Annotated in this window: 37 protein-coding genes and 1 pseudogene (1 of these 38 running past the window's edge); 14 read left to right on the plus strand and 24 right to left on the minus strand. The window is 45.8% G+C overall.

Translation table 11 applies throughout. The annotated features are described in order from the left end of the window. Positions 1–188 precede the first annotated feature (188 nt). Positions 189–1466, minus strand: coding sequence for a serine hydrolase (locus QUA71_RS19245; RefSeq protein ID WP_333287397.1), 1278 nt, complete (start codon positions 1464–1466; stop codon positions 189–191). Positions 1467–1645: 179 nt separating this feature from the next. Between QUA71_RS19245 and QUA71_RS19250 the strand changes: the two genes are divergently transcribed. Continuing rightward, entirely contained in the window at positions 1646–2752 is a 1107-nt protein-coding gene (locus QUA71_RS19250; RefSeq protein ID WP_333287399.1) for an N-acetylmuramoyl-L-alanine amidase-like domain-containing protein, read from the plus strand. A 141-nt stretch (positions 2753–2893) separates the two neighbouring features. Here QUA71_RS19250 and QUA71_RS19255 read toward each other — a convergent pair whose 3' ends face one another. Then, positions 2894–4225 carry a D-alanyl-D-alanine carboxypeptidase gene (locus QUA71_RS19255; RefSeq protein ID WP_333287458.1) on the minus strand — a complete coding sequence of 444 codons (1332 nt, stop codon included), beginning with the start codon at positions 4223–4225 and terminating at the stop codon, positions 2894–2896. 513 nt (positions 4226–4738) lie between these two features. Beyond that, entirely contained in the window at positions 4739–5074 is a 336-nt protein-coding gene (locus tag QUA71_RS19260) for a ribbon-helix-helix domain-containing protein (protein ID WP_039886507.1), read from the minus strand. A 567-nt stretch (positions 5075–5641) separates the two neighbouring features. On the opposite strand from QUA71_RS19260, the gene QUA71_RS19265 reads away from it, so the two are divergent. Together QUA71_RS19265 and QUA71_RS19270 are read left to right on the plus strand one after the other, a co-directional pair. Then, a complete protein-coding gene (locus tag QUA71_RS19265; RefSeq protein ID WP_190660760.1) occupies positions 5642–6157 on the plus strand; it encodes an HNH endonuclease in 516 nt (171 codons plus the stop codon). Between the two features lie 261 nt (positions 6158–6418). Further along, a complete protein-coding gene (locus QUA71_RS19270) occupies positions 6419–6817 on the plus strand; it encodes an alr0857 family protein (RefSeq protein WP_190736061.1) in 399 nt (132 codons plus the stop codon). A 110-nt stretch (positions 6818–6927) separates the two neighbouring features. Here the strand turns inward: QUA71_RS19270 and QUA71_RS19275 are convergent, their stop codons facing one another. The 4 genes from QUA71_RS19275 to QUA71_RS19290 all read right to left on the minus strand — a co-directional run bounded on the left by QUA71_RS19275 (position 6928) and on the right by QUA71_RS19290 (position 16864). Then, positions 6928–12855, minus strand: a complete 5928-nt coding sequence (locus QUA71_RS19275) for a CHAT domain-containing protein (protein WP_333287401.1) — start codon at positions 12853–12855, stop codon at positions 6928–6930. Positions 12856–13438: 583 nt separating this feature from the next. Then, a complete protein-coding gene (locus tag QUA71_RS19280) occupies positions 13439–15559 on the minus strand; it encodes a ShlB/FhaC/HecB family hemolysin secretion/activation protein (protein WP_333287403.1) in 2121 nt (706 codons plus the stop codon). Between the two features lie 24 nt (positions 15560–15583). Next, entirely contained in the window at positions 15584–15826 is a 243-nt protein-coding gene (locus QUA71_RS19285) for a hypothetical protein (RefSeq protein ID WP_333287405.1), read from the minus strand. 168 nt (positions 15827–15994) lie between these two features. Beyond that, the gene (locus tag QUA71_RS19290; RefSeq protein WP_333287407.1) at positions 15995–16864 is read right to left on the minus strand and encodes a DUF928 domain-containing protein; all 870 of its coding nucleotides are present in this window, start codon (positions 16862–16864) and stop codon (positions 15995–15997) included. A gap of 422 nt (positions 16865–17286) precedes the next feature. Between QUA71_RS19290 and QUA71_RS19295 the strand changes: the two genes are divergently transcribed. Continuing rightward, the gene (locus tag QUA71_RS19295) at positions 17287–18978 is read left to right on the plus strand and encodes a transglutaminase domain-containing protein (RefSeq protein WP_333287408.1); all 1692 of its coding nucleotides are present in this window, start codon (positions 17287–17289) and stop codon (positions 18976–18978) included. A gap of 108 nt (positions 18979–19086) precedes the next feature. Further along, positions 19087–19227 carry a hypothetical protein gene (locus QUA71_RS19300; protein WP_333287410.1) on the plus strand — a complete coding sequence of 47 codons (141 nt, stop codon included), beginning with the start codon at positions 19087–19089 and terminating at the stop codon, positions 19225–19227. Positions 19228–19345: 118 nt separating this feature from the next. Here QUA71_RS19300 and QUA71_RS19305 read toward each other — a convergent pair whose 3' ends face one another. The 4 genes from QUA71_RS19305 to QUA71_RS19320 form a co-directional block, all read right to left on the minus strand. After that, the gene (locus QUA71_RS19305; protein ID WP_333287412.1) at positions 19346–19888 is read right to left on the minus strand and encodes a hypothetical protein; all 543 of its coding nucleotides are present in this window, start codon (positions 19886–19888) and stop codon (positions 19346–19348) included. A gap of 10 nt (positions 19889–19898) precedes the next feature. Further along, complete coding sequence (locus tag QUA71_RS19310) at positions 19899–21302, minus strand: AAA family ATPase (RefSeq protein WP_333287414.1); 1404 nt, start codon at positions 21300–21302, stop codon at positions 19899–19901. Positions 21303–21464: 162 nt separating this feature from the next. After that, entirely contained in the window at positions 21465–22451 is a 987-nt protein-coding gene (locus tag QUA71_RS19315) for an aldo/keto reductase (protein WP_333287416.1), read from the minus strand. A gap of 143 nt (positions 22452–22594) precedes the next feature. Continuing rightward, positions 22595–23488 carry an alpha/beta fold hydrolase gene (locus tag QUA71_RS19320; RefSeq protein WP_333185461.1) on the minus strand — a complete coding sequence of 298 codons (894 nt, stop codon included), beginning with the start codon at positions 23486–23488 and terminating at the stop codon, positions 22595–22597. A gap of 697 nt (positions 23489–24185) precedes the next feature. On the opposite strand from QUA71_RS19320, the gene QUA71_RS19325 reads away from it, so the two are divergent. After that, on the plus strand, positions 24186–24674 hold the full coding sequence (locus tag QUA71_RS19325; RefSeq protein ID WP_333287419.1) for an anti-sigma regulatory factor: 489 nt from the start codon (positions 24186–24188) through the stop codon (positions 24672–24674). Positions 24675–24938: 264 nt separating this feature from the next. On the opposite strand, the gene QUA71_RS19330 is transcribed toward QUA71_RS19325, so the two are convergent. Continuing rightward, positions 24939–25214, minus strand: a complete 276-nt coding sequence (locus QUA71_RS19330) for a DUF6439 family protein (RefSeq protein ID WP_006631172.1) — start codon at positions 25212–25214, stop codon at positions 24939–24941. Positions 25215–25421: 207 nt separating this feature from the next. Here QUA71_RS19330 and QUA71_RS19335 point away from each other — a divergent pair, with 207 nt between their 5' ends. Next, positions 25422–25787, plus strand: a complete 366-nt coding sequence (locus QUA71_RS19335; protein ID WP_333213981.1) for a DUF2203 domain-containing protein — start codon at positions 25422–25424, stop codon at positions 25785–25787. Between the two features lie 113 nt (positions 25788–25900). Beyond that, positions 25901–27292 (plus strand): asparagine--tRNA ligase, encoded by a 1392-nt coding sequence (asnS, locus tag QUA71_RS19340; RefSeq protein WP_333287421.1) that lies wholly within the window; start codon positions 25901–25903, stop codon positions 27290–27292. A gap of 278 nt (positions 27293–27570) precedes the next feature. Here the strand turns inward: asnS and QUA71_RS19345 are convergent, their stop codons facing one another. Together QUA71_RS19345 and QUA71_RS19350 are read right to left on the minus strand one after the other, a co-directional pair. Beyond that, positions 27571–29052, minus strand: a complete 1482-nt coding sequence (locus QUA71_RS19345; RefSeq protein ID WP_333287423.1) for a pitrilysin family protein — start codon at positions 29050–29052, stop codon at positions 27571–27573. Between the two features lie 338 nt (positions 29053–29390). Then, positions 29391–30986 carry a pitrilysin family protein gene (locus QUA71_RS19350; RefSeq protein WP_333287425.1) on the minus strand — a complete coding sequence of 532 codons (1596 nt, stop codon included), beginning with the start codon at positions 30984–30986 and terminating at the stop codon, positions 29391–29393. A 282-nt stretch (positions 30987–31268) separates the two neighbouring features. Between QUA71_RS19350 and QUA71_RS19355 the strand changes: the two genes are divergently transcribed. Then, complete coding sequence (locus QUA71_RS19355) at positions 31269–31883, plus strand: helix-turn-helix domain-containing protein (RefSeq protein ID WP_333287427.1); 615 nt, start codon at positions 31269–31271, stop codon at positions 31881–31883. A 114-nt stretch (positions 31884–31997) separates the two neighbouring features. Here QUA71_RS19355 and QUA71_RS19360 read toward each other — a convergent pair whose 3' ends face one another. Further along, positions 31998–32360, minus strand: a complete 363-nt coding sequence (locus QUA71_RS19360; RefSeq protein ID WP_333287429.1) for a hypothetical protein — start codon at positions 32358–32360, stop codon at positions 31998–32000. A gap of 75 nt (positions 32361–32435) precedes the next feature. On the opposite strand from QUA71_RS19360, the pseudogene QUA71_RS19365 reads away from it, so the two are divergent. Then, a pseudogene (locus QUA71_RS19365) lies at positions 32436–32679 on the plus strand (TetR/AcrR family transcriptional regulator); the annotation flags it as partial. Positions 32680–32737: 58 nt separating this feature from the next. Here QUA71_RS19365 and QUA71_RS19370 read toward each other — a convergent pair. Further along, positions 32738–33100 carry a hypothetical protein gene (locus QUA71_RS19370; RefSeq protein ID WP_333287431.1) on the minus strand — a complete coding sequence of 121 codons (363 nt, stop codon included), beginning with the start codon at positions 33098–33100 and terminating at the stop codon, positions 32738–32740. A 120-nt stretch (positions 33101–33220) separates the two neighbouring features. On the opposite strand from QUA71_RS19370, the gene QUA71_RS19375 reads away from it, so the two are divergent. Continuing rightward, positions 33221–34012 carry a cobalamin biosynthesis protein gene (locus tag QUA71_RS19375; protein WP_333287433.1) on the plus strand — a complete coding sequence of 264 codons (792 nt, stop codon included), beginning with the start codon at positions 33221–33223 and terminating at the stop codon, positions 34010–34012. A gap of 4 nt (positions 34013–34016) precedes the next feature. Here QUA71_RS19375 and QUA71_RS19380 read toward each other — a convergent pair whose 3' ends face one another. Beyond that, on the minus strand, positions 34017–34385 hold the full coding sequence (locus tag QUA71_RS19380) for a phage holin family protein (RefSeq protein ID WP_333287435.1): 369 nt from the start codon (positions 34383–34385) through the stop codon (positions 34017–34019). 109 nt (positions 34386–34494) lie between these two features. Here QUA71_RS19380 and QUA71_RS19385 point away from each other — a divergent pair, with 109 nt between their 5' ends. Further along, positions 34495–34992, plus strand: a complete 498-nt coding sequence (locus QUA71_RS19385; protein ID WP_333287437.1) for a pentapeptide repeat-containing protein — start codon at positions 34495–34497, stop codon at positions 34990–34992. 300 nt (positions 34993–35292) lie between these two features. Here QUA71_RS19385 and QUA71_RS19390 read toward each other — a convergent pair whose 3' ends face one another. After that, positions 35293–37494 carry a transglycosylase SLT domain-containing protein gene (locus QUA71_RS19390; RefSeq protein WP_333287439.1) on the minus strand — a complete coding sequence of 734 codons (2202 nt, stop codon included), beginning with the start codon at positions 37492–37494 and terminating at the stop codon, positions 35293–35295. Positions 37495–37831: 337 nt separating this feature from the next. Between QUA71_RS19390 and QUA71_RS19395 the strand changes: the two genes are divergently transcribed. After that, positions 37832–39310, plus strand: coding sequence for a leucyl aminopeptidase (locus tag QUA71_RS19395; RefSeq protein WP_333213953.1), 1479 nt, complete (start codon positions 37832–37834; stop codon positions 39308–39310). Between the two features lie 413 nt (positions 39311–39723). Continuing rightward, entirely contained in the window at positions 39724–41946 is a 2223-nt protein-coding gene (locus QUA71_RS19400) for a PAS domain S-box protein (protein WP_333287441.1), read from the plus strand. A gap of 129 nt (positions 41947–42075) precedes the next feature. Here QUA71_RS19400 and QUA71_RS19405 read toward each other — a convergent pair whose 3' ends face one another. The 6 genes from QUA71_RS19405 to QUA71_RS19430 all read right to left on the minus strand — a co-directional run. Continuing rightward, the gene (locus QUA71_RS19405; RefSeq protein WP_333287443.1) at positions 42076–47451 is read right to left on the minus strand and encodes an AAA family ATPase; all 5376 of its coding nucleotides are present in this window, start codon (positions 47449–47451) and stop codon (positions 42076–42078) included. A gap of 161 nt (positions 47452–47612) precedes the next feature. Further along, complete coding sequence (locus QUA71_RS19410; RefSeq protein WP_333287460.1) at positions 47613–53471, minus strand: AAA family ATPase; 5859 nt, start codon at positions 53469–53471, stop codon at positions 47613–47615. A gap of 476 nt (positions 53472–53947) precedes the next feature. Further along, positions 53948–54961, minus strand: coding sequence for a cytochrome d ubiquinol oxidase subunit II (gene cydB / locus QUA71_RS19415; RefSeq protein ID WP_333287445.1), 1014 nt, complete (start codon positions 54959–54961; stop codon positions 53948–53950). An 8-nt stretch (positions 54962–54969) separates the two neighbouring features. Next, positions 54970–56412 carry a cytochrome ubiquinol oxidase subunit I gene (locus tag QUA71_RS19420; RefSeq protein ID WP_333287446.1) on the minus strand — a complete coding sequence of 481 codons (1443 nt, stop codon included), beginning with the start codon at positions 56410–56412 and terminating at the stop codon, positions 54970–54972. 375 nt (positions 56413–56787) lie between these two features. Continuing rightward, the gene (locus QUA71_RS19425) at positions 56788–57261 is read right to left on the minus strand and encodes a hypothetical protein (protein ID WP_333287448.1); all 474 of its coding nucleotides are present in this window, start codon (positions 57259–57261) and stop codon (positions 56788–56790) included. Next, positions 57236–57671, minus strand: partial view of an urease accessory protein UreH domain-containing protein gene (locus QUA71_RS19430; protein ID WP_333287450.1) — the 3' end only. The gene runs 770 nt beyond the window's last position; the window shows 436 of its 1206 coding nt (coding positions 771–1206); its start codon lies beyond the right edge, outside the window; it ends in the stop codon at positions 57236–57238. Before QUA71_RS19430 ends, QUA71_RS19425 begins: the two co-directional genes overlap by 26 nt.

Genomic DNA, 57671 nt, shown 5'->3' on the forward strand with positions numbered 1-57671 from the left:
TGTGCCTATTACTAGCTGAAATATGTTTGTTCCTTGCAGGCGTGCTATCGATAGCATACCACAACTGTGCAATGCCAGATTTGCGATAGAGAAATCGGTTTCTTTGCTCGCCAGTGCGGATTTTTGGCCCAAACACGTTGTTTTGCGTAAGTCCTCATACAAAAAGAGTGAACCCGCCCTACTCGCTCTCACGGCAAACTGCTGGGCCCGCGAGCATTTAGCCGATCGAAAACGTATCGGGAAATTGCCGGAAATGCTGTTTCGTCCTTGGCATAAGCCGGATCGTCTGCGAAAACAACTAAGATATAAATCGCGCGATCGTCTAAAGTTCTGACAAATGCCGCTTCGCTGCGGGATTTGGAAGTATAGCCCACTTTGGAACCAAAATAAATATTAGTTGGTAAAGATTCGCCTAGAAATCCTTGTATGGAGTTGCTGGGGTCATTTTTCCATGCCTTGGGGTCTAAGTCTCTCGTCAGCAAGTAAGCCATTTTGCGGCTGGCGACGCTGGAAACCGCTTGCCTAGTATAGATTTCATATATTAATCTGGCGGCTTGGTCGGTAGTTACTTGATTGCGAATCGGCTGGGAAGGATCGCCCCGCAATTGCAAGTCGCGACCGATTGGACCTTCTTGTTTTAAATAGTGTATGGGATAATTTTTGGTGGTTATACGAATATCATTGTATCCTGCTGACTGGAAAAAACTGTTAATTTGATTGCGCTTTTTCAGCCAGGTTTGCAATTCTTCTCCTGCGAGCCGTCCCCCGGATTTTGTATCTGTGATTTTGTCTAAAATCCTGCTGGCTGCATCGTTGTTGGAGACGCGAATCATTTGTTCTAGGTCGTTCGTAAAGGCAGATTCTCTTTGCGTAATGATGCCTTTTTCTAGGGCTGAGTAAAAGGCTGCCATCCAAAATAACTTGGCAACGCTAGCGGGAAATCGGAGAGTTTGATTTTGATATCCGGCAAAGGTGTGAGCTTTGGCATTGCTGACATCAAATAAGGTAATTGATAGGGGTTCTGCGGGTAGTCCTTTGCTGGTCGCAATTTTCACAGCTTCATCAACAATCCCTTGCAATTCTTGAGAATAAACGGGATTGGGAGGTGTTTTGATGTTGTAGCTAAAGGTAGGCTCGCTTTGACGAGCGGCTAAATTTTCCGAGGGTTCAATTGTCGGAGGCGAGAGTGTTTCTTGAGGCGAGACAGCCTGTTGAGCCAAGATGACTGGCGGTTCTGGGGGACGGCGAATTCTGAACGGTATTGTGACAATCCAACCGATCGCCATCGCCCCCGCAATTAAGCACAGGATGTTACGGTATTTTAAGCGAGAAAATTTCGTCCTGACTCGGCGCCGGGATTGGACAGGAGGCTGGCTTCTTTGGCGTCGTGGCCCGATTGGGCCTAGGGGCTCGATTGGGCGTCGGGGGGGAATTGGGCGTGGGCGGCGTCGGCGTTCTACTTGCATTACAGTTTTGTGCTATCAAACTCGCACGATCAGTTTATAATAGGGCGGCATCTAAATGACAAGTCTATCGATCTAGTCCGCTGTTGCCAATTTTATCTGTCTACTAGGCTGATTGAGACTTCTAGTAATTGTAAAATTTTCAGGATAGCACTGAGTTGAAGCAAAATCCTTTGAAAAACATGAGAAATTTTTGGAGTCTGGCTGTTTTGGGATTTGCGATCGTCGGCGTGAATAATTCTTTGATACCTGATGTTTGGGCATTTCAGTCTCACTCTGCTACGGGATATGTTGTTGAGCCACAAACAGCAGGACAGGGCGCGGATGTAACGTTTTCCTTGACGGGAGAAAGCGAAAATCTGGAAGTAACAAACAAGCAAACTGTTTCCAGTTTTCCGAGTATATTTTGGGACTTCAACAATTTAGCGGAAATTTCCTATTCCGAATTGCTGAAGGTGCTGGCGAGACGATCGGACTCAAATAATACGGAGAGAGAAACGGCTGCACAACCTGAAGACATAGCACGTTTTGAAAAGGTTGTACAGTATGCAAAACAACAAAATTTGCACGATCGCTCGATCGGAGAAATCGTCCAGGCGATCGCCGATAATTTCCAAGGATTGCCCTACGCCGCAGGTTTGCTGGACGAATCCGGCGAAGAAAAGTTGCTCGTAACTTTGAATAAATTTGATTGCGTTTTATTTGTAGAAACTGTTTTGGCGATCGCCAGGGGCGTAGCAGTACAAGATTACGACTATCAAAATTTTGTCACTCGCATAGAAGAACAGCGGTACTTAAACGGTAAAATGAACGGTTATTGCAGCAGATTGCACTATTTTTCCGACTGGATTAACGACAATCAAAAACGGCAAACTGTGGAAAATATCACCGCTGAATTAGGTGGCGTTCCCATGAATAAAACACTAAATTTCATGAGCCAGCACCGCAGCAGTTACCCGCAAATGGTCAAAGACGAAGCAACTTATCAGTGCATAGTCAGCCAAGAAGCAGACTTAGCCAAAACTACTGTTAATTACATCCCGACAAATCGGATAAAAAGTGTTTATTCTCAGTTAAAACCAGGGGATATTGTAGCGGTAGCCACGGATGTTAAAGGATTGGATGTCACCCACACGGGTTTAGTCTACCGCAGTGCTGACGGCAATATTGGTTTAATTCACGCTTCGCCTGCTGGGGAGGTGACAGTTGCTTACGACTTGCACAGATATATTAGGAGAGTCGAAAGTGCGATCGGCATTGTGGTAGCTAGGGCGAAAAGCCCTAATTAAATTGGTTTGTACTCCTAGGGTGTATCAGCTTGCATTATTTTAGCTAAAAATTGAAAATTTCTGTGCTGACACACCCTACAAACTCTCTTGTGGGGTGGAGACGCGAGGCGCCTGGAATATAAAATTTAAATGCACAACAGCTTATTGAACAATTTCGCTGCGAGATACCTTACTACTTCTAGCAGGATTTGGCGTTAATTCGGGCGGCGAAACTTGAACACTTCCCCACTCATTCAAAAAGCTTTTCAGCAAAACCTCTTGCTGAGTGCGAAATGTCTCGACATTGGCCCCGCGATTCATAATCACAAACCACACTGTTTCTTGTTTTTGAGTGGGTAGGGCTCCGCCCAAAGCGCTAACATTATCCAACGTGCCAGATTTGACCACTGCTAATTGGGGAAGCGCCCGTTCTGCCAGTATTCCTTGATCTTTTCCAACAACAGTTAAGACATCAGCAACTGTCATTCTGTAAGGTTGAAGATAGCGTTCTAAAGCTATAAATAACGCACAAGCAGCCCGGGGAGAAATGAGATTTTCTTCGCTCAATCCCGAACCGTTGACGAGTTGAATTTCTGCGGGAGGAACTCCGGTTGCTGCTGCTGCTTTTTGCGCGACTGTTTTGGCGCCGCCGACAGTATCAGCTAGCATATCTGCCATGAGATTGTTGCTGTACTGATTCATTTTTTTGATCAGTTCGGCAAGGGGCAAAGAATAATGTTTGACTACAGGCTGCACGTCATTGGGAGGTGCTGACAAAACTTTTACAGTACCCTCAATTGCTATTTGGGGTTTTAGCGTATTTGGAGGTAGTGTTTGATACTGGGCGGCGGCTTCGCTGGGCCAGATTTCACTGTTCAATCCTTGTTTGAGCAATTCTCCCGATTTGAGGGGATCAAGTTCAAAATTCATGTAAAACTTATCAACAATTATCAAATTGCCAGTTACTCGCTTGATCCCTTTTTGATTTAAGGCGTTACCGAGGGCGATCGCCTCTTCCCAAACAAACAACGGATCGGCGTTTCCCTGTACAATTAAATCGCCTTTTAATACGCCGTTTTCAATTTTTCCAGTTGTACCAATTAAGGTAATAAATTCATGTTCCGGCCCGAATTTTTGCAGTGCTACCAGAGATGTTGCTACTTTGGTAATAGAAGCGGCCGACAGAGGAACTGTACCTTGATGATTGGCTAGCAAAGTATTGCCCGATTGCATCCAGATCCCTTGGTCTTCTTTGGCAAAACCTTGGGCTGCCAACCCGTTGAGATATTGCTGGATTTTGGTATTCGTGGGGGTTTCGGGATTCTTAGCAGAGACTATTAAGGGCTGAGGCTGACTTGGTTTAACTGGCGGCGGGGAAGATTCAGCTACAGGAGAGGGAGATGCAAGTTGAGGTGATTCAGTAGCGGCGCATCCGGCAATAATTGTGAGAAGGGCGATCGAACTCGCAGCGGTCAAGTAGCGGTTTTTCAGCATTACTTTAATTTTTTTCATCAAATGTACGATCGTCTGTTCGGCACGCCCGATGGAAATTTTAGCACTAGCCCGCGCGTTTTGGAGCATCCGGAGCTGGGTTACCAGAATTGCGAACTGCTAACATTAGCTATCTTCTTCTCCATCTTTCTTCGCGCTGTTCGCGTCTTCGGGGTTGGTTAAATAAATATTGTTTAAATACTGCGGGATTTTATACCAATAGCCCGGACTGTTTTTAGTTCGTAATCTGAAACCCTGAATTTTCGTTGGTAGCTCGATTGCCTTGGAGCCTTGAAACCCTTATTCTACGGTTGGTAATCAAAAAATGTTTGAAGTATTGTTATACCAGTTCCCAAAAGCAATGCAACTCTAGGCAAGCTCCCAACCCTTATCTTATAAGTCATTGCCAATTCTAAAATCTAAAATCTAAAATCTAAAATCTAAAATAGTATGATCTTCAGCGCCTGGGGCCTTCACCCCAGGCCGATCGCTCTCACAAATTTTCGATAAACTGGTTTATCCAGCCATACTCCCTATACTCAGCGGCACCATTTCGCCGTGCATCGTCAGGCCTAATAACATCGGCCCGCCCGGTCGAATCAACTCTCCTGTAAGCGCGCAGCGTTCCTCCTGCTGTGCTGTGGCATTAATGCTGGCTCGAATATCCGATCGAGAAAACATCTGCCGATACTCTCCAGACTTCTGCTGCACGTAATTCCAGAGCAAATCTCGAATCAAAGCTTGATAGCCTTGATTGCCTGCGAGCTCTTTAAGTCTCTCTTTGAGCTCTCTTTCGAGTCGAATGCTGGTGACTTCCATTTCGGTGGTTGAGGTTCTAGGTAGGGTATGCATAATTTTTTCTCCGTGACGGGTGGACATATGTGTAATATCAGTGTAGTATGTTTACAGCTAGATTGAAAGCCTCTTAACCACCTTCTGCCTACAGTGAAATTTCTCCCGACCTACTCCACCTATCAACTGAAGTGCGATCGCCCCAGGGGTCGCTCCGAGTCGTTACGGCACGTCTTTAGGACGGGTTTTGCGAGTGTCGCAGCGACCTCGTGGGCGGGCTTGGGCCTAAATAAACACGGTTATAGTGGATTAGGACAAATTGCAGAAATTAATTACAACGAGATAGACCGAGACGGTCTGCAAGTGGCACAGCCATATCGAGATACGCGAAGCGGGAGGTACAGCTAAACGACTGTACCAAGACAGGATGAAAATTTGCCTTTAGCAGTTTTTCTAGCCCCCGCTTCTAAGTAAGAGAAGCGGGGGCATTTGATTGGATATTTGAGAAATTCGATCCGCTTGGGGAACTGGCAAAAAACCAGATGTAGCCAATGCTGACGAAGCACCCAAAATTCAAAATTCACAATCCAAAATCTAAAATCCAAAATTGACGAGGAGGAGCAAGCCGTGACCGTAGTAACTGATGTATTGAGGCAATCTGTGGTGGTGTTTTCTCAGAATTACCTACCGATGAGCCGTGTCAACATCAAACGGGCGATCGTACTGTTGGTAACAGGCAAGGCTGAACCTCTGGATTTTAGCATCGGCAACGGCTGGCTGGTACGATCGCCCAGCACCAGCATCCACGTACCCGAACAAATCCGCTTGACTTTTGGTAACAGGGAACGCCTGTGGAAAGTGCCCCCGGTCAATCGCCGGGAAGTTCTGCGCCGCGACGCTCATTCTTGCCAATACTGCGGTAGCAACCGACATTTGACGCTGGATCACGTGATGCCTCGATCGAAGGGCGGCCCGCATACTTGGGACAACGTGGTGACTGCTTGCGAACGGTGCAACTCTCGTAAGGGCGATCGAACTCCCATAGAAGCTGGAATGTCTCTGCGAACTAAGCCGAAGGCCCCCATACACCCCACTGTTGCTTTTGCCGAACTGTTTTGGCACGAATATCAAATAGGGGAATAGGGAATAGGGCATGGGGCATGGGGAATTGGTAATTGGTAATTGGTAATTGGTAATAGCTAATAGTTAATAGCTAATTCAGTCCTGTAATTGAAAAGGATTTTAGGTCGCAATAGCAAACTTTTCATTCCGACCTATCCAATGCCCGATGCTCAATTCCCAATTCCCTATTTGGCCGATGCCCAATGCCCTATGCCCAATTCCCAATTCCCAATTCCCGATTTTCAATTTTAAACTTTCAATTCCAAATTTAGGGCTGTCAATATGCTGAAGTTGACTTACACTGAAACGGGCTTTAACCTGGAGCGTTTGGCTCAATCTCCCGAACAGTTAGTGGCGCTGCGAGTTGTGCTGGCTATGCGAGTTGGTCAAAGCATCAGCGTCGAACCGAGCACTGCGGCATTTTTGCTGCCCGCGAATTTGCCGGCGCTGCCTCTGTTGGAATCTGAGGCCCGCCGAAACGACAACGATGCGATCGAGCTTTGTGTTGCTGATGCTGACTTTGTAGAAGTGACACTGCGCGGTACGTGGATTTCTGGCGCGTCTGAGGGGGCTGACGGCGTGTTTGCGACTGTTTTGGGCGATCGGGTCGAGTTCTTGCTGCTGAAACTCTGGCTCGAAACTCAGGCTGCTGCGGAGGTTGTTGGGGAAGTCGGCGATTAATATTGGATGTTGAACAAGGAAGAGGGAAAAGGGAAGAAGCAAGAAGAAAATATTTTCTTCATATCGGACTCCCCCACTTTTTCCCCTTCTGCCGATCGTCAGTGGCGCACTCAATTCCATTCTCCTTGCAGCCCAAAAGCAGCCCAATAATAAGGAGATTGCCATTTTGGAAGCTGTAGCACTTCGATTTGCGCCGATCGCAGTGCCGCAGCAGGCGCCAATTTATCTTGGAGCATTTTTTTGTAAAATCGTGTCATCAGCTCAGAAGTTACTTGATCGTCAACACTCCACAAAGAAACCACCACACGCGGCGCCCCCGCATACATAAACCCCCTCGTCAAACCCACCAACCCTTCTCCTTTAATGTCTTTTCCCAAACCCGTCTGACACGCGCTCAGCACCACCAATTCGGCCGGTAAATTGAGATTGAAAATATCATTCAGTCGCAAGTAGCCATTTTGTAAAGAGCCTTTCTCATCAACCAAAGAAAGTACCAATCCCGATAATTCTGGATGTCTGCTATTAGCAAATCCGTGCGTCGCGAAATGAACAATGCGATATTGAGATAAATCGGGATTGGTTGCCGTGGTACGATTAGCAGTAAAGTCAAACGCTTGTTTTTCCAAATCATCGGGAACCAAAGCCAGGATTTGCTCAGCTTCACTTCGCGAGAAAGGTAAGCGAGTCCAATAAATTTCTGCCTCTGATGCAGATCTCTGTAATTGTTGCGCTTCCAAGGGCAGACTTTCAACAGTTTGATTCTTCGTTACCGGCGATGTACTCGTGCCTTTGAGCCGTTCATCGTCGGGGCTAAAAACTGGATCTGCAAACAAGGCGATCGTCTTTGGAGCCGGTTGACGAGTCGCCATATCCCGTCGCAGAATAGCCAGAGTTGAGGCAGAAGGCAGATTAACAACTTCATGCTTAACTATTAGCGGCGCTTCAGATTTTTCCAGAGTAAGGGCGCCAAAAGGGATGTATTGCAAAGCGCCATCCGCAACAATTAGCAAGCGCTTGTTGCCCAACTCAGAAGCAACCGGAGCGAGAATCATTTGGCTCAGAAGTGCAGCAGATTCGGCAACCATTTGAGGAGAGGTTCTCGTGGTCTCTTTGGTTAAAGTATCGCGGAAATTCTTAGCCGTAGCTTCAATCTCGGTGCGAGAAGGAAGTTCGTAACTGGTGAAAGAAGTTTTTGTCACCGCCCACAAATAACTGCGCTCCTCACCCAAAGAATATTCTAAAAGTAGCGTTTTGTCATCGATTACCTGTTGTTGAATTTGTTGCAAGTTGAGAGGTTCGGGATATTTGAGAGCAGCGTAACGAGGACTACTGGCGCGAATTTTAGCTTCTATTTGAGCGAGTTCCTTGAGAACTGTGTCGATTTTTTGTTGAATTTCATCCCGAGCTTCTTGCGTAGATTGAGCGCTGACAATTTGGTATTTGCGAGTCTGAAAATCGCTGAGTTGTTGTTGCAAATTTTGTTCTTGTGCTAGCAGTTGCGGGTCAACTCCTTGGCGAATATTTGCGCTGGCTTCACTGAGGAGTTCAAGCAGACTGCGGGCACGGGCACGTTCGCTAGCATGAAAGGCTTGTGCGTCGTACCCTTGATCTGGATTTTTCCGGTGCAGTTGCATCAACAAATCGATGTAAAACTGATAATAATCTTGGTTGCGGGCAAAGTAAGACTGGCGCAGTTCTTGGCTAGCGATTTGGGTGCGGAGGTTTTCAATAATATTAATGGCGGTTTCGATTGGTGTTTTGGCGGCGGCGAGGTTATTTTGTTGGCGGTTTAAGATGGCAAGATTGTAGAGGATGTGCGCTTCTTCTGTTTTGTAACCGAGTTGTTGGGATAGAGATAAAGCTTGGTTATAGTTTTCAAGTGCGGTAGAATTCTGACCTAAAGCAGCTTGTATTTTCCCCATTTGATTGAGGACTGTGGTTTCTTTTACTTTGTCGTTTAAGTGTCGGGAGATTTTTAGGGCTTGGTTGTAGGCATTCAAGGCCGTTGACCATTCTTTTGAAGCGATGTAGGTGCTACCAATGCCAGCTAAGGCAGTAGCTTCGGCGGCTAAATTACCTGCGGGTCGAGAGATTACCAGGGCTTTGTTGTAGGAGTCTAGGGCCTTTTTCCAGTTTCCTGTAGCAGCGTGAATATCACCAATGTTGTTGAGGGTGTTGGCGACTGCCCCTTGGTATTCTAATTGATAAAACAGGGGCAAGGCTTGGTTATAGTAATCCAGCGCGTTTTTAGGGTCAGCTAAATAGGTGTAGAGTTCACCAAAACTGTTGAGGATAGCGGCTTCTTCGGCTTTGGCACCGGCTTGTTGCGATAAGGGTAATGCTTGGTTGTAGGAGTCTAGGGCAGATTGAAATTGTCCGAAATTGGCGTAAATTTCACCCATTAATAAAAGAGTTAGTGCGGCTTGGGCGTAGTTTCTATCTGCACGATAGAGTGCAAGTGCTTCTTCTAATTTTTGAAGTGCGAGTTGTAAGGATTCGACACTACCTTGGCTAGAAAGTTGAGCTCCTTTGATAGAGGCTACTTCAGCAGCAGAAACTTTTATTCCAACTGATAAGTCCCACAGGCGAGCAGTTCTATCGTCACTAGCAGTGAGGATTTGGCGACCATCGGGGCTAAATTCTGCACTGTTGACCTCTTCCTCATGTCCCCGGAATATCGCTAAAAGATTACCTTTGGTATCCCACAGACGGACGGTTTTATCAACACCAGAAGTAATGATTTGTCGGCCATCGGGACTAAATACGGTACTGTTGACTCTCGAATTATGCCCCTGGAATTCGGCTTTGAGATTACCTTTGGTATCCCACAGGCGAACGGTTCCATCGCCACCGGCAGTGAGGATTTGACTACCCTCGGGGCTAAATACTGCCCTGGAGTGCGTAATCGAGGTTACATTTACATCCTTCCTGCCCGGAAACTCGGCCAGGAGATTGCCTTTGGTATCCCACAGCCGGGCGGTTTTATCCTCACTGGTGGTGAGAATTTGGCGACCATCCGGACTAAATACGGCTGCGAAGACTAATTTCTCATGCCCCCGGAACACAGTCAGGAGATTACCTTTGATATCCCACAAGCGGGCGGTTTGATCTTGACTAGCGGTAAGAATTTGCCGACCATCGGGGCTAAATACTGCACTGTATATCGTCTCCTCATGCCCCAGAAACTCGGTTAGGAGATTACCGTTGGTATCCCACAGGCGGGCAGTTTTATCCTGGCTGGCGGTGAGGATCTGCCTGCCATCGGGACTAAATACTCCACTGAGGACAGTACCCGTATGCCCCTGGAATTCTTGGAGGAGATTGCCTTTGTTATCCCACAGGCGAACGGTTCCATCCCAACTAAGGGTGAGTATTTGGCGACCATCGGGGCTAAATTCTGCACTGTTGAGATACTGATCCCTTGGCAACTGGGCTAAGAGATTGCCTTTGGTATGCCACAGGCGGGCGTTTGGACCCGCGGTGGTGAGAATTTGGCGACCATCCGGGCTAAATACGGCACGCTCGACTCTATGCTTGACTCCATACTTATCGTCGTGCTGTAACTCTGCTAGTTGAGCGTTATTTTTAGATACGCTTTCCCGAAAAGTTGGCAGCGCTGCCATTTGCTGGGCTTGGGCAGCAATTGCTACTGATACATCCCACAGACGGGCGGTGCCATCTCCACTGGCGGTGAGGATTTGACTACCATTGGGGCTAAATACGGCACTTGTGATACCTGTTTCATGCCCTCGGAACACAGCCAGGACATTGCCTTTGGTATCCCAAACTAGTGCAGTTCCAGAAACAGAAGTAAGAATTTGCCGACCGTCGGGACTAAATACGGCACTGGTGAATAAATTCTCATTCCCCAGAAACTCTGCCAATACATTGCCTTTGATATCCCACAGGCGGACGGTTTTATCCATACTAGCGGTGAGGATTTGGCGACCGTCGGGGCTAAATATGGCTGTTGCGATCCGCATCTTATGCCCCCGGAACACAACTAGGAGATTGCCTTTGATATCCCACAGGCGGACTGTGTTATCCCAACCAGTGGTGAGGATTTGGCTACCATCGGGAGTAAATACTGCACTGTTGACTGCGTGCCCGTGTTCCAGTGGGAACTCGGCGAGGAGATTGCCTTTGGTATCCCATAAGCGGGCGGTTTTATGCCCACTGATTGTGAGGATTTGGCTGCCATCAGGACTGAATACCGCACTATAGACTTTCAACCCCGCCAACTCCACTCCCATTGTCTTAGGCACCGAGAACTGAACGAGGAGGTTGCCTTTGGTATCCCACAGGCTGATGGGATCAGCTAAATCGCGGGGGAGGATTTGGCTACCATCGGGGCTAAATACGGCGCTGATGACAGCCTCACCAACCCCCCGCAATACAGCGAGCGCGTTGCCTTTGGTATCCCACAAACGGGTGGTTCCATCATAACCAGTGGTGAGGATTTGGCGACCATCGGGGCTAAATATTGCTGTGCTAACACCCTTCTCATGCCCCTGGAACTCGGTTAAGAGATTGCCTTTCGTATCCCACAGACGCGCTTTTTTATCTAAACTAGCGGTGAGGATTTGCCTGCCATCGGGACTAAATACGGCACTGGTGACAGAACTATTGTGTCCTCCAAATATTGCCAGTTGAGCGTTATTTTTGGACACGCCTTTCTGAAAGGTTTCCCTGGCAGCTATTTGCTCGGATTGGGCAGCAATCGCGGCTGAAACGTCCCACAGGCGGGCGGTTTCATCACCACTTGTCAGGATATGGCGACCATCCGGGCTAAATACTGCCCCCACGCTATTGTTATGCCCCCGCAACTCGGTTAGCAGATTGCCTTGGGTATCCCAAATTTGAGGGGTTCCATCCCTACTACTGGTAAGGATTTGGCGACCATCGGGGCTAAATCCTGCTACAGTATCTCCATACTGCCTAAGCAGGAGAGTGAGTTCGGGGCTAAATCCTGCTAAACTCGCGATAAAACTCGCGGGAGAACTCCAGTCGGAATCTCCAGGCTTCCCAAACACAGTCAGGAGATTGCCTTTGATATCCCACAGGCGGGCGGTTTTATCTCGACTAGCGGTGAGGATTTGGCTACCATCGGGGCTAAATATTGCACTTTCGACATAACTTTCATGCCCTTGGAACTCGGTTAGGAGATTACCGTTGGTATCCCACAGGCGGACAGTTTTATCCTCGCTGGCGGTGAGAATTTGCCGGCCATCGGGACTAAATACTGCACTGAGGGCTACCTGCTTATACGTCTGGAATTCACTGAGGGCATGAGTCGTATGCGCCTGGAATTCTTTGAGAAGATTGCCTTTGATATCCCACAACCGGGCGGTTCCATCCCAACTAAGGGTGAGTATTTGGCGACCATCGGGGCTAAATACGGCTTTTAGCAAGCTTCCTGATACGTCACTTTTGATCTGGAACTCTGCTTTGAGATTGCCTTTGGTATCCCACAAACGGAGTTTCTCCGACATGCCAGCTTTATCCGAAAAAATATTAACGGTGAGGATTTGGCTACCATCGGGGCTAAATACGGCACTTCTACTTCTAAAAATAGACTCATCATCAGACCCCCGAAACTCGGTTAGGAGATTGCCAGAAGTATCCCACAGCCGAGCGGTTGTATCTTCACTGGTGGTGAGAATTTGGCGACCATCCGGACTAAATACGGCTGCGAAGACTTGTCCCTCATGCCCCCGGAACACAGTCAGGAGATTACCTTTGATATCCCACAAGCGGGCGGTTTGATCTTGACTAGCGGTAAGAATTTGCCGACCATCGGGGCTAAATACTGCACTGTATATCGTCTCCTCATGCCCCAGAAACATGGCGAGTTGCCCGCCAAATGCTTGCACGGGTTGCTGCGTTCCTGATGCGCTTGGTTTTTCTGTTGTGGGTGACTGCGATGGTGTGGGAATCCTGGGTTGGCCGCTGATGGGGATGCTGTAGGTAGTAGCGAATACAACTCCCATCACCAGAGGGAGACAGCGATGCACTTTTCGGTATTTATCTGGCAGCATAATTGTTTTTTTGGGAGAGTTAAGAATTGGGAGAGGGGGGGTCAACTGAACCTTTCTCTATCGAATCCGTAAAAGCCAAAAGCTATAGTTTCTTTTTGGATAGGCAAATCTGCTTAGCGTTGGCTCTTGTTTTTACCGAGGTCATCAAAATTAAGATGGGCTGGGCGTTAGTTGTCAGAAAAAATTATTTATGTTAAGGACAAACTCTATCATTTTTCATAATCTTTGTCTGTAATTGGCTGCCTCAAAGATGAGGAAAAGACGTTAAGGGCAGTAACTTGAATCGGCGGCGGGGCGTTTGCTCGTCGATGTTATTATCTTTTGACTGGCTGACTGTCGTTTGTAAAGCGAGCTGATTTTTCTCAAGGGACTGCTACCTGGGTGTAATACCAACTCCGGTAGCGTGGGAATTAATATTACCCCCAGTCAGGACACCGCGAGTGCCTAAGTCCTCATATGTTGCACCATTCTCAATTAGCCTTTTAGGAACAGGCAAGATGCCTGTTCCACAAGAAAATTTATATTTTGTGGAACAGGCATCTTGCCTGTTGCTGACAATGCTGCCAGATATCAGTAAGTCCCTTTAGGGTGTATAAATTATATTGAAGTAAATGCCCTTATCTTGCAGATTATCGCCTTTATCGCTAATTCTCACCAATGGGAAAGCGTAATCTACGCGCAAGTTCACCCGCTGTATCGGTTCCCAGATTACCCCCAAACCCACACCTGCTAAAAATGTCTCATTGGTTAATTTATTAGGATTGTTCGCAACGTTCAACACCATACCGGCATCCAAAAAAGGAGCCAATTGAAGTTTGGGATTTCCCGAAGCATCGCGCTGCAAAGTAATCCGATCCTCGATCGAAACTCTGAAGCCGTTATCCCCAGAACGGACATTTTGGCGGTAGCCGCGCAAAGATTGCCCGCCGCCAATTACAAATTGCTGGGAAGGCAACAAACTATTAGCTGACAACTGTAAGTCTGCCTGCAAAATTAATAAATGTTTGTCATTCAATCGCTGTACTCGCTGCACTTGACCCAGCCAACTAAAAAATTGTCCGTCGGGATCTGAACCTTCGTTTTGAGTAGCATCAAACAAGCTAGTGCCGATCGTAAATTGCGATCGCAAGGCCCAAGCACCCTGCGGGTCCCGCCGAATGTAGTCCTGTCCCAGCTTAATTGCACTCGTAGTGGTGACACCATTGGAGTCCGGGCCGATGCCAAAAGCATACGGTTCGCCGGCGAGAAAAGTTCTGCCTGTCTGATAAGTAAAACCGGCAGATAAGGCAAATTCTTCGATCGGCGTTCTCCGCAGCGGCTGGCGGTAACTAACTTCAAATAAATGCGATTTTCCTGAAATGTCAAAAGCGTCAAAAGGTTCTTGTACGATACTGTTGCGGTTGGGCGCCGCCCTCAATTGCAAAGTGCCGTTCATCGCATTTAGCGGCACGCGATAGCTGAAATCAAACACATCTGAATCCCCCAGCGATCGATAATAAGCCCCTGCCAGTTCGTCGCCATTTCCTGTTATATTGCGGTGCCGCAAACTAACTCCCAATCTTTCGGAACCGACACTGGGAGGCGAGTAATTGTCAATGCTGAAAGTAGGTTGAAATGGATTAGCTTCCGAGACTCGGACAATCAAAATGCTCTCGCCTTCATTATCCCCAGCCCGCAGACTGGCTTCTACATTGTCAAATAAAGGATCGACTCGCAGCAGCCGGAGTTGGTCTTCTAATGAAGCTGTGCTTAAAGGCATTCCGGCACCGAGTCGAATCCGGCTGCGGATGTAATTTGGATTCAATCTTTTAGTTCCTTCTACCTCAATTCTGGCTAGCTTGCCTTCAATCACTTGAATTTGGACTACCCCTGCGGTGATAGTTTGGGGTGGCAAGACTGCTCTCGAAGTGATGTAGCCACGATTGAGGTAAATTTCGGTAATTTTGTCGGCGATTTGTTTGAGTTGTTCTAGGGTGGCAGAACGGCCCTCTAACGGGTTGACTAAGGCATTAATTTCGTCTTGGCTTAAAATTGTGCTGCCAACTACTTGAATTTTCTGCACCTCAATAGGTGTATTCGGCAGCGTTGGGGGAACTGGCGACGGGGACGCCGGCGCTACTGTGGGCGGTACTTGGGGAGGTTCTGGGGAAGGCTGCGGGGCCGGTTGCAGAAATCGATCGCGATTTGGATCTTGTTCCGTCGGCGGCGGTGGCAGGTTTGGAGGCAGCGAGGGTTGGTTCTGGGCTAAAACATGATTGCAATGTAGCTGGTTCTGACATTGGGGATCGTTGTCAACCAGATTTGTTTGTTCGGGCAAGATGCGCGCACCACAAGCAGTTCCATCGATTGTGGAACAGGCATCTTGGCTGTTCTCGGCGGGGTTCGATTTTGTTTTTGGTTCAGGGTTGGTGTCGATCGAATCGGGAAACTGATTTAAGTTGGTTCCTGTTTCATCCTGCTTGATTTCCAGTTTTTGCAGTGCTAATACTTGATTGCCCCTATCTGCTGAGTTGTCAGCGGCGATGGGCAACTGAGAAATATCCTTTGTTTGGGATATAGCTTTATTGGCATAAAAGCAAGCCATCGGGAACCCAGTTAAAAGTGAAATTCCCAACCGAAATAGTGCAATATTTGCATTCGGGCGCATAATTAATAATTTCTCTAAAATAAGTTTGTCGGCTGCTTGACTATGCCAGTTTATCATTTAGTATTAGGCGAAATTTGACCATCAAAATCTCCACAGTCCGCCTTTCAAGATGGCAGAAGTCCGAACTGCCGATCGGTACACAAATTTTAATTTATTTAGGACGATCGACCAAACAACCCGGAACAGGCAAAAATCATCTGTGGTGCTGCCAAATACGGCGCTCGAAACCGAGTTTTTCGTACTTGCTGCACCAGTCATACCATTTGAGATTTGAGATTTGGCAATGACTCGCCCAATAACGGGTACTGTATCCCGAACGCTCATCAGTGTAGATCCTAAAATTTTAGACTCCTGTTCCTGCTCCCAGATTCAATGCAGCAAGTAAATCTAAAATCTAAAATTTAAAATCTAAAATCTAAAATCGACTGACTGATGGCTATCACCGTTTGGGGCTTGCCTACCGTTGCATTCTTTTTTGAAACTGGTGCTGAATTATTTTCTTGTGATAGGCGTTAACTCACTTGCGACTAAGGGTTCTTGGGATATTTTGCCGAGTTCGACTGAGTTCAACAGTGCTGACCACTTGATCGCTAAACTGGCATCACTGGGAGACTCGATACGCAATTGAGCTAGAGTTGCCAGGTACTCGTACCAGAGACGTTGTTGGGCGAAGATACTGAGCTTGGTGCGATCATCGGGCGATCGCTCCAACTCTGTTTTCACGGTTGGGGCGAGTGCGGTGCGGTTGATCCACCCGGAAACGAGAACATCATCTGTTGTATTTTTTGGGTTGCATTTGATAGTAAAGTACCATTGATAGTTTTTGCCAACTTCCAGGGCTGGCGAGTTGTCGTCGGAGCCGAGGCTGACGCTAACGATACCTGCACGGCTAGTTACCATGCGAAAACTTTTTTTGTATACTGTTTTGTCTCTTTGGTCTGCTAACTCAAACTGAACTGTTTTGTCGAGGGGTACGGGAAGGTAGTAGAAAAATGTTGGCTTTGCTGATATGGTTTGCCCCATAGTTGATTGGGGAATCAACGCAGTTAATGCAGTTGTGGCCGTGGGGCATTCTAAGCCGCGGGTTCCTCCCCCTTCACGCCTTCCCGGTACTCCGTCCTCCGGCGGTTGAAAGCTATTCCACGTGGCTCCCGTTGGCTGAATGTTTGGTCTGCTTCCGCTGGATTCAGGGGGTTGAACTGTTTGCCAGTTGAGGGGTAGCTGCGGCCGTGAGGGGCGCGGGACAATGTTTGCGCGGCTGTTGAGAGCCTCTGCTGGTATTAAAAAACTACCGGCGGCAACTGCCTCTAAAGACAGAATTAAGGAAAGAGCACCGATATTTAGAGCAGACTTCAAAGCCATGACGAACCTGCCTTTTGATGAACCGAGGAACTTTATCGCACGGTTTTATTCTATCCAAGGTTTTGACGGATATAGTAATCCGTTGTACTTAATTTATATCTTCAGGCAGATACGATTATTTGGGTCGCTCTGATCAACATATAATTCTGTGTTGCGTTTGTCAGTGGTAGCTTAGTAGTTATACTTACTTTCATTCACGGCAGCAGGTTGGGTTGAGCTTGTTAAACCCAACTTTGACAAAGACTAATATTCGGGTTCTTTTAACTCTAGCAAGAGGCTACAACGGGTCTTTTCGTAAAAACACCCGGTTGATGCGTCAATCCTGAATATCAGGAAACTCGGCAATTTTGCTGGTGAACCTCAAGCGATCGGCTACAAGTTACATATCAGGTTTTCTGTACAATACCGGCAAGAAATTTAGCATGAATCTCGATTCACCTGTTCTCTCGGACAAACAGCCACCTGGGCTGCGGATGGTAAGACCCATCGGAGTCTTGGCACTGCACGGCATTGCTTTTTTAGGAAATAGGTTGTTCGCTGTCGATCGCGCCGAAGGGCTGCTATTGGAGATCGATAGAGAAAGTGACAACACTACTGTTTTGAATCCTTATCAAACGGCTAAGTTTGCCGGCGCAACGGGACTGGCTATTTCGGAAGATACTCTCTGGTTTGCGCGGGATGAGGATATTTGTTGCTGTCGGGGCGCAATTCGGGACGGGGCGATCGCTGAACTCAAACCGGAACATTTTGTTTCGCTTTCTTATCCTGCTGACGGGATTGCTGTTTGGAAATCTACGCTTTATGTCACTTGCCAGAGATTGGGTTCTATTCTGGTTTTTGACCTGAAAACGGGTCGGGAAATTACTCGGTTTTACGCTCCCGGTATTGGGGTAGAAAATATCACTGTCCGGGATGAGGAACTTTGGGTTTGCGACAAGACTGAGCAAACTGTTTACTGTTTGGAACGGGGAACTGGGGAGATTAAATTTAGTGTTTTGACTCCCTTTGAGTTGCCTTCTGGTTTGGCTTTTCACAAAGATTCCGAAACCGGAGAGGAGGTTCTGTACGTGGCTTATGCCGGGGATGAACTTTACATCCGGGACGACCCGAATTCGGAAGATCCTTTTCAGTTGACGAAGCGCGATCGCACTTTTATTCAGCCTTTGTCTTTTTACTACAATGAAGCTGACCGCTACGCTCTGTCAAATGGTTTTTTGATGGAAATGTCTTATGTGGAGGAACTGTCTCCTCTCGATGAGGTAGAAATCGAAAATTTGGAGTGGCGGATTGCTTTGCCTTCGGAAACTCACCGGCAAAAGGTAAGGAGCGTTACGCCTATCGGAATGCCTTTTACTGAGGAAATTCAGGAAGGGGAACGGGTGGCGGTGTTTAAGTTCGATCGGCTGCACCCTGGGGAACGCCGAATTTTTGGCTGGAAGGCTTTGTTAGAAGTTCGATCGATTAAGTATCAGTTGTCGCCTCGGGATGTCGAAAAGGTTCCGAAGCTGTCCCCAGAGTTTGCCGCTAAGTATTTGGTGGATAATGACAATTTGGCTATGGATACGGAGATTGTGCGATCGGCTGCTGTGGCTGCCCTTGGCTCAGAAACTAATATTCTGAGGCAGTTACTGAGCATTCGCAATTTTGTTTACGACCAACTTTCTTACGGGATTAGGCCTCACATTGACACTCCCGATATTGTATTACGCCGCGGCATCGGTTCTTGTGGCGAGTACGTGGGCTTGTTGTTGGCTTTGGCTAGGTTAAACGGGATTGCTTGCCGCACGATCGGGCGCTACAAGTGTCCGGCTTTTGCTGACAGAAAAGGTGTGTCGCTGGAGCCGGATTTCAATCACGTTTGGCTGGAATTTTACATTCCGGGTTTTGGCTGGGTGCCGATGGAATCTAATCCTGATGATATTCAAGACAGAGGCCCTTATCCTTTGCGATTTTTTATGGGTTTGGCTTGGTATCACGTAGAAATTGGCAAGGGAATTCGGTTTCAACGTCTCACGAGCGGCGGTCTTCCTTTGAACAAGGAGGATGTTTCCGTGGGAACTCTGGCAATTAATCATGTGAGGTTTACAATTTTGGAAGATTTGCCTGCAGTTTGAATCGAGTGTTAACAATTAACAGTTAGCCGTCAACATTCAACTGTTAATTGTTAACATTTTTCATCTAAAATCGAAAGTAGAAAATGTAAAATCAGAGGAAGAGGGGTTGTGGAATTTTCGATTGCTAATGTTCTCGTTTTAGTCGCCTTTGTACTGCTGGTGACGGTGACTGGCGGGGTCGCTTATTTGACTTCTGTTGAGTGGCGCGATCGCAGGCGGTTAGATAAGGCTAAACGGAAAAAAAAGTAACGGTTTGCTGTTGACAAACTGCATTCTTTATGATAATAAACAAGGCTGTCTAGTGCGATCGCCTTGTTTTTTTGAATGTGAACCGCAGATTAACGTATAAGCCCAGAGGATATTTTTTCTACTTTCTTTTGTTTCTCTTACCTCCACCTATTTTAGGGGGTATACCTCGCAAACAATTGCCTAAATCATTATTTCTGCCACCAAATTCAAAATTATTTTCCTTAAAAACCTTAGATAACTTCTTTTGATACTCCTGATGTTCGTGGGGTACAGAACCTGCAGACCCATAAATGAACGCTTTTGCTTTATAACTAGAATTTAGATGTAATTTTAAACTGTTGTAAGTATTAATTACTTGATCGGTTGCATGACCTAAATCACTCATATTATCTTTTAATTCTACAAAACAGATGACACGCTCACTCTCTTTAGCGTAAAAAACTATCAGATCGCAAATTTGTTGACCTGTTGCTTTTCCCCATAAAAATTCACGCAGCTTACAACCAGGATTTGATTGGTCATCTATGTTAAAAAAAAGTATTGTTTCGCCCGGTTGGGGTTCTACTTTTACAGAAGCTTTACTTTCCTTAAAAGAGGTTTTACCGGGAAGTAAACAAGGGGATAAAAGCAAAAGTTCAAACGGCAAACTATCAAAAGCCATTAACTATCTCTCAATCTTTTACTTTTAGTAAACTAGCATAAATTTGAGATACATCATCAGACACTTTGCCAAAAGTTTCCCAATTTATTGTACCTTCTTCACTGACAATATTCTTGGCAGTTCCATCTTTAAATAAATAAATTGAGACTTTTTCTTGAGGAATAAAAGCCTCAGTTCGCTCTAAGTAAAACATTTCTTTAATGCTCTCCGGATCTTCATGCTTGGCGGCTTGCATCAGATTAGCAAGATGGTCAACAATATACGGACTGTGGGTTGTAATTAAGACTTGCAACCCAGCATTAACTAACATCGCCAAGAATTCAGCAATTTCCACTTGAGCTGCTGGGTGTAAGTTCATTTCGGGTTCGTCAATTATCAGCAACTCATTGCGTTCTACTAAATAGCGCAAACAGAGAACTAATGGAGCTAGTTCTTTTACCATTGAGGAAACAATCGGCATCTCCAACTTAGTATTTTCTTCAGGTTGAAAAAGTAGTTCTTCTCGCAATTCGGCTGTCTCAAAACCAACGGTTCCTTGTAAAATCTCCTTTTCCAAAAAATCAGCCAACTTCACATATTCCCCTAGCTGGGGATTTTTATTGATTTCCTCTTCTCGGCCTTGTCTGTGTTCTTTTTGATAACTAAGTATAATCATGTTCAAAAAATTCTTTACTGGTTCAACTAAAGGCGTCCCTCTTTGTTCAAATTCAGATTGATCTGTGTCTGTTAAAAGTTCTTCAGTTCTCACTTCTCGACGTGGAAAAGGACTAAATGGAAAAGTTATAAAAGCAGTTCTTTCAGTCGGAAATGTATATATATAATCATAAAAGGCTCTGTGAAGTATCTGGAAAATTTCCCGAACTACGAATTGCTTAATCGCTTTTCTAGGGAGCTTTTTCAAAATGTCTCCTTCTGAATAGAAGTATAGTATTCCATCTCCTGTTTCTTTAAGAGCATTCAGTAACCCTAAAGAAATTTTTCTCTGTACTGAAGCTGCTTTTATCCTTTCCAAAAACTCTGCCTTTGTTTCTGCTAAATTTAAATGTACGTGCAAATCATTAAAATTGGCTCGATCCGTAGCCATAAACGACCGCATCCTTTTTGGAGTTAAACGAGCCACATCATTAATATAAGTTTCGGCATATTCATTAGCAAATTGAATAGCGTCAATTTGTGCATTCCCTTCCTCAAAAAGTTGCTGAAGAGCGCTATCTAAGGTTGGATATCCTTCTTTGGTGTTACCGTCAAGATAAGCTTTCAAGTAATGTCGGTATCCGTGTTGCCCAAAGATAGCTGACAAAGTGTATGCAGCCCAAGTTTTGCCTTCACCATTACCACCAATAAAAACAGTTAAAGGCTTCAAATCAATTTCAGCTTTTTTAATAACACCTAAGTTCCTAATTTCAACTTTCATTAAAAAATGTCCTGTTGATAAACTATCAGATAGAGAGGAACCTGAAACCGTTAGTTTTATAGATTTTTCATTCCTCAATCCATTATACCTGGATTGGTGATTCCTGTTCAATATTAACAGCAAGTAGAGCGGCGACGAGCGCCGCCTTCGGCAACATCACATTTAAGTCCACTGTCGGAAAAATGTATTTTCTTGCCAAGCGGCGGCGGTGCGTTTTTCAAGTGCTGCCATTTCTGTTGTGTTCAGGGGTTTGAATGCTTGGGCGACTTGGAAGTTTTCTTCTAATTGCTTTACTGAGTCAGCGGCGATGACGCAGCAGTGCACGCCGGGAAGTGAAAGCGTGTAGCCCATTGCTTGGTGCATTCCATCTAAAACACCGTTCTGAAATAATTTGCCGTAAGCTGGTATTTTCATGGCTATGACGCCGATGTTTTTGGCTTTTGCAACTGGTAAAGCACTGGTAACAAAGGAGCGCGGGTGATGTTTTTCGGCGGCGTTTAGGGAGATTAATGTTGTGTCGAAAGGATAGCGCTCCAAGCCTGCCACAATGATAGCAGGTTCGTGGTGTCCGGTGATGCCGGAAAAACGAATTATTTTTTGCTGTTTGGCTTCTTCGATCGCCTTTATTGCTCCTTTGGCACTGAAAATTTGGTCTAATTCGGCTTGGAAGGAGACGTGGTGGAGTTGCCACAAGTCGATCCGATCGGTTTTCAATCTTTTGAGCGATCGCTCTAAGTCTCTCCACGCGCCATCTCTGTCTCGGGCGGAGGTTTTTGTGGCTAGGAATAGGCGCGATCGATATGGTGGCAAAACTTTGCCTAAGTTTTCTTCGCTGGGCCCGTACTCGGCCGCCGTGTCAAAATAACGAATGCCTAGTTCGATCGCGCGTTCAATTTGCACCGCTGCTTCTGCTTCTCTTCCCGGCTGCGACAGCGGTGTTTGTCCCGCCCCCCCCAGACCGAAAATCGGCACTTTCACCCCGGTGTTGCCTAACACTCGTTCTGGCATTTTTACTGTGGCGGCAGCCTTGTTATTGGGTGCGGCTGCGATTTCCCGATCCTGCTGTTCGATCGCCTTAGCACCTGCAATGCTGCTGGCAACAGCTATACTGCTCAATATAAAATTGCGGCGAGTCTTTTTGCGGGTCATTGTTTCCGTCTCCTCAGAATATGTGAGAGAAATTAACCGCGTTTGTGTTGGCACAATACATAGATTTTTACCCCAAATCGGATAATTTTCCCCCTCTCCGAGGGAGGAGATGGCCGGGGGAAAATTATTTATGTGCCGATCTACTATTGGTCAATTATCCATGCCCGAATCAGTTCGTTTATCTGTTCTGGTACTTCGTCGTGGGGACAGTGACCAGCTTTGATAAAGTGTTCTGTTAACTGCGGATAGTGTTTGCGAAATTTAGCGCTTCTTTCTGTGGAATTCATCCACGGATCGCCTTCTCCCCAAAGCATTAGCAACGGGCAGGTTAATTGACTTAGCAATACGTCAATTTTTTCGCCTTGGGGTGTTCGGAATACGGAAGCGAATACTTTGGGGGCACCGGGATCGCAGGAGGGAAGGTATATTTCTTCTACTAATTGGTCTGTAACGGCGCTTTGGTCGAGATATACTTTTTCTAGGGTTTTCCGAATTGTCGATCGCTGGCGCACGTACTGGAACAGCAGAAAACTTGCCCAATCTTGCTGAAATAAGGTTTTAGCTACTGCAGATATGGCTTTTTGCAAGGGCGGGGCTTCGGGTGCGGGCTGCGGTTCGCTGAAGGGGCCGGCGCTGTTGATTAATATGAGTCCGGCTGCTGATTCCGGGCGCTGGGCGGCTACACACAAGGCGGCGTAGCCTCCGAGGGAGTTCCCGGCTAGTACGGCGGGTCGGCCGATGATGTTGGTGATAAAGTCGTGGAGTTGGTCGCGCCAGAGGTCACCGCTGTACTGTAATTCGGGTTTTGCCGATCGCCCGAATCCAATCAAGTCGATCGCCCACACCTCAAAGTCTTTGCTCAGCCCGCTGATATTTTTGCGCCAGTGGTCTGTGGAGGCTCCAAAACCGTGAATTAACAGCAGGGGAGGGCGTTCTGGATGCCGATCGCTCGATCGAACGTAGTATACTGAATGCCCCCGCCACTGCCAGTAAGTGCCGGCTATGGGGGCTGTGGTGATGGCTGGGGTTGTTTGCATGATGTAAAGAAATAATTATTTACTTTAACTATTGTATCGCGACGCTCAGATTTATAAAGTTTGGCATCCGCGCCGGGGCTCCGCTAGCAAAGGATTCGTCAATGTGAGCGAGTTGGGAGCTGGCGATCTTACGCACTCAGGATTAATAAGTTTTGTAACGAATATTGATTTTGTGAGGGTCGCAGCAACGGGAGAGGTTTTGCCCGATCGCATTTGGGAAAATAAATCGGGTTTTGGCTGCAACATACCTAGGTATGATGATTGTGCTGTGTGGCGGTAAGAGATAGCTCTGGGGCGATGGGTGCAAAGCTTGGCGGCGAGGGTCGAACCTGATTGGCGAGGGTCAAGGGATCGACTTTTTTATAGTTATTTCCGAGCTTTTCCAGGTGGGGATCGTTTGTTCAAAAGGCGTTGACGGCTTGGGGGATGCAGCGAACCGTTTGGTTACGAGTGGGCAAAATCTGAAATCAAAAATTTCGCGGCTGGGAGAAGTTATAAGTAAAATTACTGATGGTTCTCTGCAGAAGTTTCTCAGAATCGCTGAATATTTTGTGACGTTGTTTGCTGTTCTTAATTGCTTTGATACTCTAATATAGAAGTAGAGCTGCGCCGCTCAATTAATTAGCATTTTGAATACTAGGGAGCCAACTATGCAGGGTGTGAACTTTATCCACCTGAAAGTTAGGGAGTTTTCTGAGTGATTGCTATTTCACCCCGTCCCGTCGGACGCAATTGGATTACGATTAGCTTCGCTTCTACTCTATACCTTTGTCCTATTTTGGATCTGCTCCTAGCAGAGGTGCCAGATTACTGGCAAGCAGAATTGCGGTTGGGGCTTCAAGAAGCTTTGGTAAATGCTGCTAAGCATGGAAACAAATTAGACCCCGGTAAAACTGTTGGAGTCCGTTTTTCGATCGTCCAAAACCAATATTGGTGGGTGATATCGGATGAAGGTTCTGGCTTTAATGCCCCTTGCAGTTGTAACCTTTATACCGATGATTGCGACAATCTCCTCGCAGAGGACGTTGCAGATGACTCTGGACTACCTCATGTGGAACAGGAATGTGGTAGGGGGTTGTTTATTCTTTACCAAATATTCGATCGGGTAGAGTGGAATGCTCAAGGTACAGAGTTACGGCTGTGCAAAGAACTTTCCAGTCGCTACCGGCTGCCTCGCTGGCGCTAGAACTGCTATTTGGCAGCAGTTTTAACCTCAGCTAAACCGGGAAAATTTTTCGTTCTCGGGCTGAAGTTTGCAGTGAGAATTTGAACGTTCTGGCTATTGATAGCTGATCATAATGCAAAATGTGAGTTTTGAGTTAAAAAAGTATAAATTTTTTGAACTCACAATCGCGCTGCTCGATCGAGCGGCGCGATTGTCTAAGTTTTGAGCGACTACTCAAGCCAAAACTCAACACCCCCAAGCGTTACGAAGAACGAAGCAATCTAATTATTTGCCGTGGGTGGGACAGGGAGGAGCAGATATCGATCGATCCAGCCATCCTGCTGCTTGGTTTAAGCGCGGGAGAGCTTCTTCGGGCTGTTTTTTGAGCAAAAAGACCAAAGCGGCCGCAGCTTGCTCGCAGGCCCGCGCGGAACGGTTGGCTTTGAGGCGGTGCCAATCTTTTTCGTGGATGGCGAGGCGCGCGGCTAGAGCTTGGGCTAGTTCTACCGTGCTCAGCTCGTTGAGGTTGACAGTTTGGGTTGTTTGTGTAGTTTCAAGCATAGGTGGTAAGGAAGAAGGAAGAAGGAAGAAGGAAAATGCGATAAAATCAATGGTTTCAGCAATTAAAAACGTTTTAAATGCCGATAAAGTTGCTATAGTTATGTCTATTTGGCTAGAGTTCGTTAATTTAGAAAATATACTGCATATAATAACAACTTAATTGGAAATCGGTTTTTTTTATTATTATTGTCAGGTTTGCAGATCGAAATGCCTCAACAGCCGTCAGAGTTAAATCCGGAAGAGCAAGAAAGCGAGTTTGTTCAAGCGCTCGCAGCAGTAGAGCGATCGCTCGCGGCAGTCAAAGAACGGTACACTCAAATTCAGGTCGATCGACAGCGCCAAGTCGAACTCGGCCATCGGCGCGAAGAAATCCGCCAGTCGGGACGCCCAAATCCATTGCCGCAACTCAAAAAAGAATTGCGGGAAATTGAGCAAGAATTGGAAACTATCGAGTTGAATTTAGAAAGCAGCCTGTTTTCTTGGGGAAGCATAAAACAACCTTTTTGGCAAGCAGTTCGCTTTGGGGGACTCGGTATTTTGATCGGTTGGATTTTGAAATCCTATGCAGGTTGAACAATGTTGGGATTTTTGATTTTTTTATTTACCGCAGAGGGCGCAGAGGGCGCAGAGGAAGAGCAAAGAGAGAAAGATGGTGCAAAATAAATATTAAATAAACAGGAGTCGATATGACAAATCAACGAATAGCAGCCATTTTGCGCGCAGGTGAACCCGACGAAACTGTAACTGTTCAAGGCTGGGTTCGTACCAAACGCGAATTGAAAGAATTTGCCTTTGTGGAAGTCAACGATGGTTCGGCGATGGCTAACTTGCAAGTAGTCATAAATTCCGATTTGCCAGACTTTGAAAATGTACTAAAACAACTGAATACAGGTGCATCTTTAGAGGTGTCGGGAGTGTTGGTAGCATCTCCGGCGAAGGGACAGCGTATTGAGTTGAAAGCCTCACAAGTACAAGTTTACGGCGATGCAGACCCGCAAACTTATCCGCTGCAAAAAAAGCGCCATTCCTTTGAATTTTTGCGGACAATCGCGCATTTGCGGCCGCGCACAAACACCCACGGTGCTGTCTTTCGAGTCCGCAATGCTTGTTCGGCGGCGGTACACCAATTTTTTCAAGAACGCGGTTTTTTGTGGGTTCACACTCCGATTATTGCTGCTAGCGACTGCGAAGGTGCGGGGGAAATGTTCGCCGTTACCAACTTTGATTTAAAGAATGTGCCGCGCACGGATTCGCAAGAGGTTGATTATGCTAAAGACTTTTTTGGAAAGCGCGCCTATTTAACAGTTAGCGGCCAGTTGGAAGCGGAAGTTATGGCGCTGGCTTTCGGAAATGTTTACACTTTCGGGCCGACTTTCCGAGCGGAAAATTCTAATACTTCGCGACATTTGGCTGAGTTTTGGATGATTGAACCGGAGATGGCTTTCTGCGATCTGCAGGGAAATATGGATCTGGCTGAGGCGTTTTTAAAGTACATTTTTAAATACGTTTTGGAGCAGTGCCCGGAAGATATGGAGTTTTTCAACGAGCGCATTGACAAAACGGTTTTGGCTACTGCTGAAAATATCATTAACAATCAGTTCGAGCGGATTACTTATACGGAGGCGATCGCACTTTTGGAAAAAGCAGACAAAAAGTTTGATTTTCCGGTAAGTTGGGGCTTGGATTTGCAGTCGGAACACGAGCGTTATTTGGCTGAGGACTTGTTTAAAAAGCCGACGATTGTCAGCGATTATCCCGTCGGGATTAAAGCATTTTATATGCGTTTAAATGATGACGAAAAAACGGTGCGAGCAATGGATGTTTTGGCTCCTAATATTGGGGAAATTATCGGCGGTTCGCAGCGGGAAGAAAGGCTGGATGTATTGGAGCGGCGCATGGAAGCCCAGGGTATGAATAAGGAGGAATTGTGGTGGTATTTGGATTTGCGCCGCTACGGTACTGTGCCTCACGCTGGGTTTGGTTTGGGATTTGAGCGGTTAGTGCAGTTTATGACGGGAATGGGGAATATTCGGGATGTGATTCCTTTTCCGAGAGCACCTTTGAGCATTGATTTTTAGCAAAACGTAGGGACACTCCAAGAGCCCGTTGGTGTCAACTTAACGTCAAACGTAGTATCAGTCTACTGTCGGACGATTAAGCCTCGATCCCCCCTAGCCCCCCTTAATAAGGGGGGGACAAGAATATTCTCAAAGTCCCCCTTCTTAAGGGGGATTTAGGGGGATCTAGACTCAGCTAAAAGCGATATTTATCAAGGGTTTTAGGCTGAAGTTGACACCAATGGGCGAAGGCCCGCGCCCCTACCTGAAAACAGAGGAATGCAAGCCTTTGTTACCGATTAAGTCGCCGAGGGAATTGTGATATCAACAGATTGCACTTTGACCGAAGTTCCCAAACTCGATAACGGCGGTTGAATTGCTGCTGTATTTCCCACTACTAATGTTACCAAATTCTCCGGTTTCAAGTAAGTCTTGGCTACGCGCTGCACGTCGGCAATTGTTGCTGCTTCGATGCTGCGGCGGTAGCGAAAAATGAAATCTTCGGGATAACCGTAGTATTCGTAGCGCATTAATCGCGACAAAGTTTGACTGGGATTTTCAAATTTGAAAATGAAAGAATTCAGGGCGGAATCTTTAGCAAAAGCTAATTCTTCCTGGGTAATTGGTTCGGTGCGGATACGATCGATCTCGGCGCGAATTGCCTGGATAAATGGTACTGTGGCGTCCGATCGCGTTTGGCCTCCAGCGACAAACACCCCCGGATAGTCATATCTCGGACTCCAAGCGGCGTATACTGAATAAGCTAAGCCTTGGCGCGATCGCACGTTATTAAACAAACGGCCACCGAAACCGTTGAGAACCCCGTTCATCACGTCCAAAGTACCGTAATCTGGACTGCTGAGCATTCCGCCCAAATGTCCCATTTGCACGTAACTTTGACTTAATTGCGGCTGATTTACCAAAAATATGCCGCCGCCATTTGCTGGCGATACCGTTGGTAACGCAGGCACTTCTGCACTCTGACTCGGTTGCCAATTGCCGAATTTTTGCTCGATGAGCGATCGCATTTTAGCTGTATCAAAGTCACCAGAAATACCCAAAATCATATTCTTGGGGTGGAAATATTTCTGGTAGAAACTCGCCACATCGTCGCGGGAAATATTGGCGAGGGTTTTGTATTCTACCGTGCGCGCGTAAGGACTGCGAGATCCATAAATTAACTTTTCAAACTCGCGGCCGGTAATATCGTTAGGATCGTCATTGCGGCGGGCGATCGCACCTTGAGTTTGGTTCTTCGCTAAATCTAACTTTTCCTGAGCAAATATTGGCTCCCGAATCACTTCCGCAAATAAGTCAAACACGGGTTCCACATCTTCAGCTAAAGCACTAAAATTAGCGCTGCCAGAAGTAACATCAATCCCCGTTTCTACCGACGCTGCTCGCTGTTCTAGCAACTGATTTAATTCATCAGCCGTATGCCGGCTAGTACCGCCAGTTCGCATCACTTCTCCCGTCAAACCTCCGAGCCCGATTTTATCGGCAGGTTCAAAACGCTCGCCCGTGCGAAATAGCGCCGTTCCCCCGACTAACGGGAGTTCCCGGTCTTCCATCAGATACACCCGGATGCCATTTTTCAGCTCGAAGCGAGTGTATTTAGGCAATTTAATTTCTGCCAGCGGGGGAAATGTTAATTCGTCGTAGTGTTTGGGTGCCGCCGCAAAGGAAGGTAACAAATTAAACGTGCCAAGTGAAACAGTAAAAAAGCAAAGCGATAGCAGAAATAACTTTACTTTTTTCAGTCTCAATTTAGTCCTTTTCATTCTTTCTCCTAAGTTTTTTATTGTGACAATAATACAGCGAGGCATAGCCTCTGGATATGCGTTCCCAGGCTCTACCCAAGGCGTGACAACTTAACGTTAAACCAACCGTCTCTCTTGTTTGTCACGAACTGCCAGATCCCCCCTAACCCCCCTTATTAAGGGGGGGACAAGACTCTTCTCAAAGTCCCCCTTCTTAAGGGGGATTTAGGGGGATCTAGAGTCGAATAAAAGCGACATTTATTATGGGTTTTAGTCTTAAGTTGTCAGGAATGGGCAGAGTCGGGAAACGAGTTTTCCCTCTTCCTTCTTCCTTCTTCCTTCTTCCTTCTTCCTTCTTCTTACAGTGGCAAAAGCTTGCCAATAGTGCGATTTTCCGGGCGGAAAGTTGCCTGAGCGACACGCTGAATGTCAGCCGGAGTAACAGCCGCGATCGCATCCAATTCCTTGAACAAATTTCGCCACGAACCAGTATTTACTTGATAGTCCACCAGCGAAAATGCCATGCCCATATTAGAATTGAGCGATCGCAACAAATCTGCTCTCGCCTGAGTTTTCACGCGCTCCAATTCCAAAGCAGAAACCGGCTCTGTTTTGAGGCGCTCGATTTCCTTGCTCAAAGCTACCGCCACCTCATCAACCGTGCGGCCCGGAGCAGTTTGAGCGTAAAATAACATCAAATTCGGATACTTTTCCCCCGGATAACCGCTGAAACCTTGAGCAGCCAGCGCCAATTGCTGCTGTTCTACCAAAGATTTGTAAAGCCGAGAAGTGCGACCATCGCTGAGCAAAGAACCAATCATTTCATAAATCGCATTGTCGGGATGATTCATCGCCGGCCGGTGGTATCCTTCCAGATACCAAGGTTGAGTTTTTAATTTCAGCGTGACTTCCTGAGTTTGCGTTTGGGGAGGTTCGACAATCTGCAATTCTGGAGGCGCTGGTTTCGCCTTGTAACGACCGAAATAAATTTGAGCGAGTCGCTTCACCTCCGAAGCTTTCACGTCTCCTACCACCGCAACAGTCAGCTTGCTGGGGACGTAGTGAGTCTCGAAAAACTTCTGCACGTCGCTGCGGCTGAGGTTTTTAATGTCTTCAGTGTAGCCAATTACTGGGCGGCGGTAGGGATGAACAGAGAAAGCTTTGTTAGCAAAAACTTCAACCATTTGTCCGATCGGAGAATTCTCGGTTCGCAGCCTGCGCTCTTCTAAAATTACCTGTTTTTCTTTGTAAAATTCCCGAAATACTGGTTCTAGAAATCGCTCGGATTCCAGCGACATCCACATTTCTAACTTATTAGCTGGAAGGCTGTAAAAATACATTGTGGCGTCGGTGGAAGTAGCGGCATTTAGTCCGACTCCGCCTGCTTGTTCCACTATTTTGCCGAGTTCATTACGCTTGACAAATTGCGAAGCTTCGGCTTCAACTTTGTCAAATTCTGCTTTTAATTGGGCGACTTCTTCAGTTTTGCCGCTGGCCTTGGCTGCTTGCATTTGCTCGAAGAGTTGGTCTTGTTTTTCTAAGAGCGGCTTTTCGGCTTGGTAGTCGGTAGTGCCAATTTTTGGCGTGCCTTTGAAGGCTAAATGTTCGAGATAGTGAGCGACACCTGTTTGACCGTCGGGTTCGTTTGCCCCACCCACATCGGCGTGAATCAGAAACGATGCTACGGGCGCTCTGGGCCTTTCGAGTACGATGAATTTCATGCCGTTGTCGAGCTTAAATTCGCTGACTTGGCTGATTACTCGATCGAGTGATGGTTGAACAGAGACTGCTTGGGCGCCGCTAGCGGGGTTGGAGCGGGCGAGGGCGGTTTCGGGGGAAAGTCCCCACCACAGCAGTACAGCGGCCAGCAGGGAGGCTATGAATCGAGTTTGGCGATCGGGCGATTCCCTACGGGATAGCTTCGCTTCACGGGGTTTTTGGAACTGCGGGGTCATTCGATTTTAGATTTTAGATTTTAGATTTTGGAGTGTCAAACAAAAAAATGTTTGTGCTCGGTGGCCAGGGATTCTTTTCTCAGGATAAAGATTTTTGGAGGCATAAGCGATCTGTTGCGCTGCAGATGTTACGCTGATACAGCAAATCTCAAAAAGGGTCTGGAGTTGAGCCAGGAGTTTTAAGTTTGGGATAAAAGCCGCGCACAACTTAAAACTTAACATTATTTAGCCCTTCAGTCCCGAACCCGTAGTTCCAAGTCGCCAATTACCGATTGCAAAGCCATGCGAATTTTTAATCAGTCTCCTCCTTCTGAAACAGAAACCAAGAAGCGGATTTTACAAGCCGCTCAGCGGTTGTTTGCCCGCAGCGGATACGACGGCACGACAACTCGCGATTTAGCAGCGGCGGCGGGGGTGGCCGAGGGTACGCTATTTCGGCATTTTGATAATAAAAAAGCGATTTTGATTGAGGTGGCGACGGAAGGATGGGTGGAGTTGCTGACGGATTTGCTGACTGAATTAAGCGAGATGGGCAGTTACAAAGCAGTGGCTCAGGTGATGCGGCGGCGGATGCTGAATATCCGCGAGAATAGCGACATGATGCGGGTGTGTTTTTTGGAGGCACAATTTCACCCGGATTTGCGCGACAGAATTCAGTTGGAAGTCATCGGAAAAATGAGCGAGGTGGCGGAGGCTTTTTTTGAAACGGCGATGGAAAAAGGAGTTTATCGGAAGATGAATCCGAAGATTGTCGCTCAGGTATTTTTGGGAATGTTTGCAGTCGCGGGTTTCAGTCAAAATACGATTATGGAGCCGAATGCTTCACCGCAGCAAATGCAGGAAATGGCTGAAGGACTCGCAGATATTTTTCTGAATGGGGTTTTAGTCAAGGATTAATAATTAGTCATTAGTAATTGGTCATTAGTCATTTGTTGGTTATTATTTGTGCGTTAGTGGTTATTGGTTATAATAACCAATAACCACCAACCCCTCACACTCACCAATCACCAGTTACTCTATAAACTCGTACATTTGCTGTACCCAATTCTCTCGATTTTCCTGCCATTCATCCGTCATTACTTCCCAAGTTGTATTGCTTTCAAGTTCCAGCAGTAGACTTGATACTTCTTCAAGCGTCGATGCTATATGACCTTCTTTTATCCAAGTTTCACGGATCATTTTCCAGAGACTTTGTACCGCTTCTCGCTGATAATTTGATTCTAATTCAACTAGCAATTTGGCTAGGTGTTTTTCGTCAAAGGTGGCTGACACCTCGCTCATCCAACAGTTGCGACGTTCTTTCCATTCTTCCGTCACTGCATCCCCGTTTAAGTGGGCTTGAAACTCTAACAGTAATTGGTTTAGTTCTACCATATTAAATTTTGTCTTGTTTGCAGTTTGTGCTATATTTGTACAAATTTTAGTGATTTAGACTGTTGTTTTTTTATAATGAGCGATGTGGCGGAGGCTTTATTTGGAAACGGCGATGGACAAACAAGTTTATCCAAAGATGAATCCGAAAATTGTCGCTCAGGTATTGGTGGGAATGTTTGCAGTCGCGCCCTTCAGTCAAAATACGATTATGGAGCCGAATGCTTCTCGGCAGCAAATACAGGAAATGGCTGAAGGACTCGCTGATCTTTTTCTGAATGGGGTTTGGCAGAAAGAGCAAGAATTAGTCATTACTCATTAGTCATTGGGAAATTTTAGAGCCTGAAAACGCAATATCTACAGGCTCTGACTCGTCGAAACTACTCGTTAAAAGTGTGCATTTGCTGTACCCAATTTTCGCGATTCTGCTGCCATTCATCAGCCATAGCTTCCGAATTTATATTGGTTTCAAGTTCCAGCAATAAACTTGATACTTCTTGAACAATCGATGCTGCCAGACATTCTTCTACCCAACTTTCCCGGCGCTCTTGCCACTGAATATCCACCGATTCCCACTGCAAGTTAGATTCCAATTCAACTAGCAATTCTGCTAGATATGTCAGGTTAACTGATGCTGCCGCATCGCTAACCCAACTTTCCCGGCGTTCTGTCCATTCTTCTATAAGTCCTTCCCATTTGAGGTTGCTTTCAAGCTCTAACAGTAACTGATTTAGTTCTACCATCTTAAATGTTGGATTTGTTGTAGTTTGCGCTACAATTATACCCAGATTTTCAATAAACAGAGTGTTAATTTTTTTTTAAGATTGCGGTCGCAGTGAAACTACAGAAGAGATAACTGAATAATGAGCGATGAATTTACTTTAGATATGCTAGACATTCCCAGCGGTTGGAGGCGGGGCGAAGGTGACTGGACAGGAGTGGCGGTGGCTATGGCTAGAGGGGAAACTGTCGAAGTAATTCAAGAAGTGGGTTCTACTTTGTGGCAAAAGAGTCTGCCAGAAAAACATTCTTTGTATTGGGATGGGGAAAATCTATCAACTATCAAAGCCAGAATTTGGATTAGTTTCACCCAGAGAAGATTTTCCCCGGAATCTGCTTTGCCAAAGGTTCAGTGGCATCCGAGAGTGTTGTGGATAGGGATAGGTTGCGAACGCGGAACAGGGCGAGAATTAATCGAAACTGCGATTAAACAAGTATGCCGTGCTTATCATTTAGCCGAAAGTGCGATCGCAGGTATTGCTACAATAGACACTAAAGCAGGTGAAGTCGGCTTGTTAGAACTTTGTCAAGAGCGAAACTGGCCGTTAAAAACCTTTGCGGCTGAAATTTTAAGTTCCGTAGAAGTCCCCAATCCTTCAAATATTGCAGCAAAAGCAGTCGGGACGCCCAGCGTAGCAGAAGCTGCGGCACTTTGTGCAGTTAGAGAAGAAAATTTAACCGCAGATGAACGCGAATTAACGCAGATATCCATCAATCATCAGCGTCCATCTGCGTTAATCTGCGGTTCAAATCCCCTCTTAGTCCCTAAACAAATATTTCGCAGCAAAAATCCCCCCCTTTCACAAGGAGGGGTTAGGGCGGGTTCTGCGGTAACAGTAGCGGTTGCAGTTTGCCCGATCGAGTATCTGGGATAATTTATTACTGAGACAAAGTATCGGCATTAACAAATCGACCGATCACCCCAGAAACAAATGACAACACAATGGAACCACACAAAGCCGGCCAAAAACCGTTAACCGCAAAGCCGATATTGAACGCACCCGCTAACCCGGAAGCCAGGGAAAGCGAAATTGCATTCACAACAAACAAAAACAAACCTAAAGTAATAATCGTCAAAGGCAGCGTCAGCAATGTAATAATCGGTTTGACAACCGCGTTCACCAATCCGATAACAACAGCAGCCAGCATCGCCGCCGGAAAGCTAACCACCGCCATACCTGGTACAATGTTAGCGGTAATGATTAGCGAAACCGCTGCTACTATCCAAGTTAAGAAAAAACTTAGCATATCTTTTTTTCCATCTCCATCACTATTAATTAAGATTGTAACTGTTTAGTCGATCGACCAAAGTTCGGCATACACTACGAAATACCCACCTTGCGAGAATATCAGACTTATGAAACTCCGGCAACTAGCAGCATTCCTTTTGGCGCTAACTATCTTCATCCTGCCGCAGGCAGCCCAGGCTCAATCTAAATATTACGCTCCGCCGTTGTCCTTTAGCAACGCCGAACTGACAAGACGCGATTTTTCCGGTCAAATGCTGCGCGCTGCCGAGTTTTCTAACGCTAATATGGACTTGACTAATTTTTCTAATGCCGATTTGCAGGGAGCAATTATGAGCGCTTCGGTGATGACTCAGGCGAATTTGCACGGAGCAAATTTAACTAATGCCATGATAGATCAAGTTAAATTTACTAATGCCGATTTAAGTGATGCCATTTTAGCGGAAACAATTTTGCTGCGTTCTACTTTTGAGGGGGTTGATATTACCGGCGCTGACTTTACCGACGCAATTATGGACGGCTCACAAATTAAAGAATTGTGCACAAAAGCCAGCGGTATTAATTCTCAAACAGGGATTTCTACTCGTGATTCCTTGGGATGCCGCTGATTTATTTTATAATTCCATAATTTCAATTTGTGGAACGGGCATTTTGCCTGTTCCGCGCTAGAAGCCCACCCCACAAAATCAATACACAAAATAAATTTGTTTGTGGAACCGGCCGGAGAGTCCGTTTAGGGCGGGCTAGAAGCCCACCCCACAATCAATAAATACAACAAATAAATTTGTTTGTGGAACGGGCATCTTGCCTGTTCCGGGCTATAAGCCGACCCCACAATCAATAAATACAACAAATAAATTTGTTTGTGGAACGGGCTCTCAGGCTTCTGACAGCCTAAACCAAATTTACTAAGGCTTTGCTTTTTTCTGAGCAGCCGCATAATGCTCACTCATTAACTGATTAACTTCTGGATTGTAAATCCGCAGATAATTCCAGTAATTCTCAAACACCGATTTTACGTATCCTTTCGTTTCAGGAAACGGAATCTTTTCCGCAAAAGCATCCGGGTCACTAAAATTAAACCTCTTCAACCAATCTGATACTGCAGTTGGCCCGGCATTATAACTCGCCACAGCTAACATCGAGTTATTCTTGTACTCGTCGTGAGTGTGATCCAAATACCACGTACCGAGTTTAACGTTGTCGTCCACATTCTCCAATGAATACTTTTTGAGACTGATTTGAGAGGCAACCCAAGCTGCTGTTTCCGGCATTACTTGCATTAAACCAGTGGCGCCAACTGAGGATTTGATGGCGGGCATAAACCGCGATTCTTGCCTGATTAATGCTGTTACTAATACAGGATTTATTTTGCGTTCTTGCGACCATTTGACGATGGTTTCTAAGTAAGGAAAAGGATAAAGTGCTTGCCAATAAATTGGTTGCTGTCTGAGTTCCAGGTATTGGCTTCTATCATCTGGTTGGTCTCGCTGCCGCAAACTACCAACCATCCACAAACCGTCTAAATTGTCTCCGACTCCTACTCGCATTAAACCATCGGTAAACTGTTCCGCAATACTTGGTTCTACGCGGTCGATAAATTCTATTTGCCACAGCGTCCAAGCATCTCTATCTTGACCTAATTGATAGAGTTCTTTCAACGCAGGAGAGCCCGCAGTTGGTTCGGGGCGCTGAGGCGGCCGGACTACATTGGGAGACAAATCTCGGACTGTGGTAAAGTCGCCGACTGGCCAGCCAAGAAGTACAGCCGATCGCCACGCAAAATATGATTCGGGATAACGTAAGATAGTGTACTCAAATGCAGTCTTGGCGTCTTGTTGGCGGCCGAGTTGCTGTGCCCATTTTCCGACCCAAAATGCTGCTTCTGGAGCTTGTTCGCTGTCGGGATTGTGGGTGGTTAATTCTCTTGCCCACTGCCAAGCTGATTTTAAATCTCCGCCTTTGGCAAACTGCTGGGCGATCGTCCACCGCAATTCGCCTGCTTTATCAGAATTGTTGTATTTTGTCAATAGCAACTTGCGGGTATCTGAGGCGGATTGACCGCTGCGTGCTTTGTCGAGAAGTTGGGATTTATCTAACAAAGCTTCGGGGGCATAATTGGGGAATTTGCTAATAACTCGATCGAGATAAACCATCGCATCCTTTGGATCGCTCAGCCGCGACAGCCGAATTAAACCCAAACCAGTATCTTCGGCATCGGGAAACTCGCGCACTAATTCTTGATAGGCAATTCTCGATTCCGGGATTTTTCCGTCGAGCCACAAACCGCGAGCTTTGCGGTAAAGATTTTTGGCGTTGCGGGGGGCTTTCCCGTAAGCAATAGCTCCTTTGCCGTAATCTTGTTTTTCCCAATAGCCAAAGGCAATTTCTTCCCAATCTTCCGGTTTTAAAGTGGCGCTGTTTCGCTGCACCAGTTGTTCCAAAATTGTCCCGTAGTCTTTGACATAATGACCGTATTTTGCTACGAGCAGCATCAACTGCGGCTGATTGGGATTTTCTTTTAACTTGCCGAGGGCAATTTCTACGCTGCGGGGATGACCCGGAAATTCTGTAATTGCCTGTTGCCAATATTCCGGTTTTGACTTGCCTAAAACATATAAGGCTTCTGCTGCTACGGGGTCGCTCGGATAGTTTTTGAGCAGTTCCTGCCAAGCTTTTTGGGCTTTGCCTTTGTCGCCGCTCAATTGGTAAGCTTGCGCTCTTTTTAGGGCAATGTGAGCAGCTAAAACCGGATATTCTTGCTCTAATTTGTCCAATAACTTTAATGCTTTGGCCGCATTTCCTTGTTGGATTAAATCGCTGGCAAGCAGGTACCGAGCGCGGCTTTGAGGGGAGATTTGCTGCTGCGGGTTCGTACTTGCAGACTGACTGGCTGCGAGTTCAACTAATTTCGCCGATCGCTCGCTCGGTGACAGCGACACCAGCATCTTGACTTGCGATTCGGAATTCGCTGCCTCCTGGGACTGCTCGGCCTTCTGGAATGAGCCCAAACCCATCCATTTCATCGCAGCAACCAAAGAGCCGATCGCAATAACGCAAACTGAAACGCTGATTAAAACAGAAAATCGGGCCCGGCGTCGTTTTAGCATGGGAAAATTTAAGAGAATAACAATAGATAACCGATCGTTTGTCAAAAGCCATCAGAGGCAGGATGGGTGTTCCACGCCATCACAGGCAGGATACCTGTTTAACGAGAAATAAATGTTAAGAGTGGGGCGCGCCGTTTGGCCCGACCCCAAAACAGATTATTGAGATTGGCGCAAGATCCGTTCGCAGGCGGACTTGGCTGATATAGTAGCAGAATTTATTTTGATGTGGAGCGGAAAATTTGTGCGATCGATCTATTTACCCGCACAAAGGAAAAACCACAAACCACCAAGTACAAAGTACAATCTAAAATCTAAAATCTAAAGTGTAAATCAAAACATGGAATTTCTAGTCACCGATACGCCCCGCTCTGTTTGGACCGGAGACGCCTTGGCAATTGGTCTATTTGAGGACGCCCTGGAACTCACGGGCGATCTGGCACAATTAGATGAAAAGCTGGCAGGCACTTTGAAAGAGCTGCTACTGGAAGTAGATTTTAAGGGCAAAGTAGGCACGAGCGCCATCACCCGTGTCGGCGGCAATAATCCCATTCGCAAAATTGCGATCGTCGGTTTGGGCAAAACAGAGGACTTAAAATTAGACACCGTGCGGCAAGCAGCAGGTGTTTGCGCCAAGTTAGCCAAAAAAGAGAAATGCAAAACCCTCGGAATTAGCTTTCCGGTGTGGAAAAACGCACCGGATGTTACAGCAAGCGCGATCGCCGAAGGTGTAGAACTCTCCTTGAATCAAGACAACCGTTTCAAATCGGAACATGAAGACAAAAGCCCGCAACTCGAACAAATTCATTTGCTCGGTTTTGCCGGTACCGAAAGTGCGATCGCCCGCGCCCGCCAAATCACTGCCGGAGTCATTTTAGCACGCGAATTAGTCGCAGCGCCGGCAAATTTTGTCACCCCAATTACCATGGCAGAAACTGCTCAAAGTCTGGCTGCCGAATGCGGTTTAGAATTAGAAATATTGGAGCGGGAAGACTGTGAAAAACTAGGGATGGGAGCCTTTCTCGGCGTAGCCCTAGCATCTGATTTACCACCAAAATTCATCCATTTAACTTACAAACCCGAAGGCACGCCGCGCCGCAAAATAGCTATTGTGGGCAAAGGATTGACCTTTGATTCTGGGGGTTTGAACATCAAAGGTGCGGGCAGCGGCATTGAAATGATGAAAATAGATATGGGCGGCGCTGCCGCTACTTTGGGAGCGGCAAAGGCGATCGGACACATCAAACCGGATGTGGAAGTTCACTTTATCAGCGCCGTCACTGAAAACATGATCAGCGGCCGCGCTATGCGCCCTGGAGACATCCTTACAGCTTCCAACGGCAAAACAATTGAAGTCAACAATACGGACGCTGAAGGCCGTTTAACCCTGGCTGATGCTTTGGTATTTGCTGATAAATTGGGAGTTGACGCGATTGTCGATTTAGCAACTCTAACCGGGGCCTGCGTAATTGCTTTAGGCGACGATATCGCGGGTTTGTGGAGTCCTCAAGATAGCGTCGCCGCCGAAATAGTCGCCGCCTCAGAATTGGCAGGCGAAAAATTTTGGCGAATGCCGATGGAAGAAAAATATTTTGAGGGCTTGAAAGCATTGCACGCCGACATGAAAAACACAGGCCCGCGTCCCGGCGGTTCGATTACGGCGGCGCTATTTTTGAAGCAGTTTGTAAAGGATACTGCATGGGCGCATTTAGATATTGCCGGCCCGGTTTGGAGTGACAAAGAAAATGGCTACAATGGCCCTGGGGCTACTGGTTTTGGAGTTCGGACTTTGGTGCATTGGGCGCTGGGCGGCGCTTAAGTGTGGATTTCGAGCGCATAAATTGAGATTTTCTCTGCCTTAAAAGTCTGCTAGTCCATGAGAGAGCCTGGGGTTTAAGACCCCAGGCTCACAGCTTAAGTCATCTAAAAGCAAACTTAATAACGATCATTAAAAATTTAAATGTTTCAGAAGCCATAAGGAGGCGAACCTATCTATTCCCTCACTGCGAGGAACGTAAGCGTTGCGAGCAGTGACGATCGGCATTGCTCATACTTGGGATAAAGCTTCGTTCCCGGGGCCCAACCTCGACAGTTTTGACATTCGCTGAAAAAATAGCGGTTTCAGAAAAAATGAAAAAAGTATATAATTATGTAAATATTTCACTAGCCAAAATCAAATAATTAGATTTGATCGGATTTGCATTGGTACAGATAATTTTTTTCTTGAACTTCATGCAAGAACAATTAACAATTTTTTTTTCACCACTTGCTGTATCTTCCGCACTCGGGTGCAATGCGGTGCCGGAGTTGCGACTGTACGCTGTTTTTGACTCGCTGACGGCACTGGCTTATTGCTCGATCGCCCTATCATTAGTTTATTTTACCCGCCAAGGTTCTCACCGCAGGATTTTCCGGGTGTTTGCCGTTGTTTTTTTTGTCTGGGGCGCGGCTAAATTGACGGAAGTTTGGACGCTTTGGCATTCCATATATTGGCTGTCGGTAACTCTCAAAGCTACAAGTGCTTTGATTTCTTGGCTTTTAGCCGCAGTCGCCCTCGCCCTGATGCCGAAAGCACTTGCCGAGTCTGGTTTTAATCAAAGAGAAAAATTTCAACAACAGTCGTTAAAACAGGTAGAAGAAAATCAGCACCAGCATGATATCGAGAAAGGAGAATTGCCAAAACAATCGATCGATCTTTACCCTTCAGATACTATTGTCGATCGCACTTTAGCTCTCAATTCGCTTAACGAACAGTTAGAAAAAGAAATTGCCGATCGCCAACGGGTTGAGGAAAAGTTGCAACTGACTCAATTTGCGATCGACCGATCGGCAGATGCGATATTCTGGATCGGGCCCGACGGTAAATTTTTGTACGTCAACGACGCTGCTTGCACTTCATTGGGATATTCTGCCAGTGAATTGCTCTCGATGACCGTGCACGACATCAATCCAGATTTCCCCCAAACTGCTTGGAGTTTGCACTGGAAAGTCTTAAAACGCTGCGGTTCGGTTAATATTGAAGTTCACCACCTCACTAAGTACGGTCGCATTTTTCCGGTAGAAATTACGATCAACCATTTGGAATTTAACGGCAAAGAATATCAGTGCGCGTTTGCTCGCGACATTAGCGAGCGCAAGCGGATTGAGGCCGCTTTGCGAGAAAGGGAAGAAGAATTTAGGTCATTAGTTTCTAGCATTCCCGGTGCGGTTTACCGATGCAGTGCTGCTGGGCGATCGAGCCTAACTTTTATCAGCAGTGGCATCGAAGCTATTTCTGGCTATCCCGCAGCTAACTTTATGCAAAAACCGGTGCAGGCTTTTCCGAGTATAGTTCATCCCGATGACGCTGAACACATCGAGACAATTATCGATCGGGCTATTAAGAAAAAACAACCTTACATCATCGAATATCGCCTAATTCACTGCGACGGAAATGTGCGGTGGGTTGCAGAGAAAGGTCAAGCCCTTTTCAACGCAGACGGTGAAGTTTTATCCCTCAACGGCGCCATTTTTGACATGACAGAGCGCAAAGCAGCCGAGGATGCTTTGCGGCTCTCCGAGGCGATCGCCAACAACAGAGCCCAGCAGCTAGAAATCGCTCTCAAAGAACTTCGAGAAACTCAAGCTCACCTAATTCATACCGAAAAAATGTCAAGTCTCGGTCAAATGGTAGCTGGAGTAGCTCACGAAATTAATAACCCTGTCAGTTTTATCTACGGCAATATTTCCTACGCCACCCAATATATCCGAGACTTGTTGCAGCTTGTAGAACTTTACCAAAAACACTATCCTCAGCCCGTGGTAGAAATTCGACAATGTATTGACAATATCGATTTAGAATTTATGACAGAAGATTTACTAAAAATATTATCTTCGATGAAAATGGGAGCCGATCGCATTCGCGAAATAGTTCTGAGTTTGCGAAACTTCTCGCGTTTAGACGACTCGGTAAAAAAACTTACTAACCTTCACGAAGGCATAGATAATACCCTCTTAATATTGCACAACAAACTCCGAGCCAGAGGCGACTATCCAGAAATAAAAATAATCAAAGATTACGGTCAACTCCCTTTAATAGAATGTTATGCAGGTCAGCTCAATCAGGTATTTATGAATCTGCTTAGCAACAGTATTGACGCCTTGGAAGATGCTTGCAACCAAAAAAGGCGCTCTGCGGCCGGCGGCGACGATTGGAAACCAACTATTAGGATTCGCACAGAAGCCCTGAACGAAAATAGTATTTGCATCCGCATTGCCGATAATGCGATCGGCATGACAGAAGACGTGCGGAGCCGATTGTTCGATCCGTTTTTCACGACTAAACCGATGGGAAAAGGCACGGGTTTGGGGTTAGCCATCAGTTACCGAATTGTCGCGGAAAAACACGCCGGAGCCTTGAGCTGCTGTTCCACCGTAGGAGAAGGTACGGAATTTGCGATCGAGATTCCTTTATAAATTAGTGCAACGGAAGTATCAATAATTTGGCCGAAGTTATCGCTCACTATAAATTGTAAAGTGGGGGGTAAAAAACTTTTAATTTTCCAGAAAAATCCAAAAATTGGCTATAAATTACCTAGGTAATAATCAACATGGCAGTGAAATGGTAAATTCTGTACCTCGACCTAAAGTTGAGTAGACTTCTAGCATACCGCCGTGTTTATCAACTACAATCTGCCGCGCGATCGCCAAACCCAATCCCGTGCCCTTACCCACACCTTTAGTTGTAAATAAGTGGTCAAAAATATGACCTTTTATCTCATCTGATATCCCTGGCCCGTTGTCAGAAATGCGAATATTCACCCAATCCTTAGACTTCATTTCTGTCCGAATCGTGATGCAATGGGCTGGGGCTTTAGTCTTCTCTAAACTCGGTTCCCGCTTTGATTCTTCCAGTGCATCAATGGCATTGGCTAATATATTCATAAACACCTGATTTAATTGTCCGGGGAAGCAATCAACTGATGGCAAGTTCCCGTACTCTTTCACAACTTCAATCGCTGGACGCTGTTCGTTCGCTTTCAATCTATGTTTGAGAATCAAAATCGTACTGTTAATTCCGTCATGAATATTGAAAGGAACTTTGTAATCTTTGTCGGAGCGGGAGAAGGTACGAAGACTGGTGCTGATACCTTGAATGCGATCGCACCCGATTTGCATCGAATTTAACATTTTGGGTAAATCTTCTAAGAGATATTCGATATCGCTCTCTTCAGCTTTTTCTTCAATCTCCTCACCAGGACTGGGAAATTTTTCTTTATAGAGTTGCAAGTATTCTTTAATATCCTTGACGGCGGCGATCGCTTCATGAATATTACCAGAAATAAATCCGACTGGATTATTAATTTCATGGGCAACCCCGGCTACTAAATTCCCCAACGCCGACATTTTTTCGCTCTGTACTAATTGCAGTTGAGATTGTTCCACCTGGTGAGCGTAATCCTGGGCTTGCTGATACAATCGCGCATTTTCTAGGGAAATGGCAGCCTGAGTGCAGAGGAAGTTGAGGATGAGGAGGCGATCGCGAGTAAACACTCCTTTTGTCGAGCTATGTTCCAGATAAAGTATCGCAACTAAGTTCCCGCGATCGAGAATCGGAGTACATAGCATACTCTGAGAGTGATACTGGAGCGTACAATCATTCATTAAACCCGGAATATCGGTCTTGCCACCTTCAACAACCACAGTTTCCAGGGTGTGTTTGACATAATAAACCAGCTTGAGCGGAATCACCGCCGAGCCATCTAGAGGTTGGGTTTGCAGCAGGGTTGTGGGTAACTGGTTATCGGGATTGATGTGAGTTATTGCCCGGATTTGCCATTCGTTCTCATGGGGGAGCAGCAAAGCACAAGTTTCTGCCCCAGACGTTTTCAAAATAATTTGGTTGAGGGTATCGAGTAATTCATCAAGCTGAATTTTACTGGATAAAGCTTGAGCAGCTTGCACAATAGATGCGAAATCTAGGGCATCGGAAATACTGGTGCTGCTATTACTGGAAGTCTGCGAAGATTGGCTAATCGTTGCCAGGGTCTCTAGAGGATTAAAGCGAAGTTTTGGCTGATTCAGGATGGGATGAAGTAATTGGGGATACCTGTTTTCTAAGTCTTCAACCTTGGCTAGTGCACCCCAACGGGCATAACAGTAATATGCCTCCTGCATATAGCTGGCGGCGACTTTTTCTTTGCTCCAATCAAGGTAGAATTTTGCGGCGAGTTCGTTGGCTAATGCTTCCTCTTGGATATAACCGTTTTCCTTGGCTCCTTTAATTGCTATATCGTAAAATTCTATAGCTTCTGTTTTGCGAGCAAGAACGCGATTTTTTTCAGCTTCAACTAAATGATATTTGTGCAAGTAATTCATGGGGCCATAATCTGCCCAGTCTTTGAGCTTGGCTTGATTTTCTTCCATTCGCTGCCATCGCGGCTCCGACTGCGGCATCGATTCCGACCTAGTGGCCAGCACGTTCAGAGAATCATAGAAGTAGAAGATCGGTTCAACAATACTTCCCATCCCTCCAGCCAAATAGTGTCGCGTTTGAGCGGCATCGTGTTCTGCTTTAGCAAAGTCTTCCAACCAGTAATTCAATGTGAATCGATACAGGTAAAAGAAGGATAGCCGGTAAAAATCGACTTTTGCCTGAGCCAGGACTTTTTCTTCATAGTCATCCTGGCGTAAAGGAATCTCGTCCTCTGACTGACCCAAGAGAATTTGAGCAGCCTGCAAGTACGCCAACACACAGTTTGCTGCTGTGACTTGGTGGAGGTCGCACAACTGTTGGTAATAGGCGCGAATTTGCGGTTCGAGTTCAGCCAGCGGTTGACCGTACCAATAAGCATTGAAGCAGTACAACTGGGCGTCGTAGCCCATAAATTCGAGATTGCCTGTTTCTAATCCAGCTTGATAGCCATCGAGAAGAATCGGCAGCGTTTCTTGCAAATGGATCGTCCAAGAACCCACATAGGCCCCCATTAACATGGCGGTTGCGGCTCGAATGTTTTTGGCATCGGGTTCTAAGGCGAGTTGGTATCCTAATTGCCCAAACTGAGGCACCATTGTCATGTCGCCCCACAGCATCCTCAGTTGGAAGGCGTAACCCACGTAGCAAAAAGCGGAAACCGGACTATTGCCAAATTGAATAGACAACTTGGCCTGGAGCGCCACGACTAGGAAATAGAGCTTTGTTCCTGACATATAACAGACGGGTGTCAGCCGAGCCGCATTTTGCATAATGGCTAATTGCTGAGGGTCGGTCATTTTCGGCAGATGAATGAATGACTCAATGGAGCGACCCTCAATTAAGGCATCAATTTCTTGCTTCACCTGCCGAATATCGTCTAGGGTTGGTTCATCTGGCAGATTCACACCCAACATTTGGAAGACTGATTGACCGATCGCGATCGCCTCGACAAATTTATTGTGGGCGACCAATGCCTGGATTTTAACTTGATAAACTTGCACCTGTTCTAAAGGTGTTTTCGCATGATGAATCACCGCTTCAATCCACTGGTGCATCTGCTCAAAATCGCCGGCCAAGAAAGCCACCTCGGCAGCTAAGTCGTGCAGGGATAGGGTCATTTCGTAATGCCGTTCCCAAGCGTCTGTTCCCAGCAGTTGCAGCCCCACTGTGGCATATTCGCGGGCTGCTTGATAGGCAGTTGCCGATCTCGCTTTGCGGCAAGCAATCAGGTTGAGTTGTGCTAAATCGTCTCGTTCTGTTTTTTCGACAACCAGCGTCGTGCCGTAATTTAATTGATTGACTAATTCAAAAATGCGTTCTTCTCTAGCTTCTGGTGAAATCTGTTGCAGCAGCAGTTGCCCGATTTGATAATGGGCGAGCGCGCGATCGCTTTCGGGAATCAAAGAATAAGCGGCTTGTTGGACGCGATCGTGCAAGAAGCGATAGACAACTGTTTGAGAAGTACCTCGATCGATATTTTCTTCTTCCCCTACATAAAATTTATAAATCTCACTCTGAGGTAAAACAAAACCTTCCTGTAAAGTTTTCCATAAAGCCGTGGCCGTTCCCGTCTCCGAGATTTCCGAAACAATTGCTAATGTTGTCAGATCGAACTGATTGCCAATGCAAGCGGCTAATTTTAAAACCTCCTGAGTTTCTACTGGCAATTTCTGTAACTGCTGCGCCATGAATTCAACTACGTCATCCGTCAGTGCTGCTTCGGTAATTTTGCTAATACAGCACTGCCAATATCCTGCTTTAACATCAAAAATAATCAACTCATCTTGATGCAAGGCCTTGAGAAACTGCGTCGCAAAAAATGGGTTTCCTTTTGTCTTCTTATACACCAATTCAGTCAGCGGTTCTGCTAACTTAGGAGAACAAGTCAGCGTATCTGCTACTAATTGATTCAAACTGGATCGAGCCAGAGGTGCTAGTGTAATGGTATTGACTATTGCGCCGATTTTTGTGACTTCATCTAAAGTCAACATTAAGGGATGAGCAGGGGAAACTTCATTGTCTCGATAGGCTCCAATTAGTAGCAGGTGACTGGACTGCGATTCACCTATAAGCAACTGCATCAACTTTAAAGATGCTGAATCAGCCCACTGCAAATCATCCAGAAACATCACTAAGGGATGCTCTTTTGTGGTAAAAACAGAGATAAATTTTTGGAACAGCAAATTGAACCGATTTTGAGCAGCACTCCCTGACAATTCTGGGGCTGGGGGTTGTTGCCCGATAATCCGTTCTAGTTCTGGAATTACTTCGATAATGACTTGTCCGTTGTCACCAAGGGCTGCTAAAATTTGGGTTTTCCATGCTTGGAGTTGGAGATCGCTTTCACTGAGCAATTGTGTCATTAAATCGCGGAATGCTTGCACAAATGCCGAAAAGGGAATATTGCGATTGAACTGGTCAAACTTACCTTTAATGAAATAGCCATGCTGTCGTACAATGGGTTTTTGAACTTCATTAACCACAACTGTTTTTCCTATGCCGGAAAAGCCTGCAACCAGCATCATTTCGCTGTTGCCTTGTGCTACTCGTTCAAAGGCTTCTAAAAGTTGCTGTATTTCTCGTCCTCGACCGTAGAGTTTTTCGGGGATGAGGAAGCGATCGCATATATCTCGCGTTCCTAACTCAAATGTTTCAATCTTGCCAGTTGCTTGGTACTGCTGCAAACACTTTTCTAAGTCATACTTCAATCCCAAGGCACTTTGATAGCGTTTTTCGGCATTCTTTGCCATCAGCTTCATCACCATATCCGAAACCATCTGCGGGATTTCTTTGCTGTTTATTGCAGGAGGCTGTTTGGCAATATGGCAGTGAACCAACTCCATGGGGTCGTCACATTCAAATGGCAGTTTTCCTGTCAGCAGTTCGTAAAAGGTGGCTCCCAGAGAATAAAAGTCGGTGCGGTAGTCGATGCCTCGGTTCATTCTTCCGGTTTGTTCGGGAGAAATATAGGCGAGGGTTCCTTCTAAAACGTTGGGATTTTGAATTTCTTGAGTTTCTCTCGGCAGTAGGGAGGCGATGCTAAAGTCAATCAGTTTGACTTGTTTAGTTTCGGGATGAATCAGGACGTTAGCTGGCTTAATATCTTTGTGGATGACTCGATGCCGATAGAGTCCATGGAGAATGTCAGTTATTTGAATGGCAATTTCCAATATTTCTGCCAGAGTCAGCGCTTGCTTTTGGGCGTAGTCTCGTAGAGAAATACCGCCAAAATCCTCCATCACTAGGGCATAGCTGTGGCGATAGGATTCTAGACTGTAAGGTTCAACGACTCCCGGCAGACGTAGATTTTTGGCGATGGTGTACTGGTTGCGGAATTGCAGCAGTTCGCTGAAGCTGGGATAGTCTCTATTTAATAGTTTAATGACAACCGGAATCTCGTCTGTTTCTCGGATAGCTCGATAAACTAGGGTTCTGGAACCAGAGTATAATTGCTCAACCAGATGATATCCTAAAACTCGCTTCGTCCAATCCACTGCTGCACTCATCTGGATTACCCCATCTCAGACCTTGACTATTGTAACTAATTATACACTTTTATTGGTTTAGTCTCAGGAAAATAGAACTGCGAAATCCCCAGCCTACAGACTCTACCGCTTTTATTCTTTTTCACTTTTGAAGAGAAAGATGGCGAGCTATCAAGATAGTCTTATCCTTTCATCGGCAATAAAATTGTAAACTCCGTCCCTTCTCTCAATAGAGAATTGACCTCGATTGTACCGCCGTGTTTCTCAACTACAATCTGCCGTGCGATCGCCAATCCCAACCCCGTCCCTTGCCCTACTCCCTTGGTAGTAAATAACTCATCAAAAATCTTCTCTTGCACTGCTTCACTCATGCCCGCACCGTTATCTTTAATGCAAATTATCGCTTGTTTATTGTCCAGAGAAATGTCGGTTTTAATGGTAATCTCATTGACAATTTCTGCATAATGTCGTCCTTGATTTGATTCATCCAAAGCATCAATCGCATTACTTAACAAATTCATAAATACTTGATTCAACTGTCCGGCATAACACTCCACTTGTGGCAAATTTCCATATTCCCTAATCACTTTTATTTCTGGGCGAGTTTCGTTAGCCTTGAGCCGATGTTTCAGGATCATAATGGTGCTATCGATGCCATCGTGGATATTGCAAGCTACGGGATAGTTAGTATCGGCACGGGAGAAGGTTCGTAGACTGGTACTAATATCCCGAATCCGCTTCACGCCTTCCCGCATTGAACCTACTAATTTCGGTAAGTCTTCCCGGATGTAGTCAAGATCGATGTTCTCGATTTCCTCTTGAATCTCTGGCTCGAGTTGGGGATATTTTTCTTGATACAAATCGAGCAATCCAAACAAATCTTTGATGTAATCTAAGGCTGGGGTAATGTTGCCAGCCAGGAAGCCGACAGGGTTGTTGATTTCGTGAGCGACACCAGCTACTAAATTGCCCAAGGCTGACATTTTTTCACCTTGGATAAGTTGGATTTGAGCTTGTTGGAGTTCTCGTAGAGTCTTTTCTAGGGCTTCAGACTTTTGTTGACGTTCGGCTTCGATGCGTTTGAGCTCGCTAATATCTCGCATCACAACTACCGCACCGACTTTTTTTCCCCAAGGATCGAAGATTGCTTGTCCGCTGGCTAACACAATTCTGGTAGAACCATGCTTCGGCGCAATTACCATTTCTACATTTTCGACTATTTCTCCTTGCAAGGCGCGAAATAGGGGAATTTCCGTTGTTGATAGGGGTGTTTGACCATCAGCTTGATAGAGAGCGAAGTGTTCTGCCCATTGTTCGGGTGGTAATGATTCCACGGGTAAGCCATGAAACTCACGAGTTGCCTTGTTGAATAGGGTCAATTGGCCACTAGCATTACAAACAACAATCCCATCTTTAATATTGTGAATGATGGCATTCAAGAATTCTCGTTCTTTGGTGAGAGATTCTTCCACCTGTTTTAATTGTTCTAGTGATGCTTGTAATGACTGGGATTTTTCCTGCTCTTGGGCATAAAGTCGGGTGTTTTCTAAAGAGATGGCAGCTTGAGCGCAAATAAGGTTTAGCACTTCAACCCTATCGGTCGTAAATGCCCCAACCGTTAGGTTATTTTCCAGGTAGAAAACTCCTATCAACTGCCCTTGATTAAGAATTGGAATACACAGAACACTTATTGGCTGGTGATGTTCAATATAGCGATCGCCCGCAACCTGGGAACTTACCCTAGCATCGACTATTACCAAAGGTTTCAAACTACGCTTGACAGTGTTAACCAAACTAATCGCTACATCCTGACTAGATTCTAGAGGTATTGCTGGTAATAGCTTAGGTTCCTGTCCCTCTGCTACAAGAGCCGCTACCTGTAAATACTGTTCTTGTTTGAGCAATAAGACACACTTAGTTGCCCCAGCATTCGCGATCGCTATTTTTAAAATAGTAGTCAGGAGTTTATCTAGTTCAATTTCCCCAGAGATGGCTTGAGAGGCGCTGATCAGACTAGGCAAATCTAGAAATTCAGAGTTACTGCTAGAAGAGTGGGTATAAGTAATCGTTCCCCGGGCGATCGTTTCCTTAAAGGAACTAAAGGATTGAGGTTGCTGAAGGATAACACCGAGTAGGCGAGGATAACTTTTTTCCAAATAGTCTATTTTGGCTTTAGCTCCCCATCGGGCATAACAATAATACGCTTCAATCATATAGGCGCTCGCTACTTTTTCTTTGCCCCATTCCAAGTAGAATTTAGCTGCTAGTTCGTTGGCGAGGGCTTCTTCGTTGATGAATTGATTTTCTTGAGCTAGTTGGATGGCGCGATCGTACATTTCAATTGCATCTGCTTTATTGCCCAAAACCCGCTGCCGTTCTGCTTCAACCAAATACCATTTATGCAGATGATTCATGGGAGCATTTTGCGCCCACTGGTGCAGAGTCGTTTGATGGGTTTCCACTAGGGCGAGAATGGAAGCTTGCTCGGTTTTTGGGTGTGTGGGGAAGAGCGCCAGGTGTGTCAATGCTGCATAAAAATGGAAAATGGGAACAATAATTAATCCCGATACTGCCATCACACACTCTTTGGCTCGGGTAATGTAGTTTAGAGCAGCCGGATAATTACCAAAGGAATAGGCAAGCAGTAGTTTGTAGATGTAGACAAGGGCGATCGCACTGAATTCACGATCCTGATAGTGGTTAGGAATCATTACCGTTTCATCATAGGCTTCACCGATTAAGCAATCCGGTTGATTCACTACTTCCCTCAAGTTCTGCAACATCTGCCGCTCCATATGCAAATAAGTCCGAGCAGAATATTGCTTCACTTGAGCCAACGTAGCACTGTAGACTGCAAGTTCCGGTTCCCAAGTATCCAGTTCTACCCCACCGAAAAAGTTGATGTAGCTGTAAGTAGCTATGTTGTAGCCAGCGTTAAGAAAATCGCCAGTTTCCATGCCAGCTATAAAGCCCTCTTTCAGGGTTGGTAGCCCTGCCCTCATAGCATTTTGATGATGCTGAATAAATGCCCCAAACATATTATGAGTAATGCACTTAAATTCTCGTGCATTGACCCGATCGAGCAATGAGAGTGCCAATTTACCAAAGCTATAGCCCGTTTTTGCCTCTCCCAAAAAGGCACTTAATACAAGCCCGTGAATCGCATAGCCCACCGTCGATGCGGGTGCATTCCCAAATTCGAGTGATAAACTTACCATCGTGGAGCTCAGTAGGGGCACTAAGCCTGGAATTCCCTGGAGAATGGGTGCAAATAACATGGCCAATATTGGCATAGCTGCCTGAGTCTGAGGATCACTCATCACAGGCAGATCGATTAGTTCATCAATTTTTCTGCCGCTTAGTTGCTCCGCAACGCTCTGTAGCGCTTTACCAATCAAGGCTTCGTCAGCTTCGGTGGGGAGTTCAACCCCCAATTGCCACAGTGCATCTCTTGCTACTGCAATGGCTTCTAACGTCTTGCTTTGTGCTGTCTGTGCGACGATTTGAATTTCGTAAATTTTGATTTTGTCTAAGATTGTCTGTGCATTCTGTAACACCTGTGCTGCCATCTCTTCCATGCCATCAAAGTCAGCATTCAAATAGGCGGCTTCAGCAGCAGCAACATAGAGATCCAGGGTTAATTCATACTGGCTTTCCCAGCAGTTGGCCCTCAGTAGCTCAACCCCCACTTGTAGATAAACTCTGGCTGCGGTGTAGGCCGTAGAATTTCTGGCTTTACAACCGGCTGCCAAGTTTAGTTTAGCTAAGGCTTCTCGTTCGGTCGGTTGGGTGATTAACTCAATGCCTCGATTCAAATGCCCGACAATATCAAACAGTTTTTCCTCTCGCTCCATCTCGGCGCAATTTTGCTGGAGTAACTGTCCTATTTTGAGATGAGTTGCTTTTTTCTGCGAATCAGGAATTAGCGAATATGCAGCTTGCTGGACGCGATCGTGTAAAAATCGATAAGTCGGATTAGCTGAAGCATTTAAAACTTCATTACTATCCGATTCCGTAAAGAATTTATAGATTTTCGTCGTGGGAATCACCAAACCTTCCTGTAATGCTTTCCATAAAGCCATAGCCGTCATTGCAGCAGATTTCTCACCGACAATTACTAACGTATTCAAATCAAACTGTGATCCTATACAAGCAGCTAAGGTGAGAAGATACTGAGTTCCTTTGGGCAGCTTCTGCAATTGCAACGCCATGAATTCAACGACATCATCAGTGATAGCTAAGGCTTTCACTTGGGCAATATCACACTGCCAATGCCGAATCTCCCAGTTAAAGCTAATTAGCTGCTCGTCATGTAATGTCTTGAGAAACTGAGTTGCAAAGAAAGGATTCCCCTGAGTTTTTTGAGAGACTAATTTTGTCAAAGGTTGGGCAAGTGATGATTCGCAATTCAGCGTATCCGCCACCAACAAATTCATATCTAGTTCGCTTAACGGTTCCAAAGTAATTGTATTCACTGTTGCCCCCGTTTTAACTATCTCATTCACTCTTAAGATAAATGGATGCACGGGCCAAACTTCATTATCTCGATAGGCCCCCAATACTAATAAATATCCTGTATCGATCATCAATAATTGTAGCAAATTCAGGGAGGCTGAATCCGCCCATTGCAAGTCATCCAAAAACATCACTAAAGGATGTTCTTTGCTGGTGAAAACTTGCACAAATTTCTGCATCAGCAGATTAAAGCGATTTTGGGCGGCACTTCCTGACAATTCTGTTGCAGGAGGTTGATCGCCAATTATGCCTTCTAACTCAGGAATCACATCAATCAAGACTTGTCCGTTGTCTCCCACTGCTGCTAAAATCTGGGTTTTCCATGTTTGCAGTTGGGTATCCGATTCTGATAGCAGTTGACCCATTAAGTCGCGGAAGGCTTGCACAAAGGCACTGAAGGGAATGTTGCGTTGAAATTGATCGTATTTGCCTTTGATAAAATAACCGCGCTGACGGACAATGGGTTTATGAACTTCATTGACAACGGCGGTTTTCCCAATTCCAGAAAAACCTGCTACTAGCATCATTTCCGTTGCTCCCAGGCTGACTCGCTCAAAGGCAGCTAATAGTTGATCAACTTCTTTTTCTCTACCGTAGAGCTTTTCGGGGATAGTAAAGCGATCGCTAATATCTCGCTTTCCGAGTTCAAAAGATTTTATATGGGCTGTTTTTTGCAATTGAACTAAACAAATCTCTAAATCGTGCTTGAGTCCTAATGCACTCTGATAGCGATTTTCGGCATTTTTCGCCATCAGTTTACTGACAATTTCCGATAATATCGGGGGAATTTCAGGATTAATGTGATGGCTCGGTTTCGACTGTTTGGCGAGATGAAAATGCACCACTTTCATCGGGTCATCCGAGATAAATGGCAACTTTCCTGTCAACAATTCATAAAAAGTCACACCCAGGGAGTAAAAGTCACTACGATAGTCAATGCCTCGATTCATCCGTCCTGTTTGTTCGGGGGAGAGATAGGCTAATGTTCCTTCTAAAATATTTGGATTCTGGATTTCTTGGGTTTCTCGTGGTAGGAGGGATGCAATACTAAAGTCAATTAGTTGAATTTGTTTGGTGTCGGGATTAATGAGAATATTAGCGGGTTTAATATCTTTATGAATGACGCGGTTTTGGTAAAGGTAGTGAATAATATCTGTTAGTTGTATGGCGACTTGGAGAAATTCTGCTAAAGGTAAAACTTGAAATGATTGGGTTTGATTTGTTGCTGTTTTGAGATAAGTAGGTAGGGAGACTCCGCCAAAGTCCTCCATTACTAGGGCATAGCTATTCTGGTATACTTCCAGCGTTAGGGGTTTGACGATGTGAGGGAAGTCGAGATTTTTGGCAATAGTATATTGGTTGCGAAACTGGATGAGTTCGTTGAAGGTGGGGTATTCGTTTTGCAGCAGTTTAATGACGACTGGGTATTGGTCACGGGTACGGATGCCTCGATAGACTAGGGTACGTGTACCTACATAAAGTTTCTCTGTAATCTCGTAACCTGACAAATTTGCGATCGCATCCATAACTCGTTTATACAACAGTTAAATTAAAACATTCCATTCCATTGTATTTTATTATGTGACAAAGATAGCGATCGCAAATTCTGCACTCTCAGTAGGGACAGAATTAACTGTAATTTTTTTCCCATGTTTATCAATTAGTATTTGACCGAAATCAACTTGGTCACAAGTCCCCGGATTTATCTGTCTACCTTTGAAAAAAGCTCCGCATCCCGATCGCCAGTCCCGGACTCATCCGTGCGAGCAATCTCAAATCTCAAATTTCAAATCGCATGACGTGCGATCGCTAATTCTCCACCAGTTCCTTTCGCTATTCTGCACTATTGGCGCTATGTTATGTATAGTATGGTTGCGTAAGTTGTGATGGTATCGGAAAACAATAATTTGTAATTTTTAACCGCAAATATACGCAGATAAACCCGGATCGAGAGTTGAGCTTATCTGCGTATATTTGCCTGCATCTGCGGTTTTATTATGCTTTATTCCCCGTAGTGGCCGCCGACAACCTTACCCCGAAACACAACATAATTGTAGATGTTGTAAAAAATCATAATCGGGAGCAGAACGCCCATGAACACAATCATAAATACCAGGGCGCTGGGCGAAGCTGCGGCTTGGTAAATCGTGATTTTGGAAGGAATAATATAGGGAAAAACAATCAACCCCAAGCCGATAAAACTGAGCAAAAAAATCAGAATCGTCCAGACAAACGGCGTGCGTTCTTCTTTGTTTGCGAGACTTTTCAGCAGCAGTCCTACCAACAGCACTCCCAGCAAAGGAATCGCGGCAAAGACATAAACTAGCGGTTTCTCGAACAACCTGGCTCTAGCGCTTTCGTAAAAAATCGGAGTGGCGATCGTAATTAAAATCGCTCCGATTAAAGTTGTCACCGCCGCAATTTTAGCCGTGCGATAGTGATTTGTTTGCAGTTCCCCCTCCGTTTTCATAATTAGATAGGTTGAACCGATCAAAACATAGCCTTGAATCAGCGTCAAAGCAACCAAGAGCGATCGCCAATCCAGCCAGTCCCAAGTAGTACCCACAAAGTGACCGGCTTCGTCAACCGCAATGCCCTCGAGCACGGCACCGAGGGCAAATCCTTGAGCTAAAGCTGCTAAAAAACTGCCAGCACCAAAGGCATAATTCCAGAGTAATTTGCGATTAGAATGCTCGCGAAACTCAAAGGCTACAGCCCGAAATATCAAACCAAACAGCATCACGCAAATCGGTATGTACAATGCCGTTAAAATCGTGCCGTAAGCAAGTGGAAATGCACCAAATAAAGCGCCTGCCATCAATACCAGCCACGTTTCGTTCGCGTCCCAAACGTTGCCCAAACTCGTCATTAAAATGCCCCTGCGTTCTTCGTCATCAGCAGTCAGAGACAGGATTCCTACTCCTAAGTCAAAACCGTCTAGCATGACGTAGAGCAAGAGGAACAAAGCCAAAATTACAAACCAAACTTGCGGGAGAAAATGCTCCAAAGCTTGCATACAATCTCCTAGTGTTGTGCTTCTACGGGACGTTGATCGGGAATGTGTCCTGCAGGTTGATTTTCGATTTCGGGTTGATTGTCTAAACCTGGCACAGGCAGACTTAAATTAGGGCCTTGGCGGATAATTCTGCTGCCAAAATACAAGGCACAAACAAACAAAAAGCTGTAAACAACGGCAAAGAAACTGAGAGAAGTTAAAACATTGCTGGCGGGGATGTTTGACACCGCGTCAGCAGTGCGAATTTGCCCGTATAAAGCCCACGGTTGTCTGCCGACACAGCGGACAATCCAACCCGATTCTACAGCAATATATCCCAGGGGAGCAGCTAATACCCAAGCGCGCATCAGCCAAGCTTGACTGCCGATATTTTCAGCAGAAAGTTTGCCTCGCATCCACTGAATTATACTGAACAGCATCAATCCTACAAAGAAGAATCCAATACCGGACATGATGCGGAAACAATAGTAGATTAAACCCACCATCCGGGGTCTATTTTCTGGCTTCCATTCCTTTAAACCTAGTACGGGTTCGGAGAGTTTTTGTTTGAATTCCAGAACGTATCCTAAGCCATTGGGTACGCTAATTTCCCAGTCATTTTTTTGGGCTTTTTCATTAGGCAAAGCTAGCAAAGTCCAATCTGCTGACTCTCCCGCTGGTGAGGTTTCCCACTTAGCTTCGATTGCTGCTAATTTAGCGGGTTGATAGTGATAAACTTGTTCGGCGCTCAAATGTCCGATGTATATCTGCAGAGGTGCAACGGCGATTGCTGTCGCTATGGCAATTTTTAAAGACTTGGAAAAAAACGCTTGGTTGCGCTTATTGAGAATGTACCAAGCGCTAATTCCCCCAATGACAAACAGCGAAGTTTCTAACGTCGCAAAAAACATATGAAGAATGCTGTTTAATGCGAACGGGTTCATAATTGCTTGAAAGTAATCGCTGACAATAAACTTGCCATTGACCATTTCTCCGCCCGCAGGAGTTTGCAGCCAAGAGTTAGCGACTAAAATCCAGACTGTGGATAGGTTAGCGCCGAACGCTACCATGATTGTAGCGAAATAATGGATCATTGGGTGAACGCGCTCCCAACCAAACAGCATAATTCCTAAAAAGCCGGCTTCTAGCATAAATGCCATTGAAGCTTCAAAGCCTAAAATGCTGCCAAAAAAGTCACCAACAGCTTCAGAGAATGGTGCCCAATTCGTGCCAAACTGAAATTCCATCGGAATTCCTGAAGCTACTCCTATACCGAAGTTTAGGAGGTAGAGTTTAGACCAAAAACGAGCGTGATGGTAGTAGTCGGGATTGCGAGTTTTCAGCCACATTCCTTCAACAATTACCAGATAAATCCCCATTCCAGTTGTCAGAACTGGCCACAGCATATGGAATATGGCGGTTAGCGCAAATTGCATCCGCGATAGGGCCACGGTGTTAGATAAGATATCCATCGTTATATCCTTGGGTCAGCTCCAGAGAGGTTAGCTTGCACAAATTCCATAATGGACATTGACAAGGTAACGCAGAAATTTACTTAGTGCAAAATGTACGGAGTTATCTTTATTAAAAATTAAGATTTTCTGTTTTAAGGAAGAAGCAAAGCGCAATAAAATCAATGGTTTCAGCAATTAAGCACGTCTTACGCCTCTTGGTATTTGCTATAATAGTAATTTAACTAAATTATATATCCCCTGTCTCCCTTAACTTCAAATAGAAAACTTGCTGTCAATCTTCCTCTTCTTTTCTCCCCTCGGCGCTCTCTGCGCTCTCTGCGGTTAATTTACATAAGCTCTCTCCCGAATCAGTCCTTAAAATCTCAAATGGTATTACCTAACGGTGACAGTGTAACTCAGTTTAAACGGTTTAAAATTAGCTTCGTTTTTGGCTGTTCCGCTCAAGTCAAGCTGGTAAATGCCAGCCTTGGGAAACACGATATCAGCCCCGGGAATCCCTTGATATTTCTCGGCAGATATGGCTTTTAAAGGCGGCTGCATCAGTGGCTTATCCCCTTCTTGGCGCTCTTTTGGATAAACCGCTAATTTGCAATTGCACTGCTCTAAGGGGATAATTTTGCCGCCCCGGCGAGTCAGCGCAAACCACACTCTCGCAGACTGTCCGGCGCGGGGGTTGTGGTTTGGTTCTAGGTGAAAGGTAGCGGCTACATCTCCCGAGACTTCGACTTGGTGCGCCAAAACTGAAATCGAGTTTAACTGCGGCGCAGTGGGAATTGCTGCTTCAATTAGCAATCCCAAAAAAACTAAAAATCCTAAACTTTTACTTTTGTTTGACAGGCGAAACATAGAACTTGTCCAGTGATAAAATTGACCAAAAAAAGCGCGATCGCACAAACATAACTAAAACCACAACCACCGCTAAAACGGCTGTCAGCAGTTGATTGTGCAACTTCCATTCAAAGCCGCCGAGATAGTGGGAACCGATGAGTGCAGCGTGTACAGCGCACAGCAAGAAAGCTGGAACGCTTAACAGGTGAAGCATTCGCCACAGTTGGCCTAAATAATTTTGAATACGATCGCAACTTGTAACCGCCGCCGGCAACATAAACAGCAGCGACAGCATCCCAGCCGCCATTCCCAACTGGTGCTGCGGCAACATAAAAGATAGCGCGTCAAAATTCCATTTCAGCGTATGATCCAGCATATGAAACGTGTGGGCGACTGCTAGGACAAACGCGCCCACACCCAAGACGCGG

The organism is Microcoleus sp. MON1_C5 (assembly GCF_036701875.1).
In the GTDB taxonomy this organism is placed as follows: Bacteria; Cyanobacteriota; Cyanobacteriia; order Cyanobacteriales; family Microcoleaceae; genus Microcoleus.

Bases quoted from the DNA above. Each gene is read 5' to 3' on its own strand.
- QUA71_RS19245 (WP_333287397.1), bottom strand. From the start codon at position 1,466: ATGCAAGTAGAACGCCGACGCCGCCCACGCCCAATTCCCCCCCGACGC.
- QUA71_RS19250 (WP_333287399.1), top strand. From the start codon at position 1,646: ATGAGAAATTTTTGGAGTCTGGCTGTTTTGGGATTTGCGATCGTCGGC.
- QUA71_RS19255 (WP_333287458.1), bottom strand. From the start codon at position 4,225: ATGCTGAAAAACCGCTACTTGACCGCTGCGAGTTCGATCGCCCTTCTC.
- QUA71_RS19260 (WP_039886507.1), bottom strand. From the start codon at position 5,074: ATGCATACCCTACCTAGAACCTCAACCACCGAAATGGAAGTCACCAGC.
- QUA71_RS19270 (WP_190736061.1), top strand. From the start codon at position 6,419: ATGCTGAAGTTGACTTACACTGAAACGGGCTTTAACCTGGAGCGTTTG.
- QUA71_RS19275 (WP_333287401.1), bottom strand. From the start codon at position 12,855: ATGCTGCCAGATAAATACCGAAAAGTGCATCGCTGTCTCCCTCTGGTG.
- QUA71_RS19280 (WP_333287403.1), bottom strand. From the start codon at position 15,559: ATGATAAACTGGCATAGTCAAGCAGCCGACAAACTTATTTTAGAGAAA.
- QUA71_RS19285 (WP_333287405.1), bottom strand. From the start codon at position 15,826: ATGAGCGTTCGGGATACAGTACCCGTTATTGGGCGAGTCATTGCCAAA.
- QUA71_RS19290 (WP_333287407.1), bottom strand. From the start codon at position 16,864: ATGGCTTTGAAGTCTGCTCTAAATATCGGTGCTCTTTCCTTAATTCTG.
- QUA71_RS19295 (WP_333287408.1), top strand. From the start codon at position 17,287: ATGAATCTCGATTCACCTGTTCTCTCGGACAAACAGCCACCTGGGCTG.
- QUA71_RS19305 (WP_333287412.1), bottom strand. From the start codon at position 19,888: ATGGCTTTTGATAGTTTGCCGTTTGAACTTTTGCTTTTATCCCCTTGT.
- QUA71_RS19310 (WP_333287414.1), bottom strand. From the start codon at position 21,302: ATGAAAGTTGAAATTAGGAACTTAGGTGTTATTAAAAAAGCTGAAATT.
- QUA71_RS19315 (WP_333287416.1), bottom strand. From the start codon at position 22,451: ATGACCCGCAAAAAGACTCGCCGCAATTTTATATTGAGCAGTATAGCT.
- QUA71_RS19320 (WP_333185461.1), bottom strand. From the start codon at position 23,488: ATGCAAACAACCCCAGCCATCACCACAGCCCCCATAGCCGGCACTTAC.
- QUA71_RS19330 (WP_006631172.1), bottom strand. From the start codon at position 25,214: ATGCTTGAAACTACACAAACAACCCAAACTGTCAACCTCAACGAGCTG.
- QUA71_RS19335 (WP_333213981.1), top strand. From the start codon at position 25,422: ATGCCTCAACAGCCGTCAGAGTTAAATCCGGAAGAGCAAGAAAGCGAG.
- asnS (WP_333287421.1), top strand. From the start codon at position 25,901: ATGACAAATCAACGAATAGCAGCCATTTTGCGCGCAGGTGAACCCGAC.
- QUA71_RS19345 (WP_333287423.1), bottom strand. From the start codon at position 29,052: ATGAAAAGGACTAAATTGAGACTGAAAAAAGTAAAGTTATTTCTGCTA.
- QUA71_RS19350 (WP_333287425.1), bottom strand. From the start codon at position 30,986: ATGACCCCGCAGTTCCAAAAACCCCGTGAAGCGAAGCTATCCCGTAGG.
- QUA71_RS19355 (WP_333287427.1), top strand. From the start codon at position 31,269: ATGCGAATTTTTAATCAGTCTCCTCCTTCTGAAACAGAAACCAAGAAG.
- QUA71_RS19360 (WP_333287429.1), bottom strand. From the start codon at position 32,360: ATGGTAGAACTAAACCAATTACTGTTAGAGTTTCAAGCCCACTTAAAC.
- QUA71_RS19370 (WP_333287431.1), bottom strand. From the start codon at position 33,100: ATGGTAGAACTAAATCAGTTACTGTTAGAGCTTGAAAGCAACCTCAAA.
- QUA71_RS19375 (WP_333287433.1), top strand. From the start codon at position 33,221: ATGAGCGATGAATTTACTTTAGATATGCTAGACATTCCCAGCGGTTGG.
- QUA71_RS19380 (WP_333287435.1), bottom strand. From the start codon at position 34,385: ATGCTAAGTTTTTTCTTAACTTGGATAGTAGCAGCGGTTTCGCTAATC.
- QUA71_RS19385 (WP_333287437.1), top strand. From the start codon at position 34,495: ATGAAACTCCGGCAACTAGCAGCATTCCTTTTGGCGCTAACTATCTTC.
- QUA71_RS19390 (WP_333287439.1), bottom strand. From the start codon at position 37,494: ATGCTAAAACGACGCCGGGCCCGATTTTCTGTTTTAATCAGCGTTTCA.
- QUA71_RS19395 (WP_333213953.1), top strand. From the start codon at position 37,832: ATGGAATTTCTAGTCACCGATACGCCCCGCTCTGTTTGGACCGGAGAC.
- QUA71_RS19400 (WP_333287441.1), top strand. From the start codon at position 39,724: ATGCAAGAACAATTAACAATTTTTTTTTCACCACTTGCTGTATCTTCC.
- QUA71_RS19405 (WP_333287443.1), bottom strand. From the start codon at position 47,451: ATGAGTGCAGCAGTGGATTGGACGAAGCGAGTTTTAGGATATCATCTG.
- QUA71_RS19410 (WP_333287460.1), bottom strand. From the start codon at position 53,471: ATGGATGCGATCGCAAATTTGTCAGGTTACGAGATTACAGAGAAACTT.
- cydB (WP_333287445.1), bottom strand. From the start codon at position 54,961: ATGCAAGCTTTGGAGCATTTTCTCCCGCAAGTTTGGTTTGTAATTTTG.
- QUA71_RS19420 (WP_333287446.1), bottom strand. From the start codon at position 56,412: ATGGATATCTTATCTAACACCGTGGCCCTATCGCGGATGCAATTTGCG.
- QUA71_RS19425 (WP_333287448.1), bottom strand. From the start codon at position 57,261: ATGTTTCGCCTGTCAAACAAAAGTAAAAGTTTAGGATTTTTAGTTTTT.